The sequence below is a fragment of the Rhizobium sp. 01T417 genome, from assembly GCF_056398905.1.
On record NZ_JBFTQH010000011.1, the window covers coordinates 55895 to 113107 of the forward strand.

Sequence of the window (57213 nt, forward strand, 5' to 3'; positions counted from 1 at the left end):
GCCTATACGGCCGGCTTCCTCGAAGATATTCCCGCGGCCATCAGGACGATGAAGGAAGCAGAAGCGCGTTATCCGACGGATTCGCGGCTGCCGGCACTGCGCGCACAGCTTGCCCTTCTGATCAATGACCGCGCCCAGATGCGGGAGGCGATCGAACGGTCACTTTCGATCGACCCCATGGATCCTGATGGCTTGCAGGCCCGCGCTCGTATGCGCGCCGACTTCGAGGGAAATCTCGATGCAGCGCTTGCAGACCTGAACAAAGCGATCGAGATTGCGCCAGGCACCGCGACGGCATGGAATGATCTCGGCCTGCTGCAGGATGCCCGCGGTGCCAGCCGTGAGGCGGAGGTGGCCTTTAAAAAGGCGATCGAACTCGATCCCGACGATCCGATCAGCCACGCCAATCTTGCGATCCTTTATCTCGACCAATCGCGCATGAAGGAAGCCAAGCGGGAGATCGACCTGGCACTGGCCGCCGATCCGGCCTTCGAGGTCGCACTGCTTGCGCGTGGACGCTACTATCTCCAGACGGGTGAACGAGAAAAGGCGATCGAAGACCTGCTCGCGGCATCCACCGCCAATCCGAGCTACTCGCAAGCGCAGCTGATGCTGGCCGCAGGCCACTATGAGCGTGGCGACAGGGACCCTTCAAATCAGGCGCTCGAGAATGCCGACCGACTGGACAAGAATGATCCCGTTATTGCAGCATTTCGAACCGCCGTTGCTATTGACGACTACGATGCCGACGGCGCGATAGCAAACGCTCAGGAGTTTCTGAGGCGCGCGCGTGCTCGCGGCGGGGATTTCAGCGCGCTTGGAGCCAACCAGGACGCCGGATCCACGCTCAACAACGCGTTTCGCTTGCAGGGCCTCGACGCCTGGGGCCGATATTACGGCGACGCGGTCTTTGATCCGTTTGAAGGTAGCGGTTTTACTGACCAGGCCCTCAAGGGAAGTATCAACCCGTTCAAGAACGCCATTACCTTTGGCGACAGCGTGATTGAAAACACCGCCAACGCAACGAGCTTTTCCTCCCTGTTCCAGGGACTGCTGCTCGATCCGCACATGTTGTCAGGTCGGTCGAGATCGGCCACGCTCCTTCGCACGCCATTTATCGAAGGTTCTATCGGTGGCGGCATAAACAGCGTTGGCGGCCACACCGGGCGTGTCGGTGAAGCCGAGATTCAGGGCTTTGCCAACGAGACGATCCCGATCAGCTTTTTCGGCAATTTCGAGTGGGAGGAAATTCCAGCCGAGGGAGATTATGCCAACTTCGGAAACTTCTCTACCGAGAACAAGCTGCTGAGCGCCAACGGCTATGTCACGGCCACTCTAACCCCTGAGGATCGGCTGGTTGCCTTCATCAATCAAAGCCGAAGCGACTTCGACCTGAATTCGCTGACGCTTGATCCATCGCCTTCGGCCCGGTTCAATGACGAACTCTTCTTTCCTCTTCTCGGATTTGACCTCGCTCCGCCCGAACTGCCCTTCTATCGCAACGAAGGCAACAGTCTCGATAATCTCAACAGTGGCGTAGGCTGGAGCCACACATTCGGCTACCGAAATATCGTTAATGCGGCACTGCTTTATTCTGAAGTTAAGTCGCAGAGTACGAATGACTTCGTTTTCGATCAGTCAGCTGTGCCGTTCCTCGGAGGGCCGCCGCCGGACCTCGTTCCCTTCGGGCACACAAATGAAAGCCTATCGTCCAAAAGCTATATCGCAGCCATCAGTCACAGCCTTGGCACTGACAACGGCTTGACCTGGCGCTACGGAATTGAGGGAGGATGGATCGACACGCGCTCCAGCGGCTTTGCCGAGTTCTTCGAGCTGTTCCCCCTCTTTGTCCCGGATGTAACAATCGGTCCTGAAGAAGCATCCAATCGAACAAACCTGACGCGCGCCTACGTAGACTTGCTGCACGAGATCACCCCGGACCTGAAGGCTGAATACGCGCTCCATGCCACGTGGCTGGATGGAGACGGTACGGATGTCAGCCGGCTGGAGCCGCGATTGGGCGTGGCCTGGACGCCGGTCGAAGATCAATGGTTGCGCGCCGCATTCATGCGTCAGAGCGTTGAGATAGGCGTTCCGACACTTGCCCCGATCGGTATTGTCGGGCTGCAGCCCAATCAGATTGCAGTTGGAGTCGATGGCTACGTCGATACCGCTCAACTACAATGGGATTCCCAGTGGACGGACAGGTTCTTCACGTCCATGAGCTATCAGCACCAGGAATTGCACGACATGACGATCGGGCTGCCGCTGACGGCGCTTCCCGCCTTCGATAGCTTGACTTTGGAACGAGCAAGCCTCGACCGCGCAAGCGTTACGGCAAATTTTGCGTTGGGGAACGGGTTTGGCCTTTCCGCGACCTATGCTCGTATGGACTCGGAGAATAAGGATGAAGCAAGCGTCAACTTTGGCGGTGCGCTTCCGTTCGTTCCACGCAACTCAGGTCAGGTCGCTCTAACCTGGGTTAACGAAGCGAAGGTGAAAGCGACGATCGCTGCGAATTATATCGGCAAACGGGACGGAGACGACATCGGGACAGAGCTTGATGACTTCTGGACGCTTGATGCCAATATGATATGGGAGCCGTTCGACAAGCGCTTTGCTCTTGAAGTGGCTGCGTTCAACCTCCTCGATGAGAAATTTGAAATAACGCCGGGTGTTCCTGGTTGGGGACGTGCCGTGAAGGGCACATTCAAAGTTCGTTTCTGATGAACAAGACACCGACCCTTGGTCCGGCTTCAGGATCTGCCGGTTGGCTGTTCAGCAACCGCAGCCTCCGGCTGCTCGTCCTTATTCTCCTGACATTGATCGGGATCTCGCTACTCTCGCGCCTGCCAGCTTGGCCGCTGCTGGAGCTCAAATCCTTCGACTATCTGTCGACGATCGATGGCCTGGCGCCGCCGGGGGAGGGGCCGGTGATCGTTGCCATCGACGAGCCTTCACTTGCGGCAATAAACGCACAATGGCCATGGCCGCGCAGCTTGCATGCTCAGTTGATCCGGCAATTGCGAGAAGCCGGCGCAAAGGCAGTCGGCCTCGATATCATCATGGCAGAGCCCTCGACACCGGAGAACGATACTGCAATTGCCGCCGCGGTCGGCCCTGACATCGTGCTTGCAGGCGACGAAACCTTGATCGAAACGCCGCAAGCCGACCAACTCGTGCGGGCTACACCTTTGCCGCAGCTCACCGCGGCCGGTGCTCGCACGGGCATTGCCTCAATCGAACTTGGTGGGGACGGTGTCTTCCGGACCATCCCGATCTACGAAGACGGCTTTGCCGCCACGCTGTTGCGAGCCGCTGGCCACGATGGCGTGCCGGTCCCGCAGGACGCGATGATCCAGTCCTTTGGCCCAGCACGGAGCTATCAGACGGTCTCATATTATCAGGCACTCGACCCGAAGACGTTCCTGCCCGAAGGAACGTTCAATAACCGCGTTGTCCTGGTGGGTCTTAGTCTCCAGAACGCCCCGGAGATCGACAAGGGAGGTGCTGACGCCTTTGCCACCCCATATACGATGCATACGGGGAAGCTTACGGCCGGCGTAGAGATCCAGGCGACGATCTATGACAATCTTCGGCAACGGCTGTGGATCAATCGCACGAGCATGGTGCCTTTTATTGGATTTGTTCTGCTCGCAGCCGCATCCGCGGCTGCAGCCGTCTGGAAATCGACTGGCTGGCTCACCCTCCTGGCAACTGTTGTCGCCATCTGCTTGTTCGCACTGCTGTCCTACACGGGCCTGCGTTTCGGCCATTTCTTCGTATCACCGCTTGGGCCGACCGTTGCATTTGCCTCGGTCGCCTTCGGCCAGGCCGCTTTCGACTTTGCGGAAGAGCGCCGAAACAAGCAACGCATTACCCGCGCATTTTCTCAATACATTTCACCCGATCTTGTCAAAAGGCTATCTGATGACCCTTCGCAGCTGAAACTCGGCGGCGAGAGACGAACGTTGTCGGTGCTATTTTCCGACGTCCGTGGCTTTACGACAATCGCCGAGACGATGAAGGATGATCCGGAAAAGCTAACCGGCCTGATCAACCGCCTGCTGACGCCGCTCTCCGATATCGTCATGGATCACGGAGGGACAATCGATAAGTACATGGGCGACTGCATCATGGCGTTCTGGAACGCTCCCCTCGATGACCCTGAGCACGCGCTCCACGCTGTTCAGGCATCGATTGCAATGCAGACGGCCATCGGGAAGCTCAACAAGGACCTCGAGATAGAAGCGCGAGCAAGCGGGTCACCACAGCATGTTCTCAAGATGGGCGTTGGGATCAATACAGGCGAATGTGTCGTCGGCAACATGGGCTCGAGCCGGCGTTTCGACTATTCCTGCCTTGGGGATTCCGTCAATCTTGCCTCGCGCCTTGAAGGGGCGTCAAAAAACTACGGCGTTGCTATCTTGCTTGGGGAGGAAACTGCACGTCTCGTAGGCGGGTTTTATAACGTGATGGAGCTCGACCAAATCGTCGTGAAGGGACGAACGACGCCGTCGCCTGTGTATACGATTGTTGAGGACGCAAGCGCGGAGCAGGTGGAAGTGCATAAAGCTTTCCTGGCCGCTAAGTACAATAGAACGTTGCTTCCCCTCGATGCCATGTTTGAGACGCTCACCGCGGCCTTTCCCTCGCTTCGTCTCTATTACTCAATTGTCCAAAGCGAGTGCGCGCGGCGGGTCGACGACTAGTCGGACGACACGGAGTTTGCCCTGCGAGCGGTCTCGCGGAGGCGTGTGCCGCGGAGGGCTTTAGTTGGCCGGGAGAGATAGGTCAGCGATGCGCGCTCGCAACGCCCGGCACGCGGATGCGAGATCGCTCTCGCGCAAAAGCGCGCCGCCGATCAGATAAATCACATGGTTCCCGTAAACCTGCTGCATGTCGGGTATCCGCTCGAACGTCATGCCGCCTCCAGGCGCAGGAAAGATAGGCTTCAGCTCACCAAGATCCTCAGCGCAACCGTGGAGGATGGACAGACACTCTTCGCGCGAGAAGCCGAACCGCCCGCCGAAATTCGGAAACACGACCGCATCGACACCCATGAGCCTTTGCAGCGTTCCGAAGTAGAAGCGGTGCGAAAAACCCGTCGTTGGTGTGATGACATTGGCGCCGGCAAAAGTCGGATGCGAGATGATCGGCAGACAGAAACCGGGGTCGGCGGCAAGCGTACGGGACACGTCAAAGCCGACGAGTGACGGTGCCAGCATAACTGCACCCGCGCCAGCTTCCTTTGCCATGAAGGCCCGCTCGAAGATCTGCGACGCCGGTCCTGTGATGTTGGGCACGTATGCGCATTGAAATCCGGTGCTGGCATTTGCCTCGGCAACGGCTTCGACGCAGGCCTTAAGGCGCTCGGGATAAGGTGAGGTCGGCTGATCAACGAGCCCGTGGTCGTCCTTGATAAGATGCGTGCCACCCAAGGCAAAGCGGTGAGTGAGATCCGCGAGTTCCGACGTCGATAGACCCACCGGTTTGATCGCCGACATGATGAGCGGACCAGAAGTGACCTCTGTTCGGGCGCGCAATCCGGCAGCGCCGAAACGTGGTCCAGGGCAAAGCTTGTGCAAGCCGTCCGACAGCTGCAGAGATTCGACGCGCGTACCGGTTTTGATCGAGGAGTTGCCAAAGACGATGTTCAGAAGCTGCAGGAAATCGCCACCCACATCGTCCTCGCTGTAGGAAATTTCCGCCAGGAAGCCGCCGCGCTCGGCGCCGGCGGATTTCAGGTTTTCCAACCGGCCGAGAATCTCGTCCTCAACGTAGCCACGCGGCACGATCTCTCTTGGGATTTCCACCGTCTGTTCGACTGCGATATCCAAGGCTCGCGCTCGCGCTTCTTTTTCGCCGGTGGCGTCGAGCCAGTAGCTGACGGAAAAACGCGATGCCATCAGAGCGCCTCTGCCTTCTGTACCGAATGAACCGTGTCGAGGCGGGCCGCTTCGAACTCAGGATCGGCTATGTCGAGGGCGCGCCCCAGCAGATTACCGATCGCCTGTGTCAGTGCGCTGGCATCGAGCCCGTACTTCTTCATAAGATAGGGTTTGGAGGCGCCATGCGCGAAGGTGTCTTCCAGTCCCAGTCGGCGAAGGCGGATGCCAAGCCCTTCCTCGGCAAGAATTTCGGCGACCAGCGATCCGAGCCCGCCATTGATTGTGTGGTTCTCGAGCGTGACTATACCTTTCTTGCCGCGTGCCGCCTTCAGCAGGCCGTCGCGATCAAAAGGCTTCAGCGTCGAGGCATGCAGGTGGTGAATGCCGATCCTGCGGTTTTTCAGCGGCCCGGCAGCACGTAGGGCCTCTTCGGTGCACACGCCTGAAGAGACGACGAGGATATCGCCTCCCTCGCTCAGCGTCCGCAGTCGGTTGAACTCGAAAGGGGTCGAAAAAAGCCGCGGGACTTCGCCGCGCAGAACTCGGACGTACACCGGGCCGTCGATGCTGTCTGCCACGTCAAGAACGCTCTCCACTTCGGTGGCATCGCCGGTTTCGAGGACCGTCATGTTCGGGATGGCGCGCATGACCGATATGTCCTCGATCGCCTGATGGGTGATGCCGCCCGGTGTCGTAATTCCGGGCAGGAAACCCATCATTCGAACCTTGCGGTTGGAGTAAGCGATGGAGTTGATCAGTTGGTCGTAAGGGCGGCGATAGAGAAAGACGGAGAAGGTATGGACGAAGGGTCGGAAACCCTGCATTGCAAGGCCGCCGGCAAAAGACAGCATGTTCTGTTCGGCCATGCCGAGCGACAGAAACTGATCGGGATAGCGGTCGCGAAAGCCGTCGACTTCGCAGGATGATGTCAGATCGGCGGACAGGCAAAGCACTTCCGGGCGAGAGGAAGCGAAGTCCTCGAAGGCTCTGGCATAGGGGCGGTTGACAATTTCGACCATGATCAGGCCCTCGCGATTTCAGCGGGATCGACGCGAAGCTCGGCTCCGATTGCCGTCTGCATTTCCTCGCGCTCTTCTGCCGATTTGAAACGGACGTAGTGAAGGCGAGGGAAGCGCTTCTTCAGGAACGGCATGCCCTCGTAGGGCGATGTATTGGCAAGGATGACCAGAGGCCTGCGTGCTTCTGAGCTATTGGCTGCAGCCCGAAATGCCTGCAGATCATGTCCGTCAATCGATCGACAGGTAGCGCCGAAGGAAGCGATGCGCGCCGGCAGGTCGCCGAGATCAAGTACCGAGGACATCGCCCCATCGCATTGCTGCCGATTGACATCGACGACGACGCGGATGTTGTCGATGCCATGATAGCTCATTGCCGCCAGGCATTCCCACGTCTGCCCCTCCTGGAATTCACCATCCGACATGTAGACCCAGACCTTGCCTGGTTCGCCGCGGCGTTTGCGCGCCCAGGCTATGCCCGATGCCATCGATAGCCCTTGCGCAAGCGATCCGGTTGTCACTTCCATGCCCGGGCTGTGCTCGGCGCCGATCATTTCGACTGACCCTCCGTCCCGATTGAAATGATCAAGCGCGTTCTCGTCCATCCGGCCGACCTGAATCAACGCCGAATATATGACCAGCGCATAGTGGGCGGGCGAGACGATGAAGCGGTCGTATTCCGGAGCAAAGGCGCCATGATAGCCGGCGCCGGTAAATGCGTCGGGATTTTTGGACGACGGCACGCCCGCGAAGGGCAGAGGGGTCTTCGGCAGCGTCGGTTCGCCAAGGACGAGCGCTTCGTTATAAAGGAACGCCAGGCTCTCGGCCGCGGAACAGGCCTGGCTGAGGTAGCCACCGTTGTTGCGCATCGTGTGCACGAAGACACGCCTGCGAATGCCGGCGGCGACATCCTCCGTCCTCTGCCTGTTCGCGATGGTCATGAGTTATCTCCGTTCGGGAAAAAGCGCCTTCAAGCCGGCGGGCGATGCCTCTGCAATGCCGCGTTCGGTGATAAGGCCAGTGATCAGACGCGCCGGAGTAACGTCGAAAGCAGGATTGGCTGCGGGGCTTCCTTCCGGCGAAACCCGTACGCTCGCAATTTCGCCGCCCGCACCACGTCCTTGCACGAAGGTGACCTCGTCGCCGCTACGTTCCTCGATCGGGATTTCGCGTACACCGTCATGCACCGTCCAGTCGATCGTCGGTGAGGGGAGGGCAACATAGAATGGTACGTTGTTGTCCTTTGCGGCGAGCGCCTTCAGATAGGTGCCGATCTTGTTGCAGACGTCGCCGCTGGCCGTGGTCCTGTCGGTGCCGACGATCACCATGTCGACCTCGCCATGCTGCATCAGATGGCCGCCGGCATTGTCGACGATGAGTGTATGGGGAATGCCATGGCCATTCAGTTCCCAGGCCGTTAGCTGGGCGCCCTGGTTGCGGGGGCGTGTCTCATCGACATAGACATGGACAGGAATCCCCTCTTCAGCCGCGAGATAGATCGGAGCCGTCGCTGTGCCGTAGTCAACCGTCGCAAGCCAACCGGCATTACAGTGAGTGAGAATATTCACGGGCTCGCCGGGCTTCTTGCGAGCGGCGATCTCGCGAATGACCGTGAGGCCGTTCATGCCGATGCTGCGGTTGAGGTTGACATCCTCTTCTGCGATCGTGGCAGCACGCTTGTAGGCGGCTTCAGCGCGCTGACTCTCAGGGAGCTCGAGCAGGAAACTGCGCATTGTATCCAGCGCCCAGCGCAAGTTGATTGCCGTCGGTCGCGTTTCATGGAGTGTATTCCACACTTCGTCGAGGGAGGTGTTCCTGCTGTCGGCGGCCATGGCAAGCGCGACCCCGTAGGCTGCTGTCACGCCGATCAGTGGTGCTCCGCGCACCCACATGTCCCTGATGGCGACTGCGACGTCATCAACGCTCTTCAGCGTAACCACGCGAAACTCGTGCGGCAGCCACCGCTGGTCGATAATGTCGACCGATGCGCCGTCGTCATTCAGCCAGATGGTGTGGTAGTGACGCGCTCCAACTTTCAAATGACTGTCTCCTTCTCGAGTCGTTTGGCGAGCGAGTTGATCTCCGCGAGGCTGTGAATATGCCGGCGATTGACGGCGAGATGGCGGCCGAGTTTCAATGCCTTGCACTCGCAGCGTGCGCGCAGATCCAAATCCGCGATGGTTTCGAAATCGGCATTGTGGGCGAGGCCAAGGATGCGACGGTGGATCTCGACGCCGGCAAAGCCGAGCATGTCGGTCCAGATCTCGTGCAAGACGTGATCGAGTGCCTGTTCGGCGCCGAGCAGGTCGCCGCGATCTTCGAAGAGCGAGCGCTGATAGAGGATGCCGTTGCGCTCGCTGCGCCACAGGTCCGAAAACTCCTCGCAGAAGGTTGCCCAGATAGTTTCGATGACGTTGAGCAGATAGTCCCGCATGGCCTCGCGATTGCCGTTTTGTTCGTGGCCCGTCTGAGAGAAATAGCTCATCCAGAAATTGGCGATCATCATGCCGACGTCGAAGGCGATTGGGCCATAGAAGGCGAATTCCGGATCGATGACGCGGGTCTCATCCATCGTCACCATCACGGAGCCGGTATGAAGATCGCCATGCAGCAAGGTCTCGGCCTTGGTGGTGAAAAGGTGCTTCAGCTTTTGTGCCTCGACCTTCAAATCGCGATCCGCCCTCAGTTCAGCGACGATCCCATCGAGCTGTGGTGATGTGTGACGATTGAGCGAGGCCTCGAAATAGGGGTCTGAAAAGACGAGATTCTCCGTGATGTCGCACAGTTCGACATTGTCGGAAAACAGCGCCAGATCCTGCTTTCGCTCGCGGGCGGTCATGGCGAGATCTGAGCCGCGGAAAAGCGTGCGTGCAGCAAATAGGCCGAGATCACGGCCGATCCTGGGCAGTCGCTGGCCCTCGATGAGAGCACGCCTCAGAATGATATGCGGTGACAGGAATTCCATGACGATGATCGCCTGATCGACGTCGAAATGGAAAATCTCCGGGACCATTCCGGGATCGCGGTCCGATTGGCGCATCAGCGCATGATACTCGAAGTAAGAGCGCTTGAGCGGTAGCGGCCAACTCTCGCCGACAAGGCGGACATAGGGCAACGCCTGCTTGACGATCACCTTTCCTCGCTCGCCTTCCACGATGAAGACAAGATTAAGGTTGCCGTCTCCGACTTCTTTGACGCGCCAGCTACCCTGGTTCTCGCCCAATTTTTCAATGAGTGCCGCTAGGCCGCCCAGCCGCTGCGGCAACGTTTCGGGGCACAGGGCCACGAACGGCTTCGTATCCGTCATTTCTTCCTCCCCGGACCGTTTTCGCGGTGCCAACTCCCTCCGCGCGGCTGACTTCCCTCCTCTTTGGGCCGTCAGCGATCGTGCACTCTGATGACATTTGATATGGGTCGATTTGTCAAATGTCAACGAGCTTGACAAATGATGATGCCCCGGCCTAGCATCACCGTGGGAGGACGGAGATGAACGAAGAACCTGTGTTCCGCGTCGAGGGATTGCGGAAATCTTTTGGTCGTATCCAGGTGCTCGGCGGAGTCGATCTGTCGCTTCGCGCCGGTTCTGTAACCGCCCTTATGGGTGCAAACGGTGCTGGCAAGTCTACGCTCGTGCGGATCGTCAGCGGTGTCTACACGCGTGACGCCGGCCATATTTCGCTGGCGGGGCAGATTTTTTCGCCGTCGTCACCGGCTGAAGCCATCCGTGCCGGCGTCGTTACCGTTCATCAGAATATAAACGATGGGGTGGTAGCTGATCTGGATGTCGCAACAAACCTGACGCTTGACCGGCTGAACGGGCGTTCCGCGCGCTGGCTTTTCAATCCGAGGCGCGTGCGGCGCGAAGCCAAGGCAGTGGCCGATCGCATGGGCCTTTCCCTTGATCTCGGCGTTGGCATCTCGGGCCTATCTCTTGCCGACCGGCAGATGGTGGCCATCGCCCGTGCGATGGCCCACGAGCCAAAGGTACTTATCCTCGATGAACCGACGTCTTCGTTGTCAAGCGCCGAGGCCGAGCGACTCTTCCAGCTTGTCGATCGCTTGCGCGCACGGGGTGTCGCCATCCTCTATATTTCGCACCGGATGTCGGATATCCGGCGCCTGGCAGACAGTATCGTCAGCCTGCGTGACGGACGTATTACCGGCACCTTCACGGGACCTGACCTCGACTATGAGGGTGCGGTGAATGCGATGCTCGGCAAAGCGATCAGCCATGACGGCATCGCCGTTCGCGACGGCGGGGCGACAGTCCTCGGTGCCGAAGAGCTCATGCTCTCGCCGAGCGCACGTCCTTTTGATTTCGTGCTGCGTGAGGGAGAAGTCGTTGCCGTCACCGGTCTCGTCGGTGTTGGCAAGACCGCGCTTGCCGAGACGCTTTTCGGCGCCAGACAGCCGTTTGCCGGACGCATGTCGCTTGATGGCAGGCGATATCAGCCGCGCACACCTCAAGAGGCCATTGCCGAAGGAGTTTTCCTCGTCGCCAAGGACCGCGCGGACAATGGCATCGTCCCCGATTTCAATATTTACGAGAATATCAGCCTTCCTTTCCTGAAGCGGCTCGCCCGTGTCGGCGGCGTCTCCAGCCGCGGTTCGGAGCGCGGCGAAGCTAAACGGCAGATTTCCGCTCTCGGCATCGTTTGCCGATCGGAACGAGATGAGATGCACACGCTCTCCGGAGGCAATCAGCAAAAGGTGATGGTGGCCCGGTGGCTAAGCCAACCCTGTCGATTGCTGGTTCTCGATGAACCTTTCCAGGGCGTCGATATTGCCGCGCGCCGCGACATTGCCGAGAAGCTTCGAGCATCGGCGCAAGGAAGAGCCACTGTTGTGTTCCTGACGGAGCTCGATGAGGCCTTCGAAATTGCCGACCGTATTCTGGTGATGTCCGAACAGACGCTGGCCGGCGAGCATCTAAACGCCGGTATCGATGTCAGTAAACTCCTGGCCGAGATCGCGGGCCAGCATGAAATGGTGAATTGATGACTGATCACGACACGCCGATCGCGGCAGCGCAGCCGGCAAAAATCGTTCCACCGCAAGCAATGGGCGCCAATATTCGCGAGCTCGCTATCCGCTATGGCTTTCTGCTGCTGCTTGCGGCGATGCTCGTCTACTTCTCTATAGCTACGAGCGGGTTTGCTTCGCCGCAAAGCGCCGTCTTCATCCTGCAGTCGGTATCGATCACAGGCATTCTGGCGCTTGGTGTCACAGCGACCATGGTCGTCGGTGGCTTCGATCTGTCGATTGGTTCGGTCGCAACGACAGCAATGATGGCGTCGTCATACATCATGGTGATCTTGAACGGTGATGCTTTGACGGCGATCGCCGTCTGCCTGCTGATCGGCATAGTGATCGGGTTGGTCAATGGTTTCCTAGTCGTCTACATGCGCGTTCCCGACTTGCTGGCAACGCTCGGAATGATGTTCCTTCTTGTCGGGCTGCAGCGCATTCCGACCGAGGGTCGGTCGATCGCGACCGGGATGAGCCTGCCCGATGGCAGTACCGCAACTGGCAGCTTCAGCCCGGCTTTTTTGGCACTTGGACGTCACAAGTTTGACTTCCTTCTTCCGAATCTGGTGCCAGTTTCGGTCGTCGTGCTGATCGTGCTCGCCATCCTTATCTGGTTTTTTCTGGAGTACACCCGTTTCGGCCGGATGATGTATGCCGTCGGCTCGAACGAGCGTGCTGCGGAACTCGCTGGTGCGCCTGTCAATGCCTACAAGATGTTTGCCTACGTCATCTCAGGCGTCTTCGCTTCGATCGGTGGCATTCTGCTTGCTGCGCGTCTCGGTCGTGGTGACATTGCCTCCGGCAACAATCTTTTGCTCGACGCGGTCGCCGCCGCCCTGATCGGCTTTGCCGTGCTCGGAGTCGCCAAGCCGAATGCCTTTGGGACTGCAGTAGGGGCCCTTTTCGTCGGTGTCCTGCTGCAGGGCCTCACGATGATGAACGCGCCTTACTATACGCAGGACTTCGTCAAGGGCGCGGTGCTCGTCATCGCGCTGGTCTTTACCTTTGCTCTTTCGGAGAGAGGGAAACGATAGGGCTGGGAGGCCCTTCGCGCATACGCATGAACAACAAAGCGTCTACTGTGGAGGAGACAGGAATGAAGATTACGCGTAGAACACTCGGCAAGCTGACAATAGGCCTCATGGGAGCGACAGCCTTCTCGGGCGTTGCCCTTTCGGCCGACATGCCCAAGCCCTTCGACAACCCTGGCCAAGTCAAGATCGCTCTCGTGCGCTATCTGTCGACAGGCGATTTCTTCCAGTCCTACCTGTCTGGCGTTGAGGCGCAGGCCAAGGCCCTGGGTGTCGATCTGCGCGTGCTGGATAGCCGCCAGGATGCGGCGCTGCAGGCTGATATGGTCGATCAGGCAATTGCATTGAAGGTCGATGGCATTATCATCCAGCATGGCCTTACGGAGTCGATGAAGGAAGCCGCCAAGCGTGCTGTTGACGCTGGCATCAAGGTCGTTGCCTTCGATGTCAACGTCGAGAACCCGAAGATCCCGCAGATCGAGCAATCGGACCGCGATCTGGCGCGCCTCGCGCTTGAGCAGGCGGTCAAGGACAATGGCGACGCCTGGAAGGCTGGCTACGTCTACGTCGCTGGCATTGCGCCGCTCGATCGTCGCGACGAAACCTGGAAAGAGTTCAAGACAAAGTACCCGGGCATCAATGAAGCGGCGATGTTCGGAACAATGGATAATCCGATCGCAAACTCCGTCGCCAACCAGGCACGCTCCGTGCTGTCGGCCAATCCAGACGTCCAGGTGATGTTCGCACCCTACGATGAGTTCGCCAAGGGCGTGAAGATCGCGGTGGACGAAGCTGGTCTTTCAACCAGCGTGAAGATCTATTCGGCCGATATTTCGACGTCTGATATCGCCGCTATGCGCGAGCAGGACAGCGCCTGGGCAGCTACAGCCGCTACCAACCCCGCCGTCGTTGGCCAGGTCTCGGTACGCGCGCTTGCCATGCTGCTTGCCGGCGAAGATCCGGGCCACAATGTGATTGTCCCGCCGACGCTGATCACGCAGAAGGACCTGAAGGACGCAGATATCAAGAATATGGAAGAACTTGGCGCCAAGTTGCCGCAGTTCGCTCATGCTGATGTGGCCGTTCCAGCCTGGATGCCGCTGCCGAACAAGAAGTAGTAAGACATCTGAGGAAATGCGAGGCGGCCTTCGGGCCGTCTTACGTGTTGTTAGGGTCAGCAAAAGCCTCGGCGGGCCATTTGCTCTCCTGTTTGAAGCAGGAGAGCAAATCGCGTCAACGCAGCGCTGCGGCGATATTGCCGCCGTCGACGGTTGTCACATCGGCCGTTGTCCGGTCGGCCAACGCGTGGTGCAGGAATGCCTGCGCCACGTCATCGGCAGTTACTTCCTGGCCGAGAAGGTTGCCGCCCATGTAATCCTGCACCGACAGACCGCGCGCTGCCGCCCGGTTGGCAATCATCTCATCGTTCAGTAGACCGGAACGAATGCGATCGGCGTTGACGGCGTTGGAGCGGATTCCATCGGCTCCATGCTCCAGCGCATACTGCCGCGACAGAAACAGCGTAGCTGCCTTGGGCAATCCGTACGCACCGAATTTGGAGCCTGGATTGACCGCCTGCTTGCTGGCGTTGAAGAGCAGTGCACCGCCAGTCCTCTGTTCTTTCATGATCCGGACCGCATTTTGCGCAACGAGCTGGTGTGAGAAGAAATTGAGTTCGAAGCTCTTGCGCAGGAGGCTGTCATTGAGCGTCGCGATCGCTCCCTCCCAGGCAGCGCCGGCATTAGAGACGACAATATCGACGCCGCCGAAGGTCGAGATGGCCTTATCGAAGGCGCCGCGAACGGAAGCCGCATCGGTCACGTCGCAGGCGACGCCGATGGACTGGTTACCGATCGCCCTGGCGACGTCGCCGGCTTTGGCCGCATCGAGATCGGCGACCACGACGTGGGCACCCTCGCGCGCGAAAAGCCTTGCAGTCGCCGCGCCGATCGCGCCGGCCGCCCCGGTAACGAGGGCCACCTGCCCTGTGAGAGGCTTCGGCTTGGCGCCGGCAAGCTTGGCCTGTTCCAAGGACCAGTATTCGAGATCGAAGAGATCCGGCCGGCTGACCGGCTCGAAGCGACCGATGGATTCCGCGTCGCGCGCGGCTTCGATCCACATTTCACCGACATCTGCCGCGATCCGTGCATCCCTGAGCGTGCGACCGTGGCCGAACAACCCGACGCCGGGAACCAAAGTCAGCCGCGGCATAGGGTCGATCATGGTGCGCTTCACGTCGTCGCGAGCATCGTTCTCGCGAAAGTACGCGGTGTAGGCGGCGACAAACGCGGCGACGCGCTCATCGATCACCGATCGGAACTCCGCGAGCTTGCCTGCCGCTGGAGGCGGCAGCACAAGCGGTCCGGTCTTTATCCGGATGGAGAGGTCCGGTGTTGAAACGCCGCGCGCCGCCATGTCCTCAACTTCTGCCGCATTGACGAAATCAAGGATCGCCGGGGACACACGAAACTCGCTTATCATCCGGTCGAACCGGCCTTCGCCGCGGGCGACAGCGACTGCGCCGCGTAACATTGCAGCGATCTCATTGGCCGCCGCCGTCTGTTGCGGTAGGCGTCCAGACGTGAATGGAGTCTTGCCGCGACGACGGACGTAGTCCTCAGCCAACGTCACATAATGGATCATCCGGTCATAGGCTTGTTTTGCCGTGTCGGCGAAGGTGAAGATGCCGTGCTTGTCGAGGATCAGGCCCTCCACGCTCGGATCGCGATCGAAGACCTCGGCAGCGGCCTTGGCCAGCGCGAAGCCAGGCATGATGTAAGGCACGAAGCCCATCTTCTTGCCAAAAACCTCTGAGCTCATCTCCTTGCTTCTTGCCTGGTCGGCAATGGCAAGAATTGCCGTCGAATGGGTGTGATCGACGAATTTATGCGGCAGGAACGCATGCAGGAGCGCCTCGACGGAGGGGTTGGGGGAGGCGGGATCGATAAGACTGGCCCGCTGTAGCGTGACCATGTCCTCGTCGGACAGTTTCTGCAGCTTGCGCGCTTTCAGCAGCGGTGCGATTTTGACGGCGGGCAATCCCTCGGGTTCGATCGTTCCCATATCCCAACCACTGCCCTTGACGCAAAGGACGTCCCAGTCCTCGCCGATCAGATCGCGGACGGCCGTTTTCACGGATGTATTGCCACCGCCATGCAATACCAACCGCGGTTCGCTGCCAAGCAGTCGCGTCGTATAGGTCCGGAGCGCCAGGTCACGGTTGACGCCCCTCCGACCGTAAGCTTCGACCATTGCTTCGGCATCACTGTCGCGCCAAAGATTTTCCATCATGTCCTCCTCCACTCGCGCAAAGCAGGCGCCAAGGCGCCGCCTTGTCTGACATAAGCTGAAATCACTCCGTTTTGGCGGCCACAGTGGCGCTGCCCAAGCGCTCGAGCAGGCGGCGAGCCATGGAGGCTGTGACGATGAGATGTGACGCAAATCCGCCCTTGATGGCGGCTACAAGCGGCTCGAGCTTTTCATCTTCCTGAACCACCATCATCCGCTTCGGAATGGAACGGATCGAATCGAGGTCGGCCGAAATGCAGCGACGGTTGTGGGCGCAATCCATCAATTGCCCGTCTCGATCGATCACCTGGCCGGCGATCACGCCTGCCGCGCCCGCCTCTCCGAGCACTCGCAACTCGTCAGCCGTCAACGCACCGCACTTTACCAAATGGCTATCGGCCTCAATCCCGCCGACTGAATAAAGCGCAAGTGTGCAGTGAGGGATGGTCGCGAGTTGTTCCTGAATCACGGGCTCTTGACGCAACTCCTGCGCCAGCCTTTCCGAACTGAGAACGAGCGGTGCATAGAAGTTGATACCCTGGGCGTTCAGCCGCCTTGCTATTTCCGTGGTGCATTGATCCGGTCGGTATGAATAAGGCGCTCCAAGATTGCCGCAGAGCTGGACGACGGTTACCCCCTGCAGGTCCGCAAAAGGCATGACGTCGGCGATGTGATAGACGGTCCGGCCCCAGGCAACGCCAATTCTGTCATCCTTGCCGATCAGTTCCAGGAATACCGCCGCGGCGACGACAGGCATTTCCGCCGTTGGGTCGAGGGCATGCCTGTCTTCTGGAACAATCCAGACTGCCTTCAGTCCAGCTGCGTCTTCCAACTGCCGGGCCAACACGTCGTCTGCGAAGAGTTGCGTTGATGTCGCGATGTTGACGATGCCCGTTTCCCTCGCGCGCCGCAGGTAGGTCGCAACAGAGGCGCGGGAGATGTCAAGATGCTTTGCTACCTCATCCTGCCGCATGCCGTGTGTGTAGTAGAGCCAGGCGGCCTTGTGAAGGACCTGGTCGGTAGAGCGTATTGGCATGCGGATCGTTCCAGAATGATTGATTTCGACATTATTCATGCGCGCTGACAAAAGTCAAACAGCATGATTGCTGCTTATTTCTTGCGTTCCAGCCGTGTCAACGTTGCCGTGCAACCTTCGTCAGGCATGGGCAAGCGCCACCTAGCAGCCGCAGATCTGCGCCGCAACCGATCCGCGTTGCCGGCAGGCGGAGCCAACGGCCATCCACCTGCACAAGGGTTGGAATGTTACGCCCGGTTCCGGTGGATTTACCGTTGCGTACTTCAGTCGCGACGAATTGAAGGCAAACTCGATACGGGCGGTGATGGGCTGAGGTCAGCTCCCTTGCCGCCGGATATCGGAGGAAGTCTGAATGACGGCGCGTGACGATATTTTCGAGCTTGGCAAACGGGTCAGCCAATCCATCATTGGTCAGAACACAATGGTCGAGCGGCTGATCATCGGTCTCCTTGCAAACGGGCACCTGCTTGTCGAAGGTCTTCCGGGACTTGCCAAGACGCGAGCGATCAAGAGCCTGGCGAAGAACCTCGATTCAGAGCTGTCACGTGTGCAGTTCACGCCGGATCTGCTTCCCGCCGACATCACGGGTTCGGAGGTGTATTTTTCCGAAGGTGGAAAGGGCGAGTTCAAATTTCAGCAGGGACCGATCTTCGCAAACCTTATCCTCGCCGACGAGATAAACCGCGCGCCAGCCAAGGTCCAATCCGCGCTTTTGGAAGCGATGGAAGAGCGGCAGGTAACCGTCGGCGGCACAAGCTATCCGCTGCCCGACCTTTTCATGGTGATGGCGACGCAGAACCCTATCGAGCAGGAAGGCACCTATCCCTTGCCGGAAGCTCAGCTTGACCGCTTCCTGATGCATGTCGAAGTCGGCTACCCCGACGAGACGTCCGAGGTCGCAATCATGCGCCTCAATCGCGACGAGGAGAATGCAGGGCAGAACAAAGACAAGCACGCCGATGCCCCGAGACTCAATCCCCAGGCGATATTCGACGCGCGGAAGGAAATCGGTGCCACTGCGGTTTCAGAGCCGGTGGAGAAATATATCGTCGCTCTGGTGATAGCCACGAGGTACCCGGATCGCTACGACAAGGATCTCGCCAAGCTGTTGCATGTCGGGGCGAGCCCGCGCGGCGTCATCAGCCTAGATAAGGTTTCACGATCGCATGCCTGGCTCAAGGGGCGCGACTATGTGACGCCTGACGACGTCAAGGCGGTCGTCAACGACGTCCTGCGCCATCGCCTCATTCTGTCCTATGAGGCGCATGCCTCTAATACGAGCGCGGATGAGGTGATCAATCGCATCACTGAATTGGTGGCAGTCTCATGAAGGCCCCGACACCGAGCATCGGGAACGGCATACACGTCACGACCCAGGAACTTGTTGCCCTGGAGGGACGCGCGCGCGACCTGGCTTTCATACAGCGTGCGCGTAGCCATCAGCAGCTTGCGGGGCGCATGCAGTCCTCGGTGCGTGGCCGGGGTTTGATTTTCGAAGAGCTGCGAGAGTACCTCCCCGGTGACGACGTCCGCGCGATCGATTGGCGCGTCACCGCCCGAACGAGGAAGCCCGTCGTCAGGGTCTACGGCGAGGAAAAGGAGCGTCCTGCAATTGTTGTCGTGGACCAGCGCATCAACATGTTCTTTGGCAGTCGCTTCGCGATGAAATCGGTAGCAGCCGCGCAAGCGGCGATGCTCGCGGCCTGGCGCATACTGGGGTCCGGTGACCGCGTCGGCGGCTTCGTGTTTAATGATGAAGACATCAGCGAGATCAAGCCGCACCGCAGCCGGAATGCCGTGATTGCGCTGGCGGACAGGATCGCCGAAAAGAACGGGATGTTGAAGTCCACCTATGCGGGGGTGCCATCACCCGAGGCATTGGACAACGTTCTCCGGCAGGTCGCGGGCGTCGCACATCACGATTTTCTCTTGGTTGTGGTCAGCGACTACGATGGCCATGGGGACACAACGCGGCAGCTCCTTCTCGAGCTTTCCAGCCGCAACGATGTCATCTGCCTGTTGATCTACGATCCGTTCATGCTCGAATTGCCGACAACCGGAGATATCGTGGTGAGCGGCGGTGCGCTGCAGGCGGAGCTCTCGTTCAGGCAAGCAGCCGTGCGCCAATCCATCGACACCTTTGCCCGTGATCGCGGTCGCGAATTGCGGGAATGGCAACGGCAACTCGGCCTTCCGATGCTTCCGATTTCCACCGCAGAAGAGGTTGCTCCACAGTTGAGAAGCCTGCTTGAACAATCCGCCTGGCGTCAGCGGAGGCGATGATGGACTCCGAACCCAAACTCGACCCCATCACCGAAATGGCGCTTCGTTCGCTGAAGGACATCGCAGCTCCCGCGCCGGTTTCCTGGATGCCTCAAACCTGGGGCTGGCTGATTGTCGCGCTGCTCCTGCTCTCTGCGATCTTGCTGTGGTGCGCGCTCGCCTATCGTCGGTGGCGGAAAAACGCCTACCGCCGAGAAGCCTTGAAGCACCTTCAGGCAATAGAGGTCGCGGTTCGTGACGCCGATAAACGCGCGCGGGCACTCCGCGACCTTGGTGAATTGCTCAAGCGTACAGCTCTGGCGGCTTGGCCGCGGAAGGATGTTGCCGCGACCTCCGGGCTGGCTTGGGCAGCATTTCTTGTCGAGCATGGCGATATGACGAACTCCGAGGGATTTCATCGGTTCTTTGACGATCTCGAGTACCAGGCAGGTACGCCGGTTTCCACAGAGGTTGCAGACGGACTTGTTCGCGACGCTCGACGTTGGATCGAGGGGCATCATGTACCAGCTTGATTTCCCCTGGCTGCTCCTGATCTTGCCGACTCCCCTGATCGTGTGGTGGTTGTTGCCCCCGCATCGTGAAACGTCCGCTTCGATCCGCCTCCCGTTTTTCAACGAGGTCGCGCGCGCTGCCGGCGTGGAGCCCACCGAGGGCTCCGTCGTGCCGAAGAGGTCCTGGATGCAGGTCGCGGTCGATCTGATCGCCTGGTGCCTCATCGTTCTCGCTCTGGCTCGGCCGCAATATGTCGAACCACCGGTCGTGAAGACCGAACCGCAGCGAGACATCCTGCTCGCGCTCGATCTCTCGCAATCGATGGATACGCGCGATTTCGCCGCGCCCGACGGTACGTCAAAGGCGCGCGTTGAGGCAGTTCGAACCGTTGTTTCCGATTTCGTATCCAGACGACCCGGGGATCGCCTGGGGTTGATCGCCTTCGGAGACGCGCCGTATCCCCTTGCTCCCTTCACGATGGACCACGCCCTTGTCAAAAACCTCGTGGAAAGCCTTTTGCCCGGCATGGCCGGTCCGCGCACGGCAATGGGGGATTCGCTTGGGCTTGCCATCCGAATGTTTGAGAAGACAACGGTGCCGCAAAAGGTCCTGATACTACTGACCGACGGGAACGATACAGCCAGCAAGATGCCGCCTCTGAAAGCTGCAGGCATCGCCAAAAGCAAGCAGATTGTCATCCACACGGTCGGTATTGGCGACCCTGCGGCGACGGGGGAGGACAAACTCGACACCGCGTCGCTCGAGAAGATCGCCACTGATACTGGAGGCCGCTACTTCTTTGGGGGTGATCAAAGCCAGCTTCAGGAGATTTACGACGAGCTTGATCGCATCACGCCTGAGGACCAAAAGCAGCTTTCCTGGCGTCCCCGAACCGAGCTGTTCTTCTGGCCGCTGGGCGGAGCGATCGTCACGATGCTCGCCTGGTATGGTCTAACCGGATTGTATAGCCTTGTTCGCAGGAGATTGCCGGCATGATCTCCGATTTTCATTTCCTTCGCCCTCTGTGGCTGCTCGCTCTTCTGGCGGCGCCGGCAATCGTCTGGATGGCATCCCGTTCAGGCGATATTCGCAATCGCTGGAAGGGCATGATCGCGCCGCACCTCCTCGACAGCCTCGTGATCGAGCCCGACGGGCGACGTCGGTATATGCCAGCCTGGATGTTGGCCGGCGTGATTTCGATAGCGGTGCTCGGTGCTGCCGGACCGACCTGGAAACGCGAAGCCCCTCCCTTTGTCGCCGACACGGCTTCCCTGGTCATTGCCATTGATCTTTCGCCGACGATGGACGCCATCGACGTCTCCCCCAGCAGGCTTGAACGGGTCAAGCTGAAGATCCACGACATTCTGGCTGGCCGGAATGGCGCACGAACTGCTGTCGTCGCCTACGCGGGTACGGCGCATCTGGTGGTCCCTCTGACCGATGACACCGATCTCATCGAGACCTATACCGATGCGCTCGCCACAGACATTATGCCAAAGCCCGGTAGGAATACCCCTGCGGCCCTGAAACTCGCCGATGGGCTGCTTCAGCGGGATGGAGCTCCCGGAACGATCCTCCTTATAACCGATGGCGTCGAGGCGGGATCGACAGTCGCGTCCGACGGGCTGCATAGCGCAATTGTCGTTCTCGGTGTCGGCACCCCGGAGGGTGGCGTCGTCAAGCGCTCCGACGGTAGCTTCGTCAATGACGCAGGTGGCGCTCGGATCAATGCCGAGCTGGATGTGGAAGCTCTGAAGAAGTTCGCGAATGACGCTGGAGCGGATGTCGCGACGATGACGGACGATGACACCGACATCAGGTGGGTCGGGCAGCGCGTAAGGACGAATTTCGCTCAACAAACGACATCACAGGGAGATCGCTGGCACGACGTCGGATGGTGGTTCATCGCACCGGCGGCGGCGCTATCAGCGCTTTCGTTTCGGCGAGGCTGGTTGGTCAAGTTTGCAGTGATCGGGCTCTGCTTTCAACTACTCCAACCTTCGTCCGCGGGAGCAGCCGGGTTCATGGACCTTTGGTTGACGCCGGATCAGCAGGGCCGTCTCGCCTATGAGCGAGGAGACTATGCATCGGCCTCCGCGCACTTCCGCGATCCCATGTGGAAGGGGACGGCGCTCTATCGTGCCGGTCACTATCAGGAGGCCATCGATGCGTTTGCGTCGATCGACAGCGCGGACAGCTGGTACAATCAGGGAAACGCGTTCTTCCATCTGGGCGATCTGGAAGAGGCGGTTTCGGCCTTCCAAAAGGCCTTGGAAAAGCGGAATCACTGGTCCGACGCGCAAGGAAACCTGGCACTCGCGCAGCAACTTCTGAAAATACAGAAAGACAAGGAGCAAGAGCAGCAGCAGGATCCGAACGAAAAGCCCGACAGCGTTCAATTCGATAAGAAAGCCGACAAGGGCAAGGCAGGCGAGGTCCAGGTCGTAGAACAGACGTCCGAGATGTGGATGAAGAACATTCAGGTGAGCCCCGCCGATCTCATGGCGCGAAAATTTGCCATCGAGGCGGGTGAGACCAAGCCATGATGAAGTTTCTGCCGGGTGTCTTCCTTTTGCTTTTACCGGCCCTAGCCTGGGGAGCGGAACCCTTCGCGCGTGCCACGGTGGAAGACAACGGCAACATAGTGCCCGGGCAGCAGGTGCGAGTTGATGTCGATGTGTTCGCGCCTGATTTCTTTACCTCGCCTCCGCAGTTTCCTCTTTTTGATGTTCCAGACGCTCTTGTCACTCTTCCAGAAGAGCGGACGCAGAACATCAGTGAAACCATCGACGGCGTTCAATATTCCGGAATTCGGAAATCCTATGCCGTCGTGCCGCAGGCGCCGGGAAAGTTTGTTCTGCCTGAAATCGACATCGGGCTGGGCTATTCGGTCGATGGAAAGCCGACAAGGGCAACGGTGAAAATGCCTTCGGTTTCGTTCAACGCCGGGGAGGCATCCGCGGCCGCTGGGCAAAGGGTTGTCTTCGCAGCCAGCGATCTCACGATCGAACAGGTTTTCGACCCGAGCGCCCCGTCGCTCAAGGTCGGCGATGCTCTCGTCAGAACAATCACGGTGACGGTGGAAAACACGCAAGCCATGATGATACCCCCGGTTGGGGTCGGGGCCGTTTCGGGGCTGCATCAATACGAGAAGCAACCGAAGATCGAAGAAGGCATCCCCGTCGGGCGCGAGACGGCAAGCCGCCGAACCGAAACATATGTGTATACCGCGGACAGGGAAGGGTCGTTTACAATCCCTGCGGTTTCCTATGGTTGGTTCGATGTCGCGCGTCATGAGCAGACATCCGCTTCGCTGCCGTCGGTAACGGTTGCCGTCTCTCCCGCCGTCGCCATTACCCCGATCAAGCCTGTACTGGATGACGTACGACGCCAGGCGCCCCACGTCATCAGACAGAAAGTCACCCTGGCTATCTTGGGGCTGTTGGCGGCGATGGGAGTGTTGTGGGCTGGCTTACGCTTTTGGCCGGTGATCAACAGTCTGCTGCAGAACGCACGCCTGAAACACCAGGCATCGCACGGCTACCGCTTGAAGTGGCTCCGCCAACTCATCCGCTCGGGGAGCGAACAAGAGATCTATAATGGTCTCCAAACCTGGAGCCGAAGTCTGGGGAATGGGACGCTGGAGGAATGGGTTCGTTTCGGCCCCACCGACCTACAGCGCCAGGTCGACATTCTTTCTCAAAAGCTGTTCCGATCCGGGCGTGCTGAAATCGACAGGGAGCGATTGGCCGCAGTCGTTGACTACCGCCGACCAGCGCGCCTGGACGCGTCCCCCGTGCTTCCGCCGCTCAATCCCTGATCGGAAGCCATAGATGTTCGCCTTTGGTGGAGACCGTCCACTGGCGACGATATCGGGGAATGCGAGCCCCTGGTGACCTGCTGGCCGCGGTGGTGGGCATGCGCCAACACCTAAGAGGAAGCCGTTTCAAGCTCGTAGAGCTGGTCCATGCTCAATGTCGCGATCTTGGCAAAGGAGGTCTGGTTCTTGACGCGGCCATCTTGAAGTATGACGACTTCGTCGCAGAACGAGATGGTGCTGCGATGATGGCTGATGACGATTGTCGTGCGCCGACCGGCTCTTGATTTCAAGGTTTCGACAATCGCTGCCTCCGACAGTCCGTCCATGGCATTCGTGGCCTCGTCCAGAATGAGGATTTCCGGATCGCGCACCAGGGCTCTTGCCAGCGCGATGCGCTGTCGCTGTCCCGCCGAAACGGTAGCTCCCCGGTAGCCGACGACGGTCTCATATCCATCTGGCAGCTTCTCGATGAATTCGTGCGCTTCAGCAAGTCTGGCTGCGTTCTTGACCTCTTCAAGCGAAGCGCTGTGGCCATAGGTGATATTTTCGAGAATGGTGCCGTCAATCAGCTCGAGATCCTGGCTGGCGAGCGAAATTTGTCTGCGCCACTGCATCGGATCGATTTGATTGAGTGGGGTGCCGTCGACCAGAATGTTTCCTCCGTCAGGCTCGACAAATCGACATAGGAGATTGACGATCGTCGTTTTTCCGGCGCCGGACCGTCCAATTATGGCGGTTGAACGACCTTTGGGAAGATCGAAGGTCGCAGCGCGCAGCACGACGGGTCGCGAGCCGGAGCCCGAATACTTGAACGTCACGCCATCGAATTTGATCTGCTGACGGATGGCCTGAACCGGAGCATCGCCTGCCGGTGGGTTCGGCTTGTCGGACGGATCCAGTAACCATCTGACCTCTTCCAGGGACCCGCTCCAGCCTTGCACGGCGCTCCATGCCATTTGCAGCGCACGGACATGCGGCTGCAGCCTATAAAGCAAGACAACGAAGGCCACGATAACAGGAAAGCTTATACCCCAAAGCCAGGCGCTGACGACGACAGTCAAAAAGAGAGCCGAATGCAGCACCTCCGTCAGTGGCGGCAATGCCGCCTGGCGGGATTGGAGATCGAAGCCAGCCTCTCTGACCGCATCCGAAGAGGTATCGAAGACTGCTTTCTCGCGCTGTTCCTGTCCGAAGGCGCGGATAAGCCGCCCGGCGTGAACGAGATGAAGCATCTTGGCGGCAAGTTCACCGTTGAACGACGTGACTTTGCGGCTCGGGGCTCTGAGGCTGGCTGAGAGAAGCGCGTGCAGGGCCTGGATCACCACCAGCCCAAGTGCAACGCCAAGCGTCATCTGCCATGAAAGAAGCAGGAGAAAGGCGAGCAGAATGACCACAGCCGATGCGTTTACGATCGCTGCAAGTGTGGTCTGGATTGCGTCCGAAGCACGCCAGGACTCGTTTGATATGATGTTGAGCAGTCGCCCCGGACTTTGCTGGAGGAAGAATGAGTATCCAACCGTCAAAAGCTGGCGGGCAAGAGAGCTTCGCATGGCATGGCCGGCCCTGCCGTAGATCAAATTGGTGAGCACGGCGTTGGCGAAGGCGAGCACATTCTTCAGGGTGATCAATCCGAGGATTGCGGCGGCAATCACAATCAGCCTTGCCCGGTCATCCAACCCGGCACCGACTTGCTGAAAGACCGCTGAGAGCCCCGCCATTCCCGAGGGTTCCGCCCCGCCGGCGATAATGCTGAGCATTGGGATGATGAGACCGATGCCCGTACCTTCGAGAACGGCGGTGCTTAGTCCCAATATGACGACGACCACCAGCAGACCAACCTGCCGGTCGAGTGCCTGACGCAATAGCCGAAAGCTCAACTTGGCGAACTCTAGCATGGCTGTGACCCCGGCAAGTGATGAACGCGTGCGCGCGGGAATTCGCGATACTTTCCGGCCATCATGCTAGCCCCTGAAGCGGCTGTACGGACTTGGCGGGCACCGATTGATAGTATCGCGTCATGAGATCCATGCGCCGGGTTGCACCGTCCGAGAAACGGCACAGCCACGGTGCATAAGCGGCGGAAAGAAGGCCGTATCGCTCTCGACGCCGGATGAGCCGCCACTTTCCCGTCTGCGTGAGAAAGGCGTGTGTCAGCTCCGGGCGCTGCTCATCGATAATGAGCTGATAGAGGAAATAGAAGAAGCACAAGGTTCCATGCGCATAACTCGAGGACGCGCGGCCCTCCTGCTCGGCGATTTTTCTTTCGATCGTGAGTATGCAATCCGCAGCGCGGCGCACGGTGTCATGGGTGACGGCAGCACCAATATCGTGAAGGGCGCCGGGATCGTCGCAGAGAGACTGTCGTTCAAGGTTCTCGGCCACGATCTTCAAGTGGGTTCGCCGCATTTGCCGCTTGTGCCTGCTTGAGACGCTGTCGCTATGAATGCGATAGGCGACCAGGCTCTCATCGATCATCGCTGCTGGAAATTGTCGTGCGATGCGTCCGAAGAGATCGAAATCCTCGGCATGGACATAGCCTGCATCGTACACCAGCATGTCTTCGGGAATGACATTGCGGTTGTACATCACTGTCGAATGCAGGAAGATGGTAAAAAACATCGACAAGATGTGCCAATCGCCAGTCTGATAGATTGGATTTGGCCTGCCGCGGACCACCCGGTTGCCGAGAAGCTGATCGATGCCGGTGCCGCTGATGGCGAGCTGAGGCTGTCGGGCAAAGAGCGCGACCTGACACGAGAAGCGCGACGGGTAGGAAATATCGTCCGCATCCATTCTGGCGATGAGATCGCCTTTCGCCAAGGTGATTCCCTCGTTCAGCGTCGTAATCAGCCCACGATTTTCCCGTGAGACGATCCGGATGCGATTGTCGGCGTTTTGATATCGTTGGAGGACCTCCAGCGAGCCATCGGTCGATCCGTCGTCAAGAGCGATGACCTCGAAGCGGGTGTAGTCCTGGCGCAGAATGCTTTCGAGTGCGGCGGCAACATGGGGTTCACCGTTATAGACCGGCAGCACGACGGAGATCAGTGGATCAGACATCCTTCAGCTCCCGCGTTCATCAGGGTTGGCGTAGCTCGGGCGATAGGCCGAAGCCTCATACCCCCGCTCGCCGGCAATGCTCGGCCGGGACGACGGCGTGCTCGGCCTCGCGGAGCTGACGTAGGGGAAATAGCGCTTGAGCTGGTTGAGCGGCCTCTCGAATGCCAGCCAGGAAATCGAAGCCAGCATCAATGTCGCTGCGGTCGCGACCACAAAACGACCGGGCCCCTGCTCTGAGACATTGACCGGGATCCAGGACTGAGCCTTGACGACCAGCGACAGCACAACTGGATGAAATAGGTAAACCCCGTAACTCATACGTCCGATCGCGGTACTCGTCGGTCGTTCCAGCATTCGGCCGAATGCGCCCTGCATGCCCGATGAGCAGCATCCGACCAGCATGACGAGGGGTATGAGGGGAAACACCTCTCCGCCGATCCATGTCACCCATTCCAGGGGCGGTGTCATAGACACCGACTTCAACCATAGGAACGTGATCGAGGCTATGGTTAAGGGCACGACACTTAGCCCAATCCATCTGGGCCCAATCCATAGGGGCCAAGCCTCGGTTTTCCTGCGGTAGACGGCAAGGAGAGCGCCGGACACCAGCGCATCGACGGACGCCGGAGGAAGGAGGTCTCGCGCCAGGGATGGTGTGCCCGTAAATGGCCAATAGAGGCGATAGGCCAGCGAGAATGCTATGACGGCGACGCAAACAGGCGCAATCAGCCGGCGCGGAGCCAGCAGGATCACCAGAGGCCAGGCGATATAGAACTGTTCCTCGATGCTCAAGCTCCAGGCGTGACACAACACCCAGGGCGTCCATTCGTTTCGAAGCGCATACCAGAAGTTCGACAGATACAGCGCGTGCCACTTGAGGCTGCCCCGGGCGCCCTCAAGGTTGACAAACCATATGAAGCCCAACATCGCGAAGTAAGGAGGAAATATGCGCAGTGCGCGGCGAATGTAGAATGCCTTCAGCGCCGCACTCGGCTGGTAGTCGGCAAAGGAACGTGCGTCCAGCAGGAGCCGGGTTATCAGAAAGCCGCTGAGGACGAAGAACAGACGTACGCCGAGATGGCCCAGGACTGATCCATTGACCGCAAAGAAATGGTGATAGAGGACCATTGTGACTGCGAGAGTCCGAAGTCCGTCCAGTTGCCGGTCGCGAGACATGAATCTCCTTGGCCGATCGGGACTCGCTCCTTGTGAGAGCCTTCCTCGATGGCATTCTTGCAGCTCGCATTGCTGCTGATTGTGCCGTCCCGGACGAGACGAACTGAAGTATCGACGCAGGCGCGAAAATTCTGGCGGAATCGGGCCAAACTGTGACCCTGGCGTGTGATCAGACTTTGGTCCGATGCCTGCGCGACAAGGTTTGCGTCGATCTCGGGGCTTCGCGTGTCGGCACTGATCCTCCAATTCTGCAGCCCAGATCGGGTTCCAAAAACCGCTCGTGGGCACCCGGAACATAACGGCTTGTCGATTGCCAGCTGACATCAGACGAGCCGCTGGCCCAGATGCACGAAAGCTATTTGGTGCTCGCTACGAGCGCGTGAATTGCGCTCTCATTGCGGGGAGGGGAGAGGTCGTCGGGCCCTCATCGAGGCGCGATGTTGCAAACCAAAGTCGAGGCTATTTCTGCATGACCCTTTGCCGAAATTGAATTGGTCAGCGGGCGCAAGTTCGCGTCAATGTGCCGGCCTGGGCCAAACAGTCGAAATGAGGGTTGCATGAGCAGGATCGTCTTTGTTCACGGGTCTTTCGTCCCCGAGGAGGAGGCGCGAATCAGTCTTTTCGATCGCGGCTTCCTGTTCGGCGACGCGGTCTACGAGGTCACGGCCGTGATCGATGGCCGGATGATTGACAACGATCTGCATCTGGCTCGGTTCGCCCGTTCTCTGAAGGAGATGAACATTCCTCTGGCCTTGTCTCTGGATCGCATCGTCTCGATCCAGTTGGAGCTGATCGAACGCAATGCCCTGCAGCACGGCACCGTCTATCTTCAGGTTTCGCGAGGCGAGGCCGATCGTGACTTTCTATACAGCGACAAGATGGAGCCGAAGCTGATCGGCTTCACCCAGGCGAAGCGGCTTACGGGAACCGCGGCGCAGCGCGACGGAATCTCCGTCGACCTGGCTCCGGATCAGCGCTGGCAGAGGCGGGACATCAAGACGGCAATGCTGCTCGCACAGGTCATGGCCAAACAGGCTGCACGCGCGGGAGGCTACGACGATGTCTGGTTGGTCGAGGACGGGCTGGTGACGGAAGGCGCGTCTTCAACTGCGCATATCATCACCGCGGATCGACGAATCCTCACCCGTCCCGCTTCCCGTGCCACGCTGCCGGGCTGTACGCAGCGCGCCGTTGCACGTTTATGTGCCGAACAGGGATTGCTCTTCGAAGAGCGTGCCTTTACGCCCGACGAAGCACAGGGCGCCGCCGAGGCGTTCCAGACCTCGGCCTCGAGTCTGGTCATGCCGGTCGTGCGCATTGCCGACAAGTCGATCGGCGACGGCAAGCCTGGCCCGATGACGCGTCACCTCCAGACGCTCTATCTGAAGGCGGCTGGCGTTCAGGCATAGACAAGAGAACAGAGATGAAAACAGCGCGGGAACTCGGACTGATATTTGAGGGAGTAATGGCTCCCGGACCGGAAAACGCCATTACCGATGTGCCTGGCGTGGCGGTTGGGCACCGCTCGCTTCGCGCCGAAGGCATCCATACGGGCGTAACCGCCATTGTTCCTCATCCAGGCGACATCTTTCGCAGGAAGCCGCGTGCGGCGGTCGAGGTGATAAACGGCTTCGGCAAGTCGGCGGGACTGATGCAGGTCGCCGAACTCGGCACGATCGAGACACCGATTCTCCTGACCAATACGTTTGGTGTGGCCGCCTGCACCGAAGCGCTGATTCGCCGTGCGATCGCGGCAAATCCGGCCATCGGGCGCAAGACCTCAACGGTCAACGGCCTCGTCTTCGAATGCAATGACGGTAGCATCAGTGACATCCAGGCCATGGCGGTAACGCCCGCCGACGCCTGCGCGGCGCTTGACGATGCACGGACGGGTGAGGTCGAGCAGGGTGCGGTCGGAGCCGGATCCGGCATGACGGCGTTCGGCTTCAAGGCTGGCATTGGTACCGCGTCGCGGCGACTGCGGATTGCGAAGCGTGATTTCACCTTGGGAGCACTGGTTCTTGCCAATTTCGGCGCTGCCGGCGATCTCATTCTGCCCGATGGTCGCCGTCCGGATCCTCGCCGTCCAGCCAGCCCGGAGCGGGGCTCCGTCATCGTAGTCATGGCGACGGATTTGCCGCTCGGCGATCGCCAGCTGCAGCGCGTCGCCAAACGCGGCGGTGCGGGGCTGGCGCGACTCGGTGCTTTCTGGGGCAATGGTAGCGGCGATATCTGCCTGTGCTTCACCACCGCCGATCCGGTCGATCATGAACCGGCGTCACCCATTACGGCCCAGGACCGGCTTTCCGACGCGTTCATCGACACCGCATTCCGCGCTGCCGCTGAAACCACACAGGAGGCGGTACTGAACGCGCTCTGCATGGCGCCTGCAACGCCCGGCCGCAACGGCCGCCTTTATCCCGCCCTTGCCGACTGGCTACAGGAGAACCCGCTGCAATGAAAGTTTTCATCTCTGCCGATATCGAAGGTACCGCAGGTATCGTTCATTGGGACGAGGCCGAGCGCACGCATGCCGACTGGAACGAGTTCCGCGCACTGATGACTGCCGAGGTCGTTGCTGCCTGCGACGGGGCTCGCGCTGCGGGAGCGACCGAGGTCGTGATCAAGGATGCCCATGACAGCGGGCGCAACCTGATCCTCGAGCGGTTGCCAGACTATGTCCGGATCGTGCGTGGCTGGTCGGGGCATCCCGATGCAATGATGTTCGGTCTCGATGCCGGTTTTGCGGCGGCGATCTACACCGGCTACCATTCCAAGGCAGGCAGCGAGGCCAATCCGCTCGCTCACACGTCCAACCTGCGCATATCGCGCCTGCTTCTGAACGGTGAGGTGGCTTCCGAATTCACCGTGAACGCCCTCTGCGCGGCGGGATATGGGGTGCCTTCCGTCTTCCTGTCTGGCGACGCGGCCATGTGCGCGGAAGCGGGCGCGATGGTGCCCGGTATGTCCACGGTGGCGACACTTGAGGGTAAAGGCCGTGCCTCCATGTCGGTCTCGCCCGCTTGGTCGCGCCGGCTTATCCGCGAGGGTGTGGCGTCCGCGCTGTCGGCGGATTTCAGCCAGACGCTCCCCGACCGGGCCGAGCGCTACGAAGTGGTGATCGAGTTCAACAATCCGACCGACGCCTATCGTGCTGGCTGGTACCCGGGCGCACGAGCCCATGGTCCACGCGCCGTTGCTTTCGTCAATGCGGATTTTGCAGAAATCCTGCGTGCACTCGTTTTCATGAAGGTCTGAACCTGTCGTTTCGTGAGCCGGTCGTCAGGCCGGCTCGCGCTCCAGCAATTGCCCGGACATGCGCCAGAGTTCGTCGACCTTGCGATTGCGGCTCGCCGCGTGGCGGTAGAGTCGGATTTCGAGATCGAGATTCCACCCCTCGTCGTTCGAGGCGGGCACGAGGCGCCCTGACTCCATCTCGTCGCGTGCGAGGCTTTCAGGCAGCCAGCAGACGCCCGCTCCCGCAAGCGCCATGTTCATCAAACCGGCACTGATCGTATTCTCATGTGTCGTCCGGCGACGAAATGGCGGGCGGCGAAGCAGAAGACGCGAGAGAGCTACGCCGAAGAACGAATTGAAGCCGTAGCTGAGATAGGGGATTGCCAGCCGCTGCTGCTCGACGGCCCGATCCAGCAAATTTCTTCCGGCTTGCGATTGGCCGGCTACGACGACGTTCGGCGCCACCAGAGGGATCAGCCGGTCGTGGGCGACGGTCAGCCACGCGAATTTGCCGCGGTCGAGATGGAATGGCACCTCCGGATGGGCATAGGTCAGGAAGAAATCGGCCTCGTCGCCAACGAGCGCATCCAGGTTCGCCTCGATGCCACCTCGGTCCGGTATCAGCGAGGTGTTGAACGCTCCCCCTGCTTTCTCCAACGCCCGTAACCATTGCGGAAAGAATGTAACCGTCAGCGTGTGCAGTGCCGCGAAGCGAATGAGGCCGGGTTCATGTGACGGACGCAGGGCCTCTCGCGCCGCATAGCATGACCGGATCGTTTCCTGTGCGACGGGCAGGAAATTCCGGCCGGCCGGCGTCAACTCGGCAGGCATCGCCGCGCGGCTGATCAAGGTCGCGCCCAGCCATCCCTCGAGCTGCTTGATTCGGCGGCTGAAGGCCGGTTGTGTCACGTTGCGCAGTTCAGCCGCTCTCGAGAAACTGGAGGTGTCCGCAAGGGTCACGAAGTCCTCCAGCCATTTGATTTCCATTCCATTCTCCTCCCCAATGCTCCTCGCCCAATCCAGCATAAGTCATTCATCTTGAATAGATATGCCAAATTCGCATGAGGTTGTGCCAAAACCGAATTGGCCAAGCCTGCCACAAGCTTTCACCTTGTCACACGACAGAAATTCATGGACGGCGCGAGCGCTTCGCATCGCCTGTCCTTAATGCCGGGTTCGTCCGGGTCGTGACAACGGAGCAGTCAATGGCAGTCAGAATTGAAGCCGATCTCATCCTTCACAACGGCCGCATATGGTGCGGTCGCGAGGAAGGATCCTGCGAGGCGGTGGCCGTCTGGCAGGGAAAGGTTCTCGCAACCGGCAGCAGTGCAGAAATGCTGAGCCTTAGGGGATCGCGCACCGAGGTCATCGATCTGGACGGCCGTTTTGCCAGCCCCGGGCTGATCGACAACCATCTGCACCTGATTTCGACCGGCATCGTCATGGGCTGGGTGGACGCGACGCCTGCCGCGGCCCCCACCCACGCCGCGCTGATGCGTCAGATCGCCGAACGCGCGGCGGTGACGCCGAAGGGCGAGTGGGTTCGCGCACGTGGCTATGATCAGGTCAAGCTCGATACGGGCCGGCATCCGACACGCGCGGACCTTGATCTCGCTGCGCCGGATCATCCGGTACTGGTGACGCGGGCGTGCGGCCATGTGGCGATCGCCAATTCGAGAGCTTTGATGCTGGCAGGCGTGACCGAGGCGACACCGGTGCCGGATGGCGGCGTCATCGGCCTGACGGACGGCAAACTGAACGGCCTTCTGGCGGAGAACGCCATGAACCTCGTCAAGGCCGTGATCCCGTCTGCCACGACTGCCGAACTGATCGATGGGATCGAGCGCGCCGGTCAATATCTCTTGTCCCTCGGCATCACGAGTTGCATGGACGCCGCCGTCGGGCAGCTTTCCGGCTTTGCGGAAATTCAGGCCTATGAAATGGCCAAGATCGCGGGTCGCTTGCCCGTGCGCGTCTGGCTGACCCTTCTTGGTGATCCCGGCGTGTCGATCGTCGAGGATTGCTGGCGCGCGGGCCTCATCTCCGGCGCCGGCGACGACATGCTGCGCGTTGGCGCGGTGAAAATATTCCTTGATGGATCGGCCGGTGGACGCACGGCGTGGATGACGAAGCCTTACAAGGACGAGCCGGAAAACCTCGGCGTGCAGATGCTGCCCGACGCAGTCGTCGAGGAGATCGTGCAGTCCTGTCATGACCGGGGCTACCAAATGGCTTGCCATGCAATCGGCGACGGCGCCATCGAGCAGTTGATCACGGCCTATGAGAAGGCGCTTGCCGCCAATCCTGATCCGGATCGCCGCCACCGTGTGGAGCATTGCGGCTATCCGTCTCCGGAGCAAAACGCCCGCATGAAGGCGGCGGGCATTCTGCCGGCGCCGCAGATGGCCTTCATTCACGATTTCGGCGACAGCTATATCTCCGTCCTCGGCGAGGAGCGCGGCGTCAAATCCTACCCGATCGGCACGTGGGCGCGCATGGGGCTCAAACCCTCCACCGGCTCCGACTCACCGGTCTGCTCGCCCAATCCTTTCCCCGACCTCTACGCGATGATCACCCGCCAGACCGGCAAGGGCACCGTCATGGATGCCTCCGAGAAGCTTGGTCGCGAGGAGGCGCTCCAGGCCTACACGGAATACGGTGCCCATTCGCAGAAGGCTGAAAACGTGAAGGGGCGGCTGGTCGCTGGTCAGTGGGCTGACATCGCGGTCTTCGACAATGATCTTCTCACCGCATCGCCCGAGGCGATCCTGTCGGATACGCGCTGCCTGCTGACGCTGCTGGCGGGCCGCGTTGTGCACGACGCGCGAGGCTGAGCCACTCAAAAAAATAACTGACACGATGCCGAAAAGGGAACCCGGCACAAAGAGGGAGAACGAAATGCTGAAGAGACTTTCAATCGCTGCGATGCTCAGCCTGGGCGTCGCGACCATGGCGTTTGCGGAGGGCGAGCGTCATGGCGGTACACTTGTATTCACCGCGCCTTATGGCTCCAGTTTCGCGACGCTGGATGTTCAGTCGAGCCCCAACACGCAGGAAGAATTCATCACCCAGGCCATTCACCGGGCGCTGTACAGCTGGGACTCGATCAACAACAAGCCGGTTCTGGAATTGGCGACCTCGGCTGATGTCTCCGAGGACGGGACGACCTACACCTATCATCTGCGCGACAACGCCGTCTTTCACAATGGCAAGCCGCTGACGGCCGATGACATCATCTACAGCTACAAGCGCATCGGCAATCCGAAGAACGCGTTCCCCGGTGCCAGCTATATCGCCATCATCAAGGGCGCCGACGACTATATCGCCGGCAAGGCGCAAGACATCAGCGGCCTGAAGAAGATCGATGATCACACGCTGCAGGTGACCTATACCGGGCCAATCAATCCCGGCTTTTCGTTGATGCAGAACACGACGGTGATCTATCCCTCGAACGTCGCGGACGAGTCGACTTTCGGCAAAGATCCGATCGGTCTCGGCGCCTTCGCCTTCAAGGAATACACGCCTGGCTCGCAGGTCGTCGTGGAGAAGTTCGACAAGTACTACGAGAAGGGCAAGCCCTATCTCGACCGTGTGAAGATCGTGCTGATGGGTGAGGATTCCGCCCGCGACGTGGCCTTCCGCAACAAGGAAATCGACGTGTCGATCCTTGGGCCCACCCAGTATCAAGCTTACCAGGGTGAGGATGCCCTGAAGGACCATCTGCTGGAGGTCGCCGAGGTCTACACCCGCAACATCGGCTTCAATCCGGCCTTCGAGCCGTTCAAGGACAAGCGGGTGCGTCAGGCCATCAACTACGCAATCAACACGCCGCTGATCGTCGAACGCCTGGTCAAGAACAAGGCCTATCCCGCTTCCGGCTGGCTGCCGCTCTCCTCGCCGGCGTTCGACAAGGATAAGCCTGCCTATGCCTACGACCCGGAAAAAGCCAAGGCGCTTCTCGCAGAAGCCGGTTATGCCAAAGGCTTCTCCTTCGAAGTGACCGCCAGCCCGAACGAAAGCTGGGGCGTGCCGATCGTCGAAGCCGTCCTGCCGATGCTGCAGAAGGTCGGCATCACGGTGAAGCCGAAGCCGGTTGAAAGCTCGGCACTCGGCGACGCAGTGACGTCGAACAATTTCCAGGCCTTCATCTGGTCGAACCTCTCCGGCCCGGATCCGCTGCAGGCGCTTCGCTGCTACTACTCCAAGACGCCGCAGTCGGCCTGCAACTACGAGAGCTTCTCGAACGCCGATTTCGACAAACTCTACGAGGCAGCGCAGCAGGAACGCGACCCGGCCAAGCAGAACGAACTGCTACGCCAGGCGAACAACCTGATCCAGGACGAAGCACCGATCTGGTTCTTCAACTACAACAAGGCGGTGATGGCATACCAGCCGTGGATCCACGGGCTTGTTCCGAATGCGACGGAACTGGCCATCCAGCCTTACGATGAAATCTGGATCGACGACACGGCGCCGGACTCGCGCAGCTAATCCGGGAGTTCATGCCGGTGGCCGCGGGATTTCCCGCGGCCACTCGAATTCGCATTGCCGCGCGCCTCCCTAAAGGGCGACCAAAACGGGTTTGTTCATGCTTCGCTTCACTCTGCGCCGCGTCCTGCAGATCGTGCCGACGGTGATCGTCGTGGCGTTGTTGATCTTCGTCATCTTCAGCGTTGTGCCGGGCAGCTTTGCCACCAGCCTTCTTGCCGACGGCAAGCGCACCGCTGACCCACAGCTGATTGCCCACCTCAACCAGGAATTCGGCCTCGACAAGCCGCTGACGGAGCGGTTCGTGAAATACGTCACCGACCTTGCGCGGCTCGACCTCGGGACCAGCTTTCGAAGTCGCCAGCCGGTGCTCGATCTGATCGGCGACCGCATGTGGGCTTCGCTGGAACTAGCGCTCGCCGCCATGGCGTTCGCGGTCGTGGTCGGCGTGCCGCTCGGCTTTCTCGCCGCTCTCCGTCCCGGATCGATTCTCGACACGACGACGATGATCGGCGCGGTCTCGGGTCTTTCCATGCCCCAGTTCTGGCTCGGGCTCCTGATGATGTACGTCTTTGCGCTTCATCTGAACTGGCTGCCGAGCTTCGGCTATGGCGACGGATCGTTCCGTAACCTGATCCTGCCCGCCGTCACGCTCGGCGTTACGCCGCTGGCGCTTCTGGCACGCACCACGCGGGCAGGGGTTCTCGACGTGCTGAACGCCGATTTCATTCGCACCGCGCATTCGAAGGGTATGAGCGAAGCCAAGGTCGTGCGCTGGCACGTGATGCGCAACGCTCTCGTACTGATCGTGACAACAGTCGGCCTGCAATTCGGTTCGCTGATCGGGCAGGCCGTGGTGATCGAGAAACTTTTCGCCTGGCCTGGCATCGGCTCGCTCCTGGTGGACAGCGTGGCGATCCGCGACATTCCCGCGGTGCAGGGGACAATCCTGGTCATCGTCCTCTGGTTCCTCGTCATCAACACCCTTGTCGACCTGATCTACGCGGCGATCGACCCGCGCATCAAGCAGGGGTGAGGCGATGCGCTTTGGTTTCAATTTCATCCTCGGCGCGCTTCTCACGGTGCTCGTCATCCTCGCCGGCATCTTTGCTCCCTGGATCGCGCCGTTTGATCCGGTGTTGAATGCCGATCTGATGAATGCCGAATTGCCGCCCGATGCCACATTCTGGTTTGGTACGGACGCTCAGGGCCGCGACGTCTTTACCCGCATCCTCTTTGGTGCGCAGATTTCGCTGACCGTCGGGATCGTCTCGCAGGTCATCAACTCCATCATCGGCTGCACGCTCGGCATGACTGCCGGCTACTGGGGCGGCTGGTGGGACGATCTCGTAAACGGTCTCACAAACGTCATGCTTGCCATCCCCTCCTTGATCTTCGCGCTGGCGGTCATGGCCGTACTTGGCCCGGGCCTGCCATCACTGCTGATTGCCCTGGGGCTCACGAACTGGAGCTGGACGTGCCGCATTGCGCGCTCCTCCACCCTGTCGCTGAAGTCTCAGGGATATGTGCAGGCTGCACAGACGCTTGGCTACGGCGATCTGCGCATCATGTTCACGCAGATCCTGCCCAACATGATGGGTCCGATCCTTGTCATGGCGACGCTGGGCATGGGCTCGGCGGTGCTTTCAGAGGCGGCTCTCTCCTTCCTCGGACTTGGCGTCCAGCCCCCCTTTCCAAGCTGGGGCTCGATGCTGACGGATGCGCGCCAGTTGATCCGGACCGCACCCTGGGTCGCGGTGTTTCCGGGGCTTGCCATCTTTCTCTCGGTGCTGGGCTTCAACCTTCTGGGCGATGGGCTGCGCGACAGGCTCGATCCGCATATGAGGACGCGCACGCCATGACTGCTCCGCTTCTCGACATCAAGGAACTCAAGCTCGATGTTTCGGCCGGGCGCTCTCTTCTTCCGATCCTCAAGGGCGTCTCGTTCCAGATCATGCCGGGTGAGGCCTATGGGCTCGTGGGCGAATCAGGTTCTGGTAAATCGGTGACGTCACTTGCCGTGATGGGTCTCCTGAAAAGGCCCTTGCGCGTTTCGGGCGGTGAGGTCGTCTTCAAGGGCCAGAACCTGCTCGCCCTGCCGAAGCGGGAGATGAGACGGCTGCGGGGAAACCGCGTCGCCATGATCTTCCAGGAGCCGATGACGGCGCTCAATCCGCTCGCCACGGTCGGGCGCCAGATCGCCGAGATGTTCGTCCTGCACCAGGGCAAGGACTGGGGCGAAGCGATGAAACTTGCCGTAGACGCGCTCGCAAGCGTGCGCGTGCCCAATCCGGACCGACGCGCTTCGAACTATCCGCACCAGATGTCGGGCGGCTTGCGCCAGCGCGTGATGATCGCCATGGCGCTCGCATGCAATCCCGACATCTTGATCGCGGATGAGCCGACAACGGCGTTGGACGTGACCGTTCAGGCCGAAGTGTTGCGGTTGATCAAGGAACTCTGCGCCGCGCGCGGCACCGCGGTCCTGTTCATCAGCCACGATCTCGGCGTGATCGCCAGTGTTTGCCAGCGGGTGGGAGTGATGTATGCCGGTTGCCTGGTGGAGGAGAACGATACCGCTCTGCTGTTTTCCGATCCGAGGCACGAGTACACGCGCGGGCTTCTCGGAGCGCTGCCGCGGCTGGGGAGCCGCAGCCTGCATGGACGCCAGCGCCTGGTAGACATCGACAGCATCATCGCCGATCGCTCGAAGTTGACCGAGACGCGGTTCATTGCGCCACGCCGCGACGAAGGAGGAAAGCCGTGACCGGGTCTTTGCTGCAAGTGGACGACCTGCATGTGCGCTTTCCGGTGTCTGGCGGAGGGCTTTTGGGAACCGGACGGCGGACGCTTTACGCCGTAAACGGCATCAGCTTCGAATTGGGCAAGGGTGAGTGTCTGTCGATCGTTGGCGAATCAGGCTGCGGCAAGTCCACGACGGCGCTGTCGATCCTCGGTCTGCAGGCGCCGACCTCAGGAACGATCCGCTACCGGGGTCAACCGCTGACCGGACCTGGTGCGCCGGGGCGCATGCAGCGCGCCAAGGCGGTGCAGATGGTGTTTCAGGATCCGTACGCCTCGCTGAATCCCCGCCAATCGATAAGGGCTTCGCTCGCCGCACCCTTGCGCCTTCATGGCATCAAATCGGCATCGGAGATTTCCGACAGGATCGAGGCAATGCTGATCAATGTCGGGTTGAAGCCGGAACAGGCCAGTCGCTACCCGCACGAGTTCTCGGGCGGGCAGCGCCAGCGCATCGGCATTGCTCGCGCACTCATCCTCGAGCCCGAGATCGTCGTATTGGACGAACCGGTGTCGGCCCTCGACGTCTCGATCCGAGCGCAGATCATCAATCTTCTTCTGGATCTGCAGGAAAAGCTCGGTCTTTCCTATTTGATGATCAGCCATGACCTAAGCGTGGTGGAGCACATGAGCGATCGTGTGCTGGTGATGTTCTTCGGCCAGGTCGTCGAGGAAGGTGGGTGGCAACAGATCTTCGAGACGCCGGCCCATCCCTATACGCGCCGCCTTATAGGGGCCATTCCCGATCCCAAAATCGCCATGAGCGGGCAGCCGAGGGCGAAGCGTTTCCATGATGCCCAGCTCCCGGCCGGACGCGGTTTCGGATCGGACGGGAGCCCGGCACCGGATGTCTTTGCCGCGCCGATCCCGTCGGAACTGGTCGAAATCGCCGACAATCACAGGGTGAGGCTGTCCGTCGCGGCTTGATTGGATTTCCTGGTTGATTTCCGGTAAAAGCGGCCCCGAATTGACGACTGTCTGATCGGGCTCGTTCTCGAGCGAGGCATCATGGCCTTATCGACGCATTGAGCAAGTTTGCGGATGTGCCATTCGCAATGCTGACGGACAGTACCTGCGAAGGGAATTCGCAGAGCGGGCCGAAGCTTCCGGACAACGAGAGTGGGCGAAGCTGCAAGTGCTTTTGCCTGATCACAGTTGACTATCGATGCATACTACCTTTTCGGTAGGCGGCAGCGCTATTCTGCGAAGTTCAACGCGATGCAACTTATTGTAACTTGTGCTGGCGTCACTCTTTTTTCAAAGGAAGCTAGCATGTCATCTCCCGATGATCGGAAGTTGCCCCTCAATACCGCGCGCAGGCATTTTCTAGGTGTGGCGGCTGCGGCCGGTGCACGTTTCGCAAGCGTCGCAACCATAGCAGCGGCAGTCTCATCGTCTCCTGCGCGTGCAATGGGCCGGCGCTGGGGGCGCGGTCACTCCGGTGGAGGCGGGAACGGCAATTCTGGTGGAAACGCTGGCGGTGGCGGCGGTGGCGGCGGCGCGCAGTGCTTCCTGCGCGGGACGTCGATCCTCACCGATCGTGGTGAAAAGCGTGTTGAGGATCTTCGCATCGGTGATCGCGTGGCGCTTGCGGACGGAGATGCCCGACGGATCAAGTGGGTCGGTCGCCAGGTGTTCAAGAAAAGTGGTGCACGCTGGCAGGAGGGTGTCGTGCCGATCCGGGTCCTGCGTCATGCGCTGGATGATTGCGCGCCACATTCTGATCTCTATCTATCGCCAGGCCATGCTCTGTTCCTGAATGGCGTTTTGATCCGGGTGCGTGATCTCGTGAACGGTACGACGATTGCGCCGATCCTTCCTGCCGACGACACGATGATCGAGTACTATGCGGTCTTGCTCGATACCCATGAGGTAGTTCTTGCCGAAGGCGCCGCGGCCGAGACGTTCCACATTTCAAGCGGCAATCACGAAAACTTCTCAAACTTTGCAGAGTACGAGCGCCTCTACGCCATTGAGGGCCGCACTGCAATGACGTCCTATGCCCCGGTTGCCGGCGAGGAAGGCGGTTGGAAGCATTTGAAATCGCTTTTGCTGCTTGGTGCGTCACGTTTGATTCCGATGCGTGACCCATACGAAGAGGCGTGCGAGAAGATCAACGCCCGCGCCAGGGAACTGTCGAGCTGATACCGCGCCGCTGGCGCGCCTGCGGCAAAGGGATAGCAAGATCGAGGCCTGTTCGCCGGCCAGCCGTGTCGGCTGTCGAACACCTCATCCAGCGACGTGGTGTCGAATGTGACGAGAAAGCGCTGGGCCTCGTCAGCAAGACATCTGACAGGCTCGCGTCAGTCGACAAACTCGACAGTCACGCCTGGTTTTACCATCGCGGCCAATTCCTCGGCGTCCCAGTTGGTCAGGCGGACGCATCCATGTGATCCGATCTTGTCGATAAGGGAGGGTTCCGGTGTGCCGTGAATTCCATAGGTCGGCTCTGTCAGATCGATCCAGATGGTTCCAACCGGACCGTTGGGACCTTTGGGCAGCGTTAGGGGCCTTTTGTTCTTTCCCTGCTGAAAGTTGATTTTCGGATCGTAACTGTATGGCGGCATTCGCGCGACGCCCTTGACCTTGTGGGTTCCTGACGGCGAAGGCGTTTGCCTGCTGCCGATCGTGGCGGGATAAACGGCCAGCAGGGAGCCATCCTTGCCAAACGCCAGGACTTGCCCAATTCGTCGTCGCACTTCAATCCTCTTGACCATATCTTCTTTCGCGCTGCCGGGCATCGCCACCAGTATTGTCTTTCCGACCGTAAACGGCGTGCCGGCGTTCAGCGCCTTCAGAAGATCGATGTCCATGTGGAATCGCTCGGACAGTTTCTCGGCAACACTTGTGTATCCGAGGTACCTCATCCTGGCTTGCCTGGCGTAGTCTTTGGGAATGCGGTCGACGAGATCTTGTGTGTCTTCCGGGGAGATTGCATAGGTCCCGATGACTGGCTGGTCGTCAAGCAAGAGGCGAATGACCTCAGGATCCAGCTTTCCATCGGTCGGGATTCCCCGCATGGCTTCCAGGCCAGCGATCGCCTTGGTGACGTTCTCGCCGTAATGCCCGTCTATCACCCCGGGAGACGACCCCAAGCGATCCAGAAGCACCTGCAAACGTATAACAGCAGGCTCTGGTCGAGGGGAGGCTTTGGCTGGTCGCTCGGCTGGAATGGAGTCGAGCGAGGCACCGTTGATGGTTTCCGCACCAAGCTCCTGGGCGCTTGCGTTGCCAAGCAGGCCCAGGGTCAGCGACACGACGAGAAAGATCGTTGTTTTCATGAGCGTGAAATCTACGACCGGCCAAGTTGTTCCAACGGCGGCGTCCGTTGAGGCAGTCGGAAGTTCAATATCATCAAACGGTATGCAGAATGCTTTCACGCGGTTCACTGCACCGCGACACTGTTACAGATCACTCGCTGAGCGGGTTCTCGGGAGATCCGGATTGCAAGACTACGGCCTTAGAGAACGTAGCTGATCGGATCGTTGCTGACCGGATGCGGAAAGACACCCATTTCCAGATCGAAGACCGACTTGAGCACATCGGACCTTACGATGTCGGCTGGCGTGCCGTGTGCCGAGATGCGGCCTTTCCTCAAGGCCACGATCTCGTCGCAATAGCGGGCGGCCAGATTGATATCGTGGAGGACGACGACGATCGTTAGCCGGCGCTCGTGGCTGAGTTCGCGCAGCAGCGCCAACACGCTGTCCTGGTGTAGCAGATCCAGCGCGGAGGTCGGCTCATCAAGAAGCAGGCACTGTGCATTCTGTGCCAGCATCATGGCGATCCAGGCGCGTTGCCGCTCGCCGCCGGACATGCTTGCGACCGGGCTGTCTGCAAAACGCTCGAGATCGGTTCGCTCTATGGCCTCGTCGACGAGAATCTGATCGGCGCTGGTGAAACGGCCGAGCGTGCCGTGCCACGGGAATCGGCCAAGCGCCACCAGTTCACGAACCGTCATGAAATCGGTCGCTGGTGTGAACTGCGGCATGTAGGCAACCTGCCGGGCGAAGGGTCTGGCGCCCCAGCGCGAAATCGCCTCGCCTTTCAGCATGACCCCACCGGAGGTCGGGTCAATCTGTCGGGCTATGATCTTCAAAAGCGTGCTCTTGCCGCTACCGTTCTGCCCAACCAGACCGTAGATGTGTCCGCTCTTCAACGTCAGGTCTATCCCGGAAAGGATGCTCTTTCCTGCCGCGTGATAGGCAATCTGTGACGTTGTCAGGAAGGGTGTCGACATGCGGCTTCTCTTTGCTTGCATCAGATAGCGATCGCGGCTCTGTACGCGCTCGTGCAAAACTTTACCGTTACTGTCAACTTATATATTCTCTGGCGAGCAGTTATTTCGAAATGAAGCTTGGCCGCTTTGAGACTGGTTGCCCCGCACGCCGTCTTAAAAAGATTGGCCCTTTCCGTCATTTCGCCAGCAGCGCCCGAAATCGATCTGGTCAAGTTGCGACAACTGGCCCTCCTAAGTCTTGCGAGTTGGTCGGAAAAACAGCAGCCTGCCATATACGCTGATCTACCGCAGGCGGCTGGATGCAGTCCGTCGTTCAACTTGTTCCCGACCTGCATAAATCCTTTCGCAATGATCTTGATTGGGCCTCGCTGTCCCCTAGCTCAATTATTCAGGGCGTACGCGGCAATGGGGCTGCGCAAATTTCAGCCGAATGGAGCCCACCATGAAACATCAGACATTGGAGCAACTGCAGAATATTGCGGATATCGACCAGGCATATCCGCATCGCGTCATGTCGCGAAGCGAGCGTCTCGAGCGCTGGGTGGAGCTTCTCGAGTTGAGCCCGCATCGACGACTGGCTACCCTCTACCAGACCGAACATCAGCCGACTTCAGTGCTATCGCTCCTGCGTAGCGATAACTCGCCGATCTCGGTCGCCTTTGAGGACCCGATCCTGCGAGCAGCGGGGCTTGAGAACGATACTTATGGCCAGGCCAAGAAGTTCTTCAGTCTAAGCGACGGCGAACTGCATAACGTTCTTTGCTACTGCCATTTCGGCGCGACGGTCAGCGCCGCCACAGCCGCCCACTATGTACGCGGTATTCTTGGCGTGGATCGCCCAGGTTTATTCGCTCGCCTGCGGGCACTGTTCATATCCTGACTGGAACGAGACCAGGCGCCATTCGAACACCTGATCACTGCTCCCGTCTTCAAGCCGCCGCTCCGGCGGTCGCCGGCTTTTGGCTTGCGATCGCCAGCTAGCGATCACTCACCATTCTCCCCGGACAGTCCGGTCTGCTGTTCCAGACTGCTCAGGCAGGCATCGTTATGGGCAAAGCGGAAAATGCTATAGACCGCCAGTCCCCAGTCCTCACTTCCAGAAATCGTGACGCTGGCCGACTGGGCATTCTGGAACTTCGTGCTCAGATTGTCCCATTGCTCGAACACTTGCCGCTCCTGAGCGATGACCGCCTGCCGGAACATGCCGTCCTTTCCGAATTTGGACGTGGCGACATGGTCGACCTTCTCGTCCGCTGGCCCGAACTGGGAAGCGAGAAGCGAAGCCGCCTCCTTGTAAACCTGCCGTGTCGTCGTGCCGCGCTGATCATCGTCGATGTAACGCGAAATCGCGACGACGTTGCATATTCCCATGCCGTGGACGTAGGCTAGCACATATTGGTCAAAGAGGTCGCTTCCGCCAGGCAGAACGTTGCATGAGTACTGGCCTGTCGTATCTGGCTGCTCGCCATTGATCGGTTTGCAGCCGAGCGCTGACGGCAGCGCATCCTGTGAAACGCCGAGCGGCCGGAAGGCAGGAACATTTGTCTCGGACGGTGAAATGGACGCAGTCATAGTTGCGGCAAAAGCCACGGACGCCAGAATATCGGTTACGGCCATCGAATCTCTCCCGAGTAAGATCGGGCAATACCACAACAGCAGGCGTCAGAAACCCGATCTGCGCGCCAGGCAGGGTGCCGCAAGTTGACTTTCCACAGCCTTTCGCGTTCAGCACATTCTCGCTCAATGTTAAAATCCAATGGTCGGGAATTGTTCCATCACGATTCTGTGGCGAAGGGTGCCGGGTTATCAGCATAGGGTGCTATTCAAGCATGAGTTGCTTGCTGGTTGGAGTGGCTGTGGCAAACGGTCGCGCGGACCGATCGTGCTAGACAGGCATATGAGGAGATGCTTGCATGCCGCCAGCTGAGGGGCCGATGTAGGGACAAGACCATGGACATTCGAAATCTTTTTGCGAATGGCAAAAAGAACTTGAACGTGTCGCCGATCAGAGGTGAACCAATCGAGGTTGTTCAGTCGCGCTCCCGGGCTCAGCCGAATCACAGTATCGATAGCGACGAGCGGGAAACACACACCGAAAGGAGCGCACGCATGACGCAAGGAAGCTTCGGCTTTCCGCCTGCGGATCTTCGAGTACGCGCCTTGGGGGAAATTCATGCACGTCCCTATGCGCTGGTTGAGGCGCCACGCGTCATCTTCCAGCTTGCTTTCCTGACGGAGAGTGCCGGTGACAATGACCATGAGATGCTTGCGGATCTTTCCCGATCCAGCGGCGTTGCTCCGCCTGCCCGCGAGACCAGCCATCATGCGATAAGCTGGGGCCAGGGCACGTTGCGCTGGGAACGGCACACCGAATTTTCGACCTACTTCTGGGATTGCCCCGCACCAGAGAAGTTCGGCGCCCCGATCGCCGTTCATCCTTTCGGCGACAGCTTCTCGCCACCAGGTCCGTTCATATCGGGCATTCGTTTGGAAATACGCCCCGACACGCCCGAGACAGTGCAGGAAATTGCCGTTTTCGATCCGACCAGCCTGTGTCGAAGCGAACTCAGAAACGGTCAGGCAACGATCCTCACCGATTTCCGCCAGGATGGCGACGGATTGACGAAGTTTCTGGTGATCGATCGCGGCATGTCCGACAGCGCACGCGGTGCGCTGGTCCAGCGGCTTCTCGATATCGAGACCTATCGCACGCTGGCGATGATGGGCCTGCCGCTTGCACAATCACTCTCGCCCGAAATCCGCCAGATAGAGTCTGGCCTGACTGCCATTACGCAGCGGATGAAGTTGCATGCACGGGATGAAGCGGACCAGATGCTGTCCGAGATCACGCGCCTTGCGGCCGAACTCGAGGCGAATGCAGCGCTCAGCCTCTATCGGTTCGGGGCAAGCCGCGCCTACTACGAGATCGTTCAGGAGCGCATTCGGGCTCTTGCCGAGACGGCAATACCAGGCAGCGAAACACTCGGCTCATTCCTGGAACGACGACTGGCGCCGGCCATGCGAACCTGTCAGTCGGTCGAGGAGCGCCAGGCGAACCTTTCGCGCAAGCTTGCCCGGGCCACGGCCCTGCTGCGAAGCTGGATCGACGTCGAACTCGAGCGTATCAATACGACGGTGCTGAATTCGATGGACCGCCGGGCGCAACTGCAGCTGCGTTTGCAGCAGACCGTCGAAGGCCTGTCGGTGGCGGCAATCTCTTACTACGTCGTCGGGCTCTTCGGCTATGTGGCAAAGGGTGCGCACAATGTCGGCTTCGAGGTGTCCCCCGAGACGCTGACAGGTCTCTCGGTACCGATCGTGGTTGCCGGCATGTGGCTTGTCGTGCGAAGCATCCGGCGAAGACATGCCGAAGAGGACAAGCGTTGACGTTTTGCGTCGTAGGCTCCCGAGACGCACAAGGGAGCCGTCGTAAAGGAAGTCGGCCAACACGCGTTCGATCCGGAGGGCAAGCGCTTTCGTTGACCGTAGGCCGCATGGCTCCCACGGTTCCCAGCTGGCTTCAGAGTTGCGCCGTCGAACACTCGTAGAGCGCCGCGCCCGTTCCAGCATCGACACCACTCAGGCTCACGTCGTAACCCCAGAGGTGGCGAATATGGCCGAGCGTGGCATCACGGGTGCTCTCTTCCAGGAGGATGCCGTTCTTCACATTATGCTGTAGCCGAAGTTGCCGGTCACCTAGCAAGTCCACGTCGATAACCTGGATATCGGGCTGTCTGGCCCCGACGTCGTAACTGTGGGCAAGCGCCGAGCGGATCCTGGAATAGCCGCGCTCATTATGGATTGCGGATACTTCGCAATAGCTGTCGGTGGCGCGATCGGAGAGCAGGAACAGCCGGAACTTGCGGATCATCGCCGGGCTCAGATATTGGAGCATGAAGGACTCGTCGCGGTGGTTTGCCCAGGCGTCGAGCAGCGTCCCCTGCCAATCGCCGTTGCCGGCAAAAGACGGAAACCAGTCACGATCTTCCGCCGTCGGTTCCATGCAGATGCGCTCGATGTCCTGCATCATCGCGAACCCCAGTGCGTAAGGGTTGATGCCCGGGAAGCGCGAATCATCGAAGGCCGGTTGAAAAACGACGTTGGAGTGGCTTTTCAGCAGTTCCAGCATCGCCCCTTCGCTGATCCGGCCCTGATCGAAGAGGCGGTTGATGATCGTGTAGTGAACGAAGGTCGCGCAGCCCTCGTTCATCACCTTGGTTTGGCGCTGTGGATAGAAATATTGCGCAATGACGCGCACGATCCGGAGAAGTTCGCGCTGCCAGGGATCGAGGATCAGGCTGTGCTTTTCCAGGAAGTAGAGCAGGTTCTCCTCCGGAAGATTGAGAACCTTCTTGCGTTCGGACGCGTCGCGTTCGGCCTCTTCCGGATTGCGGTTTTCCGTTGCCAGCGGCAGCGTGCGCCACAGATCGCTGTAGGTCTGCTCTTCATATTCCAATCGCTCTCGGGCGCGTTCTCTGACTTTTTCGGAGGAAAGGCGGGGCGGGCGCCGGTAGCGGAAGACGCCCTGGTCCATCAGGGCGTGCGCTGAATCGAGGATCGCCTCCACGGCGCGCAATCCATGCCGCTCCTCGCACTTGGCGATGTATTTCTTGGCGAAGTCCATATAACTCAGGATCGAGCCGGCGTCCGTCCACTGGCGGAACAAGTAGTTGTTCTTGAAGAAATGATTGTGGCCGAAGGCTGCATGCGCGGTCACCAACGCCTGCATCGCCATGGTGTTTTCTTCCATGAGATAGGTGATGCAGGGGTTGGAGTTGATGACCAACTCGTAAGCGAGGCCGCGCTGTCCCTTCCGATACAAGTGATCCTCGAAGATGAAGCGCTTGCCGAAGGACCAGTGCTGATACATCAGCGGCATGCCAACCGACGAATAGGCATCGAGCATCTGCTCGGAGGAAATGATCTCCAACTGGTTGGGATAGACGTCCAGTCCCATCTCATCGAGCGCAACGGTCTCTATCGCATCGTAGGCGCGCGATAGGGTCGTGAAATTCCAGTCGGAACCATCAAACAGCAGGCCTGAACTCGAGCGTCTCGCCATTCGGTCGTCCCTTACTTGCGCGTGCGCATGGCAGGCTGTCGGGTAAAGAGCTTGCGGAACACGGGGTAGATGTCTGCCGGTCTGGAGATCCGCGTCATCTGGAAGTTAGGCACTTCGCCGTCGACCGTGCGATAGGCGCGCCACAGCGACGTGCCGTTATCGGTCGCTCCAAAGATTTCGGTTTCACGCTCGTCGATGATCTCGACATAGGCATAATATTGGCACAGGCGCATCAGGTGGTCGCGAAGCAGCGCCGCGCACCGTTCGGAATCTCCGCTGATGTTGTCGCCGTCGGACGCTTGAGCGGCGTAGATGTTCCACAGATGTGCCGGATAGCGTTCCTCGATGACACGAAGCATTTCCTCGAGGGCAGTGGAAACGACCGTGCCGCCGCTCTGCTTGCTGTAGAAGAACGTCTCCTCGTCGACCTCGCGCGCCTCGTCGGTATGACGGATGAAAACAATATCGATCCGCTCGTAACGGCGGGTCAGGAAGAGGTGGAGCAGCACGAAGAAGCGTTTCGCGAGGTCCTTTTCGCGTTCGCCCATCGAGGCTGATACGTCCATCAGGCAGAACATCACTGCGCTGGCATTGGGAAGCGGCTGGCGCTCGAAACGGTTGAAGCGAATATCAACCGGATCGACATAGGAGATGCGTCGACGCCTGCGTTCCAATTGCTCGAGCTCCTCGCGCAATGCCTGCAGGCGCCGCCGCTCCTGTGCCGACAGGTTCGGTTCGGCCTCCAAGATGGCGATCTGATCTGCAATCGCCTTCACCGCCGCTTCGCTCGGGCGTTGCAGCGCGATCCGGCGGCCGAAGCTATTGCGCATCGTCCGCCCGACATTGATGTTCGTGGGGGTGCCGGCCGTGCTGAAGCCGACGCGGTGAGGCTTGTAGGTCACCGTCTCCTTCAGGTTCAACTTGACCATGTCGGGCAGTTCCAGATCCTCGAAGAAAAGGTCGAGAACCTCGTCGCGGGACAGGATGAACTGAAAGTCATCCTCGCTCTCGCCGCGGCCGGCGCCCTTGCCACTTCCGCCGCCACCGCCTTGCGGTCGCGAAAGCTTGTCGCCCGCCAAGTATTCCTTGTTTCCGGGCAGAATATACTCGCGCGCTCCACTACCGGAGGCAGGCTGAAAAGTCGGCTCGCCGGCGCCGCGTTTCGGCATCGGAACGCCATGGGCGGCGTCCACGTCGGCAATCCTATCCGATTTGACCTGCTCCTTGATCGCCCGCTTTAGCTCCTCGCGGGCACGGTTCAGGAAACGCTGCCGGTTGCCGAGGCTCTTATCCTTCGGGTTGAGCCGGCGGTCGATAAAATTCGCCATCTGCCATTCCCCCGGTTCGGCATCGTCAGCCGGCCTTGTTGACCCGCATATACCAATCGACGAGCCGCCGGACCTGGCGAACAGTATAGCCGCGTTCCGTCATGCGCTCGACGAATTCCGCGTGCTGCTTTTCCGTCGAGCTGTCCTTCTTGGAGCCAAAGCTGATGACTGGCAGGAGGTCTTCGACCTGGCCAAACATGCGCTTCTCGATCACTTCGCGAAGCTTTTCGTAGCTCGTCCAGGACGGGTTGCGCCCATGGTTCTTGGCGCGGGCACGCAGGGTGAACTTCACAACCTCATTTCGGAAGTCCTTGGGGTTGGCAATGCCGGCCGGCTTTTCGATCTGCGACAACTCGCTGTCGAGAATTTCGCGGTTGAGGATCTGGCCAGTGTCGTAGTCCTTGAAGTCCTGGTCTTCCAGCCAGGCATCGGCATAGGCGATGTATCTGTCGAACAGGTTTTGTCCATATTCGCTGTAGGATTCCAGATAGGCTTTCTGGATTTCATGACCGATGAATTCGGCATAGCGTGCCGCAAGCTCGGACTTGATGAAATCCAGGTAGCGCGCCTCCGTTTCCTTCGGGAACTGTTCGCGCCGAATTGCCTGCTCCATGATGTACATCAGGTGGACCGGGTCGGCGGCGACCTCCTTTGTATCGTAGTTGAAGGTTTCCGACAGCACCTTGAAGGCAAAACGCGTGCTGACGCCTGTCATGCCCTCATCCACACCGGCGGCGTCACGATACTCCTGCACCGACTTGGCCTTGGGATCGGTGTCCTTCAGGTTCTCGCCGTCATAGACGCGCATCTTCGTGTAGAGCGGCGAATTTTCATGAACATGGAGGCGTGTCGCAACGGTGAAGCGGCTAAGATTCTCGAGCACTTCAGGGGCACACGGGCTCTTTGCCAGCTCGCTTTCACGAAGCAGCTTTTCATAGATTTGCCGCTCCTCGGTGACCCTGAGGCAATAGGGCACCTTGACCACGAGAATGCGGTCGAGGAATGCCTCGTTGTTCTTGTTGTTCTTGAATTGCAGCCACTCGGACTCGTTGGAGTGAGCAACGACAATGCCCTGGAACGGGAAGGCGCCGAAGTTCTCCGTACCGTTATAGCTGCCCTCCTGGGTGGCGGTCAGCAGGGGATGCAGCACCTTGATCGGGGCCTTGAACATTTCGACGAACTCGAGAAGCCCCTGCGTCGTTCTGTTCAGCCCGCCACTGTAGGAGTAGGCATCAGGATCGGCCTGACTGAAGTTTTCAAGTTGACGGATATCCACTTTGCCGACGAGTGCGGACACGTCCTGATTGTTTTCGTCACCCGGCTCCGTCTTCGCAATTGCGATTTGTCGCAGACGCGAGGGCGTCAGTTTAACCACACTGAATTTCGAAATATCGCCGCCGATCTCGTCGAGCCGTTTCGTCGCCCAGGGCGAGATGAGGCCCGTGAGCCTTCGCGCCGCAATCCCGTACTTGTCTTCCAAGAGACCCGCCATCCGCTCCGGGTGGAACAGGCCGAGAGGGGATTCGAAGACGGGGCTGATCTTGCCATTGACCGCCAAAGTGTAGATCGGGCGCTGCTCCATCAGTCTCTTGAGGCGCTCGGCGAGCGACGATTTGCCGCCTCCCACAGGACCGAGCAGATAGAGAATCTGCTTTCGCTCCTCGAGACCTTGCGCGGCGTATCTGAAGTAGCCGACAATCCGCTCGATTGTATCTTCCATTCCATAGAAGTCGGCGAAGGAGGGGTAAATCTTGACTGTGCGGTTGGCGAAAATCCGCCCTAGCCGCTCATCGGCGCTCGTATCGATTAATGTCGGCTCGCCGATCGCTTCGACCATTCGCTCTTGCGCGGTCGCATAAAGGCTTTTGTCATCACGGCAGGCTAGCAGGTATTCCTGTAGACTTAGTTCTTCTTGCGCGGCGCTTGTGTAAATCTCCGAGAAAAGATCAAAGACGTCACTTTCACCTTTTTGCATGATGCTCTCCCGCGGCCGGTCGGTTGAGGCGGGATTGCCGCCCCGTAGGCGCGCTCATTGAGACAACGGCACAAACTAGCATTCGTTCCTTCAAATACTTACAGGAATTCGAATTTGGCTCGAGTAGGCCATGTAGCATCTCATCGTCTCCATTCTTGCGCCAGATTGCGACTCAAATGTTGAACTGTGCTGATTGCTAATATGGCACGAAAGACGTGCAATAACCATGGCTAAGGTAATCACGCTATCGCTATGAACAGCGCATTTCATCCCGGGCCAATGCTATGTCGGCGAACAAAATCGCAGCGCGCAGTAATCATGCGCCGGTGGACGGCAGCTCCAGAGCCCGTGCCGTCCATGGCAAAGAAGCGGTAAAGGAAATGGCGAGCTGGCGCCCGTCGGGCGCTAGCTGATGCCGCCGAGGCAGACGTATTTAATTTCCATAAATTCTTCGATCCCGTATTTGGAACCCTCACGGCCAAGGCCGGAGAGTTTGACGCCGCCGAAGGGAGCTTCCGCCGTCGAGATCAATCCTGTGTTGACACCAACCATGCCGTATTCGAGGGCCTCGGCGACGCGGAAAACGCGAGCGAGATCCTTCGCGTAGAAGTACGAGGCCAGGCCAAACTCGGTATCGTTTGCCTGCTGGATGACATCGGCCTCATCCTTGAAGCGGAACAGCGGCGCCACCGGCCCGAAGGTCTCCTCCCGGGCAACGGCCATCTCCCGCGTGACATTTGAAAGCACGGTCGCCTCGTAGAAAGTGCCGCCGAGCACGTGGCGCTTTCCGCCCTGTACGACGCTTGCACCCTTGGCGAGCGCATCGGCAACGTGTTCCTCGACCTTCTCCAGCGCTGGCTGGTCGATCAGCGGCCCCAGAATGACACCCTCGTCGAAGCCATTGCCGGTCTTCAATTTGCCGACGGCTGCCGCAAGCTTCTGGGAGAAAGCATCATAGACACCTTCCTGCACGTATAGCCGGTTTGCGCACACGCAAGTCTGGCCATTGTTGCGGAACTTGGCGATCAGCGCACCCTCAACGGCGGCATCAAGATCAGCGTCGTCGAAGACGATGAAGGGTGCATTGCCGCCGAGTTCCAGGCCAAGTTTCTTGATTGTCGGAGCACTCTGCTTGTAGAGCTCGGCGCCGATTTCCGTGGAACCGGTGAAGGTCAATTTGCGGACGGTCGGATTGGCTGTCATTTCGGCGCCAATCTCGCGTGCCGAGCCGGTGACAACCGAAAACAGGCCCTTCGGAAGCCCGGCGCGTTCCGCAAGCACGGCAATCGCAATGGCCGAGAAGGGCGTCTGGCTGGCCGGCTTCAGCACCATGGCGCAACCGGCAGCAAAGGCAGGTCCCGCTTTTCGCGTGATCATGGCGTTCGGGAAATTCCAGGGGGTGATCGCGGCAACCACGCCGATCGGCTGCTTCATCACCATGATGCGCTTGTCGGGTTGGTGGCCGGGAACCAGATCGCCATAGACCCGCCGCCCTTCCTCCGCGAACCATTCGACGAAGCTTGCGCCATAGACGATCTCGCCGGTCGCTTCGGCAACCGGTTTGCCCTGTTCAAGCGTCAGGATACGGCCGAGATCGTCCTTGTTTTCGATCATCAGCTCGAACCATTTGCGAAGAATGCCCGAGCGTTCCTTGGCGGTGCGCGCCGCCCAGCCCTTTTGGGCGACGCGAGCGGCCTCGATCGCGGCTTTTGTCTCGGCCGCTCCCAGCTTGGGCACGCGGCCGATGATTTCACCGGTCGCCGGATTGTTGACTTCGATCGCATTCGCCGGATCGGCCTCGATCCATCCGTCGCCGATCAGGGCTGCCTGCCGAAAGAGTGTGGGGTCCTTGAGGTTCATGTTGTCCATCCCATCGAGAAATTGTGCCGTTCCGCATCTCCGCGGCCGCCTCGGCGAAGCCTTACGACAATGTCGCCATCCTCTTCCGCCCTGTCAAACGCGTTGTGGTAAAAGGGTCGCGGACAGTGCCGAGGCGCAATCTCGAAAATGATTGGAGGTTTCCAACACCGGCGCGCATTTTTCGGGAACCTTTGCCGTCGAGTTCCATCTATATCAATGCCAAGGAGGTGACATGAAAGAGATGACGATGTCGCAGATTCAAGCAGATGGGGCCGAAGCACTCGATACGCTCGCCGATGTCGAGCTGGCGCGCCGCGCGGTCGCCCGCGATCGTCACGCTTTTCGCGCGATCATGAAGGCTCACAATCAGAGGCTCTACCGTCTGGCAAGAAGCATTGTTCGCAATGACAGCGAGGCGGAGGACGTTGTTCAGGAGGCCTATGTGCTCGGATTTGCGCATCTCGATCGTTTCCGGGGTGAGTCCTCGCTCGGGACCTGGCTTTCGCGCATCGTAATCAACGAAGCTCTCGGACGTCTGCGCAAGAAACGGCGGGCGGCGGGCGTCGCGCGTTGTGCCGACGAAAACAGCGGAGCGATGATCCTCCGATTTCCTGTCGACAACACCGGCGACCCGGAGCGCACCATGGCACAGCGGCAAATTCTGCAATTGGTCGAGCAGGCGACCGACGCCCTGCCGGATATCTACCGAACCGTCTTTGTCGCAAGAGTGATCGAGGGGCTGAATGTGGATGAGACCGCGGCGTTGCTCGGCCTGCGGGCCGAGACCGTCAAGAGCCGGCTGCATCGCGCCAGGCGCCTGGTAAGGGAGCGCCTCGACGAGCAGATCGGTCCCGTGCTCCTTTCCGCATTTCCCTTCGCGGGCCGTCGTTGCGAACGCCTGACGATGGCGGTGATGAGCCGTCTCGGTTTTCTCGACTGATTTCGGGAACCTTCTCGTCGGGCCGACATCCAATGTCTGTTCCAGAAAAACAATGCCCGGCCTCGCCGGTTCGGGCGAAGGAGGTTCCTATGCAGACTCGACAGATTGCGACCCTGACCGCGCTTTGCCTGTTCGGACTTGCGCCATCCGCATGGGCAGCGGACAAGCCGACGGACCCGCAGATCGCGCATATCGCCTATACGGCCGGCACCATCGATATCGAGGCCGCAAAACTTGCGATCTCGAAATCCAAGAACAAGGATGTTGTCGCCTTCGCGAAGGACATGGTGCGAGACCATGAGGCCGTGAACAAGCAGGCTCTTGCACTGGTCAAGAAGCTCAAGGTTACGCCGGAGGACAATGAAACGAGCAAGACGTTGACCAAGGCTGCAACCGATGAGCGAGCAAAACTTGCCAAACTCAGCGGAGCGAGCTTCGACAAGGCCTATGTCGACAACGAGGTCGCCTACCACAAACAGGTCAATGGCGCGCTCGAGACGCTGTTGATCCCGTCGGCGAGCAACGCGGAGCTCAAGGAGTTGCTCCAAACCGGCCTCAAGGTCTTCCAGGGCCATCAGCAGCATGCCGAGCATGTCGCTGGCGAGCTTAAATAGGAGATACCAGCATGCTGAGACGGCATCTGTGGATCGTTGCGGTATCTGCGTTGACCATCGGTGTCGTTCCGGTGCGGGCGGAAACAGTCACTGTAACAATCGAAAAGATGATGTTTTCGCCCGCTGAGATCAGCGCAAGGCCAGGCGACACGATCGAATGGATCAACAAGGATATTCTTGCCCATACGGCGACCGTGAAGGGTGACTGGGAGGTGGTCATTCCTTCCGGGAAATCCGCAAGTGCCGTGCTGAAGGCGACCACATCGGTCGATTACTATTGTCGCTTTCATCCGAACATGAAGGGTCGTATCTCGATACCCTCTCAATAGTAAGGCTGCGCGGCGCTGCGTGGAGACACCCTCGGCCGCCATATCCGACCATCGGCGAATAGAATCCGTCTTCGCTCGGCGTTCGCGCTGTCCTATACAGCTTTCATGTATTCGCTGGAACGCCCGGTAGCCCTTGAGCAAATCGTGAAGAAGAGCCGGTTTCTGGCGATTGGTGTTCCGATCGCCAGCGAGCTCGACGCGAAGGAGGCGCTTGCCGTACGCAGCCATGGCGATGCCAACCATAATTGTTGGGCCTGGCGCATCGGCCAGACCTACCGTTTCAGCGATGACGGCGAGCCAAGCGGAACAGCAGGAAAACCCATACTGCAGGCGATCGATGGCCAATCACTCGACAAGGTCATTATCATCGTGACGCGCTGGTTCGGAGGTGTGCTTCTTGGCACCGGTGGTTTGATCCGCGCCTATGGCGGGACGGCGGCCGCCTGCCTCCGGTCCGGCGAACTCATCGAACTCGTTCCAACTTTGGAGGGAACGATCCGCGCCGGATTTTCCGACCTTGCGATCCTCAGGGCAAGGCTCGCCGCCTTCGAGGGGGTGCACGTCCTCAGCGAGGCTTTCTTCGAGGCTGGCGCGGAGATCGCGGTGAGCTTTCCGCTAGCACGGTCGGACGAGATTGCCCGTTTGATTGCCGACACCACAAGCGGACGCAGCGCGCTCGCCCTCAAACAATAGGGCGAGCGCGAGCCAGAGCCTTCAGGTCAGCATCCGGTAAGCGCTCGAGCAAGCAATGCGGCGCCCGACTTAACGCCAGCCTAGCGCCGGTGCCACATGTTTGAGGATCGCCTCGATCACATGAGCGTTGTATTCGACGCCGAGTTGATTGGGGACTGTCAGCAACAGGGTGTCGGCTTCGGCAATGGCTTCGTCTTCGGAGAGCTGCTTGACCAGCGCCTCAGGTTCGGCCGCATAGGAGCGACCAAAGATCGCCTTGGTGTTTTCGTCGATATAGCCGATCGAATCCTGTTCCTTGCCGCCGCGGCCGAAGTAGGCGCGGTCGCGATCGTCGACAAGTGCGAAGATGCTGCGGCTGACTGACACGCGTGGGGTGCGAGTATGGCCGGCTGCCTTCCATGCCTCCCTGTAGGCGCGGATTTGTGCGGCCTGCTGGACATGGAAGGGTTCGCCGGTTTCGTCATCCTTCAGCGTCGAACTCTGCAGGTTCATGCCGAGCTTGGCTGCCCAGATTGCAGTTGCATTGGACCCCGCGCCCCACCAGATGCGCTCGCGCAATCCTTCCGAATAGGGTTCAAGGCGCAGCAGGCCGGGCGGGTTAGGAAACATCGGACGCGGGTTCGGTTGGGCAAAACCTTCGCCTTTAAGTGCTTCCAGGAACACCTCGGCATGGCCACGGCCCATGTCTGCATCGCTCGAACCATCCTGTGGCTGGTAGCCGAAATAGCGCCAGCCATCGATGACCTGCTCCGGAGAGCCGCGGCTGATCCCCAGTTGCAGGCGGCCACCGGCAATGAGATCGGCAGCACCGGCGTCCTCGGCCATGTAGAGAGGGTTCTCGTAACGCATGTCGATGACCGCGGTGCCGGTCTCTATGGTCTTCGTCTTCGCACCGACTGCCGCCAGGAGCGGAAAAGGCGACGCCAGCTGCCGCGCAAAGTGGTGGACGCGGAAATACGCGCCGTCCGCACCGAGTTCTTCGGCAGCAACGGCAAGATCGATGGATTGGAGCAGCGCGTCACCCGCGGAGCGGGTTTTTGATTGAGGCGAGGGCGCCCAGTGGCCGAAGGAGAGAAAGCCGATTTTCTTCATGATTTTACCCGTTGGATATCGCGGTTTGCGGTGGGAATTTTGATGGGCATAACATGGGGAGCAGCGTCTGCCACGAAAAGACGATTGAACGCTCTGTTCATCCTTTGAGATTGACGTCCACCAAATGAGCGGCCGCTACGGCTGCGATGCGGTCAGCCGTCTTGCAAAAGGCAGGAAGAGCAGCGCGCAGCCTGTCAGTATGGCGACGATCAGCCAAGCCTGGTTGATCGCCTGGACGCTTGCTGCTGTCTGTACGAGCGGATCCAGCGCAGCGATCGTGTCCGGTGTGAAGTCGCCGGTGCTGCCTGTGATCGTTCCCGCCGGAGCCCCGATAAACGCCGCCGTGGCTGCATCGCCGGCCCGCAGTTGATCCCATAGTCTCTGCCCAAGCGGCTCCGACCTCGTGTAGATGATCGTATCGATCATGGCGAT

General features: G+C 59.7%; 47 protein-coding genes (2 of these 47 only partly in view). 27 read left to right on the top strand and 20 right to left on the bottom strand.

Annotated features, from left to right (window positions below):
* A protein-coding gene (locus tag AC1DPR_RS13600; RefSeq protein WP_477816493.1) for a FecR domain-containing protein crosses the window boundary here: on the top strand, positions 1-2727 show its 3' portion. Its footprint begins 1050 nt before the window's first position; only the last 2727 of its 3777 coding nucleotides appear in the window; its start codon lies beyond the left edge, outside the window; it ends in the stop codon at positions 2725-2727.
* Positions 2727-4712: a CHASE2 domain-containing protein gene (locus tag AC1DPR_RS13605; RefSeq protein WP_477816494.1), complete on the top strand. Its 1986-nt coding sequence runs from the start codon at positions 2727-2729 to the stop codon at positions 4710-4712. The genes AC1DPR_RS13600 and AC1DPR_RS13605 overlap by 1 nt, the downstream gene beginning before the upstream one ends.
* Before the next feature lie 60 nt (positions 4713-4772).
* On the opposite strand, the gene AC1DPR_RS13610 is transcribed toward AC1DPR_RS13605, so the two are convergent.
* Genes AC1DPR_RS13610 through mtnK form a run of 5 tightly spaced genes read right to left on the bottom strand, consistent with a single transcriptional unit; the run spans position 4773 to position 10214 of the window.
* A complete protein-coding gene (locus tag AC1DPR_RS13610; protein ID WP_477816495.1) occupies positions 4773-5909 on the bottom strand; it encodes a RuBisCO large subunit C-terminal-like domain-containing protein in 1137 nt (378 codons plus the stop codon).
* Entirely contained in the window at positions 5909-6910 is a 1002-nt protein-coding gene (locus AC1DPR_RS13615; protein WP_477816496.1) for a transketolase family protein, read from the bottom strand. Before AC1DPR_RS13615 ends, AC1DPR_RS13610 begins: the two co-directional genes overlap by 1 nt.
* 2 nt (positions 6911-6912) lie before the next feature.
* Positions 6913-7848, bottom strand: a complete 936-nt coding sequence (locus AC1DPR_RS13620) for a transketolase (RefSeq protein ID WP_477816497.1) — start codon at positions 7846-7848, stop codon at positions 6913-6915.
* A gap of 3 nt (positions 7849-7851) precedes the next feature.
* Complete coding sequence (gene mtnA / locus AC1DPR_RS13625) at positions 7852-8946, bottom strand: S-methyl-5-thioribose-1-phosphate isomerase (RefSeq protein ID WP_477816498.1); 1095 nt, start codon at positions 8944-8946, stop codon at positions 7852-7854.
* Positions 8943-10214, bottom strand: a complete 1272-nt coding sequence (gene mtnK, locus AC1DPR_RS13630) for an S-methyl-5-thioribose kinase (protein WP_477816499.1) — start codon at positions 10212-10214, stop codon at positions 8943-8945. The genes mtnA and mtnK overlap by 4 nt, the downstream gene beginning before the upstream one ends.
* 179 nt (positions 10215-10393) lie before the next feature.
* Between mtnK and AC1DPR_RS13635 the strand changes: the two genes are divergently transcribed.
* The 3 genes from AC1DPR_RS13635 (at position 10394) to AC1DPR_RS13645 (ending at position 14084) form a co-directional block, all read left to right on the top strand.
* Positions 10394-11905, top strand: coding sequence for a sugar ABC transporter ATP-binding protein (locus AC1DPR_RS13635; RefSeq protein WP_477816500.1), 1512 nt, complete (start codon positions 10394-10396; stop codon positions 11903-11905).
* A 62-nt stretch (positions 11906-11967) separates the two neighbouring features.
* Positions 11968-12969, top strand: a complete 1002-nt coding sequence (locus AC1DPR_RS13640) for an ABC transporter permease subunit (RefSeq protein WP_112667051.1) — start codon at positions 11968-11970, stop codon at positions 12967-12969.
* Between the two features lie 62 nt (positions 12970-13031).
* Complete coding sequence (locus AC1DPR_RS13645) at positions 13032-14084, top strand: substrate-binding domain-containing protein (protein ID WP_112667036.1); 1053 nt, start codon at positions 13032-13034, stop codon at positions 14082-14084.
* A 115-nt stretch (positions 14085-14199) separates the two neighbouring features.
* On the opposite strand, the gene AC1DPR_RS13650 is transcribed toward AC1DPR_RS13645, so the two are convergent.
* Together AC1DPR_RS13650 and AC1DPR_RS13655 are read right to left on the bottom strand one after the other, a co-directional pair.
* Entirely contained in the window at positions 14200-16254 is a 2055-nt protein-coding gene (locus AC1DPR_RS13650; RefSeq protein ID WP_477816501.1) for a bifunctional aldolase/short-chain dehydrogenase, read from the bottom strand.
* A gap of 64 nt (positions 16255-16318) precedes the next feature.
* Positions 16319-17290 carry a sugar-binding transcriptional regulator gene (locus AC1DPR_RS13655; protein ID WP_477816502.1) on the bottom strand — a complete coding sequence of 324 codons (972 nt, stop codon included), beginning with the start codon at positions 17288-17290 and terminating at the stop codon, positions 16319-16321.
* 352 nt (positions 17291-17642) lie between these two features.
* Between AC1DPR_RS13655 and AC1DPR_RS13660 the strand changes: the two genes are divergently transcribed.
* The 6 genes from AC1DPR_RS13660 to AC1DPR_RS13685 are packed head-to-tail and all read left to right on the top strand — an operon-like array spanning position 17643 to position 23885.
* Positions 17643-18620 carry an AAA family ATPase gene (locus AC1DPR_RS13660; RefSeq protein WP_018858015.1) on the top strand — a complete coding sequence of 326 codons (978 nt, stop codon included), beginning with the start codon at positions 17643-17645 and terminating at the stop codon, positions 18618-18620.
* A complete protein-coding gene (locus AC1DPR_RS13665; RefSeq protein WP_062369182.1) occupies positions 18617-19573 on the top strand; it encodes a DUF58 domain-containing protein in 957 nt (318 codons plus the stop codon). The genes AC1DPR_RS13660 and AC1DPR_RS13665 overlap by 4 nt, the downstream gene beginning before the upstream one ends.
* The gene (locus AC1DPR_RS13670) at positions 19573-20085 is read left to right on the top strand and encodes a DUF4381 domain-containing protein (protein WP_477816503.1); all 513 of its coding nucleotides are present in this window, start codon (positions 19573-19575) and stop codon (positions 20083-20085) included. Before AC1DPR_RS13665 ends, AC1DPR_RS13670 begins: the two co-directional genes overlap by 1 nt.
* Positions 20072-21061 (top strand): vWA domain-containing protein, encoded by a 990-nt coding sequence (locus AC1DPR_RS13675; protein WP_477816504.1) that lies wholly within the window; start codon positions 20072-20074, stop codon positions 21059-21061. Before AC1DPR_RS13670 ends, AC1DPR_RS13675 begins: the two co-directional genes overlap by 14 nt.
* Complete coding sequence (locus AC1DPR_RS13680) at positions 21058-22611, top strand: vWA domain-containing protein (protein ID WP_477816505.1); 1554 nt, start codon at positions 21058-21060, stop codon at positions 22609-22611. Before AC1DPR_RS13675 ends, AC1DPR_RS13680 begins: the two co-directional genes overlap by 4 nt.
* Complete coding sequence (locus AC1DPR_RS13685) at positions 22608-23885, top strand: BatD family protein (RefSeq protein ID WP_477816506.1); 1278 nt, start codon at positions 22608-22610, stop codon at positions 23883-23885. Before AC1DPR_RS13680 ends, AC1DPR_RS13685 begins: the two co-directional genes overlap by 4 nt.
* A gap of 110 nt (positions 23886-23995) precedes the next feature.
* Here the strand turns inward: AC1DPR_RS13685 and AC1DPR_RS13690 are convergent, their stop codons facing one another.
* The 3 genes from AC1DPR_RS13690 to AC1DPR_RS13700 form a co-directional block, all read right to left on the bottom strand.
* Complete coding sequence (locus AC1DPR_RS13690; RefSeq protein ID WP_477816507.1) at positions 23996-25780, bottom strand: ABC transporter ATP-binding protein; 1785 nt, start codon at positions 25778-25780, stop codon at positions 23996-23998.
* Between the two features lie 61 nt (positions 25781-25841).
* Complete coding sequence (locus AC1DPR_RS13695; RefSeq protein ID WP_477816508.1) at positions 25842-26945, bottom strand: glycosyltransferase family 2 protein; 1104 nt, start codon at positions 26943-26945, stop codon at positions 25842-25844.
* Positions 26946-26948: 3 nt separating this feature from the next.
* Positions 26949-28121, bottom strand: coding sequence for an acyltransferase family protein (locus AC1DPR_RS13700; RefSeq protein WP_477816509.1), 1173 nt, complete (start codon positions 28119-28121; stop codon positions 26949-26951).
* A gap of 557 nt (positions 28122-28678) precedes the next feature.
* Here AC1DPR_RS13700 and AC1DPR_RS13705 point away from each other — a divergent pair.
* Genes AC1DPR_RS13705 through AC1DPR_RS13715 form a run of 3 tightly spaced genes read left to right on the top strand, consistent with a single transcriptional unit; the run spans position 28679 to position 31379 of the window.
* Complete coding sequence (locus AC1DPR_RS13705; protein WP_477816510.1) at positions 28679-29530, top strand: D-amino-acid transaminase; 852 nt, start codon at positions 28679-28681, stop codon at positions 29528-29530.
* Between the two features lie 14 nt (positions 29531-29544).
* Positions 29545-30582: a DmpA family aminopeptidase gene (locus AC1DPR_RS13710; protein WP_113160590.1), complete on the top strand. Its 1038-nt coding sequence runs from the start codon at positions 29545-29547 to the stop codon at positions 30580-30582.
* Positions 30579-31379 carry a M55 family metallopeptidase gene (locus AC1DPR_RS13715; RefSeq protein ID WP_477816511.1) on the top strand — a complete coding sequence of 267 codons (801 nt, stop codon included), beginning with the start codon at positions 30579-30581 and terminating at the stop codon, positions 31377-31379. The genes AC1DPR_RS13710 and AC1DPR_RS13715 overlap by 4 nt, the downstream gene beginning before the upstream one ends.
* A 24-nt stretch (positions 31380-31403) precedes the next feature.
* Here AC1DPR_RS13715 and AC1DPR_RS13720 read toward each other — a convergent pair whose 3' ends face one another.
* A complete protein-coding gene (locus AC1DPR_RS13720) occupies positions 31404-32345 on the bottom strand; it encodes a LysR family transcriptional regulator (RefSeq protein ID WP_477816512.1) in 942 nt (313 codons plus the stop codon).
* Between the two features lie 218 nt (positions 32346-32563).
* On the opposite strand from AC1DPR_RS13720, the gene AC1DPR_RS13725 reads away from it, so the two are divergent.
* The 7 genes from AC1DPR_RS13725 (at position 32564) to AC1DPR_RS13755 (ending at position 40793) form a co-directional block, all read left to right on the top strand.
* Positions 32564-34192, top strand: a complete 1629-nt coding sequence (locus tag AC1DPR_RS13725; protein WP_477816513.1) for an amidohydrolase — start codon at positions 32564-32566, stop codon at positions 34190-34192.
* Between the two features lie 64 nt (positions 34193-34256).
* Entirely contained in the window at positions 34257-35849 is a 1593-nt protein-coding gene (locus AC1DPR_RS13730; protein ID WP_477816514.1) for an ABC transporter substrate-binding protein, read from the top strand.
* Positions 35850-35946: 97 nt separating this feature from the next.
* Positions 35947-36882, top strand: a complete 936-nt coding sequence (locus AC1DPR_RS13735; RefSeq protein WP_018858030.1) for an ABC transporter permease — start codon at positions 35947-35949, stop codon at positions 36880-36882.
* Positions 36883-36886: 4 nt separating this feature from the next.
* Positions 36887-37708: an ABC transporter permease gene (locus AC1DPR_RS13740; protein WP_062369167.1), complete on the top strand. Its 822-nt coding sequence runs from the start codon at positions 36887-36889 to the stop codon at positions 37706-37708.
* Complete coding sequence (locus AC1DPR_RS13745) at positions 37705-38613, top strand: ABC transporter ATP-binding protein (protein WP_477816515.1); 909 nt, start codon at positions 37705-37707, stop codon at positions 38611-38613. Before AC1DPR_RS13740 ends, AC1DPR_RS13745 begins: the two co-directional genes overlap by 4 nt.
* Positions 38610-39575 carry an ATP-binding cassette domain-containing protein gene (locus AC1DPR_RS13750; protein WP_477816516.1) on the top strand — a complete coding sequence of 322 codons (966 nt, stop codon included), beginning with the start codon at positions 38610-38612 and terminating at the stop codon, positions 39573-39575. Before AC1DPR_RS13745 ends, AC1DPR_RS13750 begins: the two co-directional genes overlap by 4 nt.
* 345 nt (positions 39576-39920) lie before the next feature.
* The gene (locus tag AC1DPR_RS13755; protein ID WP_477816517.1) at positions 39921-40793 is read left to right on the top strand and encodes a Hint domain-containing protein; all 873 of its coding nucleotides are present in this window, start codon (positions 39921-39923) and stop codon (positions 40791-40793) included.
* 158 nt (positions 40794-40951) lie between these two features.
* Here the strand turns inward: AC1DPR_RS13755 and AC1DPR_RS13760 are convergent, their stop codons facing one another.
* Positions 40952-41929, bottom strand: a complete 978-nt coding sequence (locus AC1DPR_RS13760; protein WP_477816518.1) for a L,D-transpeptidase family protein — start codon at positions 41927-41929, stop codon at positions 40952-40954.
* 179 nt (positions 41930-42108) lie between these two features.
* The gene (locus AC1DPR_RS13765; protein ID WP_477816519.1) at positions 42109-42888 is read right to left on the bottom strand and encodes an ABC transporter ATP-binding protein; all 780 of its coding nucleotides are present in this window, start codon (positions 42886-42888) and stop codon (positions 42109-42111) included.
* Positions 42889-43330: 442 nt separating this feature from the next.
* Here AC1DPR_RS13765 and AC1DPR_RS13770 point away from each other — a divergent pair, with 442 nt between their 5' ends.
* Positions 43331-43768, top strand: coding sequence for a hypothetical protein (locus AC1DPR_RS13770; protein ID WP_477816520.1), 438 nt, complete (start codon positions 43331-43333; stop codon positions 43766-43768).
* Positions 43769-43872: 104 nt separating this feature from the next.
* On the opposite strand, the gene AC1DPR_RS13775 is transcribed toward AC1DPR_RS13770, so the two are convergent.
* Positions 43873-44505, bottom strand: a complete 633-nt coding sequence (locus AC1DPR_RS13775; RefSeq protein WP_477816521.1) for a hypothetical protein — start codon at positions 44503-44505, stop codon at positions 43873-43875.
* Positions 44506-44997: 492 nt separating this feature from the next.
* Here AC1DPR_RS13775 and AC1DPR_RS13780 point away from each other — a divergent pair, with 492 nt between their 5' ends.
* Positions 44998-46275 (top strand): DUF3422 family protein, encoded by a 1278-nt coding sequence (locus AC1DPR_RS13780; RefSeq protein ID WP_113160605.1) that lies wholly within the window; start codon positions 44998-45000, stop codon positions 46273-46275.
* 133 nt (positions 46276-46408) lie between these two features.
* Here the strand turns inward: AC1DPR_RS13780 and AC1DPR_RS13785 are convergent, their stop codons facing one another.
* The 4 genes from AC1DPR_RS13785 to gabD form a co-directional block, all read right to left on the bottom strand.
* Positions 46409-47950 (bottom strand): SpoVR family protein, encoded by a 1542-nt coding sequence (locus AC1DPR_RS13785; protein ID WP_018858039.1) that lies wholly within the window; start codon positions 47948-47950, stop codon positions 46409-46411.
* 11 nt (positions 47951-47961) lie between these two features.
* A complete protein-coding gene (locus AC1DPR_RS13790; RefSeq protein ID WP_477816522.1) occupies positions 47962-49278 on the bottom strand; it encodes a YeaH/YhbH family protein in 1317 nt (438 codons plus the stop codon).
* Between the two features lie 25 nt (positions 49279-49303).
* Positions 49304-51253: a PrkA family serine protein kinase gene (locus tag AC1DPR_RS13795; protein ID WP_018858041.1), complete on the bottom strand. Its 1950-nt coding sequence runs from the start codon at positions 51251-51253 to the stop codon at positions 49304-49306.
* Positions 51254-51658: 405 nt separating this feature from the next.
* Complete coding sequence (gene gabD, locus AC1DPR_RS13800; RefSeq protein WP_477816523.1) at positions 51659-53113, bottom strand: NADP-dependent succinate-semialdehyde dehydrogenase; 1455 nt, start codon at positions 53111-53113, stop codon at positions 51659-51661.
* A gap of 247 nt (positions 53114-53360) precedes the next feature.
* Between gabD and AC1DPR_RS13805 the strand changes: the two genes are divergently transcribed.
* The 4 genes from AC1DPR_RS13805 (at position 53361) to AC1DPR_RS13820 (ending at position 55689) form a co-directional block, all read left to right on the top strand.
* Positions 53361-54053 carry an RNA polymerase sigma factor gene (locus tag AC1DPR_RS13805; protein ID WP_477816558.1) on the top strand — a complete coding sequence of 231 codons (693 nt, stop codon included), beginning with the start codon at positions 53361-53363 and terminating at the stop codon, positions 54051-54053.
* A gap of 89 nt (positions 54054-54142) precedes the next feature.
* Positions 54143-54667, top strand: coding sequence for a DUF4142 domain-containing protein (locus AC1DPR_RS13810; protein ID WP_477816524.1), 525 nt, complete (start codon positions 54143-54145; stop codon positions 54665-54667).
* A gap of 11 nt (positions 54668-54678) precedes the next feature.
* Entirely contained in the window at positions 54679-54996 is a 318-nt protein-coding gene (locus tag AC1DPR_RS13815) for a plastocyanin/azurin family copper-binding protein (RefSeq protein WP_477816525.1), read from the top strand.
* A 105-nt stretch (positions 54997-55101) separates the two neighbouring features.
* The gene (locus AC1DPR_RS13820; protein ID WP_477816526.1) at positions 55102-55689 is read left to right on the top strand and encodes an IMPACT family protein; all 588 of its coding nucleotides are present in this window, start codon (positions 55102-55104) and stop codon (positions 55687-55689) included.
* A gap of 69 nt (positions 55690-55758) precedes the next feature.
* On the opposite strand, the gene AC1DPR_RS13825 is transcribed toward AC1DPR_RS13820, so the two are convergent.
* Both AC1DPR_RS13825 and AC1DPR_RS13830 read right to left on the bottom strand, forming a co-directional pair.
* Positions 55759-56781, bottom strand: coding sequence for an LLM class flavin-dependent oxidoreductase (locus AC1DPR_RS13825; protein ID WP_018858047.1), 1023 nt, complete (start codon positions 56779-56781; stop codon positions 55759-55761).
* Positions 56782-56916: 135 nt separating this feature from the next.
* On the bottom strand, positions 56917-57213 hold the end of the coding sequence (locus tag AC1DPR_RS13830) for a DHA2 family efflux MFS transporter permease subunit (RefSeq protein WP_477816527.1). It continues 1251 nt past the right edge of the window; 297 of the gene's 1548 nt are visible here — the last part of the coding sequence; the start codon falls outside the window, past its right edge; its stop codon occupies positions 56917-56919.

What these genes read in the sequence shown, in the direction of transcription:
- AC1DPR_RS13650 (WP_477816501.1), bottom strand. Translation starts at nt 16,254, where the DNA reads ATGGAAAATCTTTGGCGCGACAGTGATGCCGAAGCAATGGTCGAAGCT.
- AC1DPR_RS13690 (WP_477816507.1), bottom strand. Translation starts at nt 25,780, where the DNA reads ATGCTAGAGTTCGCCAAGTTGAGCTTTCGGCTATTGCGTCAGGCACTC.
- AC1DPR_RS13745 (WP_477816515.1), top strand. Translation starts at nt 37,705, where the DNA reads ATGACTGCTCCGCTTCTCGACATCAAGGAACTCAAGCTCGATGTTTCG.
- AC1DPR_RS13785 (WP_018858039.1), bottom strand. Translation starts at nt 47,950, where the DNA reads ATGGCGAGACGCTCGAGTTCAGGCCTGCTGTTTGATGGTTCCGACTGG.
- AC1DPR_RS13765 (WP_477816519.1), bottom strand. Translation starts at nt 42,888, where the DNA reads ATGTCGACACCCTTCCTGACAACGTCACAGATTGCCTATCACGCGGCA.
- AC1DPR_RS13645 (WP_112667036.1), top strand. Translation starts at nt 13,032, where the DNA reads ATGAAGATTACGCGTAGAACACTCGGCAAGCTGACAATAGGCCTCATG.
- AC1DPR_RS13615 (WP_477816496.1), bottom strand. Translation starts at nt 6,910, where the DNA reads ATGGTCGAAATTGTCAACCGCCCCTATGCCAGAGCCTTCGAGGACTTC.
- AC1DPR_RS13670 (WP_477816503.1), top strand. Translation starts at nt 19,573, where the DNA reads ATGGACTCCGAACCCAAACTCGACCCCATCACCGAAATGGCGCTTCGT.
- AC1DPR_RS13700 (WP_477816509.1), bottom strand. Translation starts at nt 28,121, where the DNA reads ATGTCTCGCGACCGGCAACTGGACGGACTTCGGACTCTCGCAGTCACA.
- AC1DPR_RS13735 (WP_018858030.1), top strand. Translation starts at nt 35,947, where the DNA reads ATGCTTCGCTTCACTCTGCGCCGCGTCCTGCAGATCGTGCCGACGGTG.
- AC1DPR_RS13660 (WP_018858015.1), top strand. Translation starts at nt 17,643, where the DNA reads ATGACGGCGCGTGACGATATTTTCGAGCTTGGCAAACGGGTCAGCCAA.
- AC1DPR_RS13720 (WP_477816512.1), bottom strand. Translation starts at nt 32,345, where the DNA reads ATGGAAATCAAATGGCTGGAGGACTTCGTGACCCTTGCGGACACCTCC.
- AC1DPR_RS13685 (WP_477816506.1), top strand. Translation starts at nt 22,608, where the DNA reads ATGATGAAGTTTCTGCCGGGTGTCTTCCTTTTGCTTTTACCGGCCCTA.
- AC1DPR_RS13695 (WP_477816508.1), bottom strand. Translation starts at nt 26,945, where the DNA reads ATGTCTGATCCACTGATCTCCGTCGTGCTGCCGGTCTATAACGGTGAA.
- AC1DPR_RS13730 (WP_477816514.1), top strand. Translation starts at nt 34,257, where the DNA reads ATGCTGAAGAGACTTTCAATCGCTGCGATGCTCAGCCTGGGCGTCGCG.
- AC1DPR_RS13605 (WP_477816494.1), top strand. Translation starts at nt 2,727, where the DNA reads ATGAACAAGACACCGACCCTTGGTCCGGCTTCAGGATCTGCCGGTTGG.
- AC1DPR_RS13770 (WP_477816520.1), top strand. Translation starts at nt 43,331, where the DNA reads ATGAAACATCAGACATTGGAGCAACTGCAGAATATTGCGGATATCGAC.
- AC1DPR_RS13755 (WP_477816517.1), top strand. Translation starts at nt 39,921, where the DNA reads ATGTCATCTCCCGATGATCGGAAGTTGCCCCTCAATACCGCGCGCAGG.
- AC1DPR_RS13825 (WP_018858047.1), bottom strand. Translation starts at nt 56,781, where the DNA reads ATGAAGAAAATCGGCTTTCTCTCCTTCGGCCACTGGGCGCCCTCGCCT.
- AC1DPR_RS13675 (WP_477816504.1), top strand. Translation starts at nt 20,072, where the DNA reads ATGTACCAGCTTGATTTCCCCTGGCTGCTCCTGATCTTGCCGACTCCC.
- AC1DPR_RS13665 (WP_062369182.1), top strand. Translation starts at nt 18,617, where the DNA reads ATGAAGGCCCCGACACCGAGCATCGGGAACGGCATACACGTCACGACC.
- AC1DPR_RS13760 (WP_477816518.1), bottom strand. Translation starts at nt 41,929, where the DNA reads ATGAAAACAACGATCTTTCTCGTCGTGTCGCTGACCCTGGGCCTGCTT.
- AC1DPR_RS13610 (WP_477816495.1), bottom strand. Translation starts at nt 5,909, where the DNA reads ATGGCATCGCGTTTTTCCGTCAGCTACTGGCTCGACGCCACCGGCGAA.
- AC1DPR_RS13705 (WP_477816510.1), top strand. Translation starts at nt 28,679, where the DNA reads ATGAGCAGGATCGTCTTTGTTCACGGGTCTTTCGTCCCCGAGGAGGAG.
- AC1DPR_RS13640 (WP_112667051.1), top strand. Translation starts at nt 11,968, where the DNA reads ATGGGCGCCAATATTCGCGAGCTCGCTATCCGCTATGGCTTTCTGCTG.
- gabD (WP_477816523.1), bottom strand. Translation starts at nt 53,113, where the DNA reads ATGAACCTCAAGGACCCCACACTCTTTCGGCAGGCAGCCCTGATCGGC.
- AC1DPR_RS13780 (WP_113160605.1), top strand. Translation starts at nt 44,998, where the DNA reads ATGACGCAAGGAAGCTTCGGCTTTCCGCCTGCGGATCTTCGAGTACGC.
- AC1DPR_RS13655 (WP_477816502.1), bottom strand. Translation starts at nt 17,290, where the DNA reads ATGCCAATACGCTCTACCGACCAGGTCCTTCACAAGGCCGCCTGGCTC.
- AC1DPR_RS13635 (WP_477816500.1), top strand. Translation starts at nt 10,394, where the DNA reads ATGAACGAAGAACCTGTGTTCCGCGTCGAGGGATTGCGGAAATCTTTT.
- AC1DPR_RS13715 (WP_477816511.1), top strand. Translation starts at nt 30,579, where the DNA reads ATGAAAGTTTTCATCTCTGCCGATATCGAAGGTACCGCAGGTATCGTT.
- AC1DPR_RS13810 (WP_477816524.1), top strand. Translation starts at nt 54,143, where the DNA reads ATGCAGACTCGACAGATTGCGACCCTGACCGCGCTTTGCCTGTTCGGA.
- AC1DPR_RS13725 (WP_477816513.1), top strand. Translation starts at nt 32,564, where the DNA reads ATGGCAGTCAGAATTGAAGCCGATCTCATCCTTCACAACGGCCGCATA.
- AC1DPR_RS13805 (WP_477816558.1), top strand. Translation starts at nt 53,361, where the DNA reads ATGTCGCAGATTCAAGCAGATGGGGCCGAAGCACTCGATACGCTCGCC.
- AC1DPR_RS13795 (WP_018858041.1), bottom strand. Translation starts at nt 51,253, where the DNA reads ATGCAAAAAGGTGAAAGTGACGTCTTTGATCTTTTCTCGGAGATTTAC.
- AC1DPR_RS13790 (WP_477816522.1), bottom strand. Translation starts at nt 49,278, where the DNA reads ATGGCGAATTTTATCGACCGCCGGCTCAACCCGAAGGATAAGAGCCTC.
- AC1DPR_RS13680 (WP_477816505.1), top strand. Translation starts at nt 21,058, where the DNA reads ATGATCTCCGATTTTCATTTCCTTCGCCCTCTGTGGCTGCTCGCTCTT.
- AC1DPR_RS13740 (WP_062369167.1), top strand. Translation starts at nt 36,887, where the DNA reads ATGCGCTTTGGTTTCAATTTCATCCTCGGCGCGCTTCTCACGGTGCTC.
- AC1DPR_RS13820 (WP_477816526.1), top strand. Translation starts at nt 55,102, where the DNA reads ATGTATTCGCTGGAACGCCCGGTAGCCCTTGAGCAAATCGTGAAGAAG.
- AC1DPR_RS13710 (WP_113160590.1), top strand. Translation starts at nt 29,545, where the DNA reads ATGAAAACAGCGCGGGAACTCGGACTGATATTTGAGGGAGTAATGGCT.
- AC1DPR_RS13775 (WP_477816521.1), bottom strand. Translation starts at nt 44,505, where the DNA reads ATGGCCGTAACCGATATTCTGGCGTCCGTGGCTTTTGCCGCAACTATG.
- AC1DPR_RS13620 (WP_477816497.1), bottom strand. Translation starts at nt 7,848, where the DNA reads ATGACCATCGCGAACAGGCAGAGGACGGAGGATGTCGCCGCCGGCATT.
- mtnK (WP_477816499.1), bottom strand. Translation starts at nt 10,214, where the DNA reads ATGACGGATACGAAGCCGTTCGTGGCCCTGTGCCCCGAAACGTTGCCG.
- AC1DPR_RS13815 (WP_477816525.1), top strand. Translation starts at nt 54,679, where the DNA reads ATGCTGAGACGGCATCTGTGGATCGTTGCGGTATCTGCGTTGACCATC.